The 48,129-nt window shown below is 49.5% G+C and carries 61 protein-coding genes; 33 read left to right on the top strand and 28 right to left on the bottom strand.

The window, feature by feature from the left end; genetic code table 11:
* Positions 1–1,107: 1,107 nt before the first annotated feature.
* The 3 genes from ACO0LC_RS27565 to ACO0LC_RS27555 all read right to left on the bottom strand — a co-directional run bounded on the left by ACO0LC_RS27565 (position 1,108) and on the right by ACO0LC_RS27555 (position 3,241).
* Positions 1,108–1,713: a DUF4240 domain-containing protein gene (locus tag ACO0LC_RS27565; protein ID WP_423009198.1), complete on the bottom strand. Its 606-nt coding sequence runs from the start codon at positions 1,711–1,713 to the stop codon at positions 1,108–1,110.
* A 438-nt stretch (positions 1,714–2,151) separates the two neighbouring features.
* Positions 2,152–2,616, bottom strand: a complete 465-nt coding sequence (locus ACO0LC_RS27560; protein WP_423009197.1) for a hypothetical protein — start codon at positions 2,614–2,616, stop codon at positions 2,152–2,154.
* Positions 2,617–2,776: 160 nt separating this feature from the next.
* Positions 2,777–3,241: a hypothetical protein gene (locus ACO0LC_RS27555; protein WP_423009195.1), complete on the bottom strand. Its 465-nt coding sequence runs from the start codon at positions 3,239–3,241 to the stop codon at positions 2,777–2,779.
* Positions 3,242–3,448: 207 nt separating this feature from the next.
* On the opposite strand from ACO0LC_RS27555, the gene ACO0LC_RS27550 reads away from it, so the two are divergent.
* Positions 3,449–3,967, top strand: coding sequence for a biopolymer transporter ExbD (locus tag ACO0LC_RS27550; RefSeq protein WP_423009193.1), 519 nt, complete (start codon positions 3,449–3,451; stop codon positions 3,965–3,967).
* Positions 3,968–4,138: 171 nt separating this feature from the next.
* On the opposite strand, the gene ACO0LC_RS27545 is transcribed toward ACO0LC_RS27550, so the two are convergent.
* Positions 4,139–4,696: an NUDIX hydrolase gene (locus ACO0LC_RS27545; protein WP_423009191.1), complete on the bottom strand. Its 558-nt coding sequence runs from the start codon at positions 4,694–4,696 to the stop codon at positions 4,139–4,141.
* 220 nt (positions 4,697–4,916) lie between these two features.
* On the opposite strand from ACO0LC_RS27545, the gene ACO0LC_RS27540 reads away from it, so the two are divergent.
* Positions 4,917–5,306 carry a hypothetical protein gene (locus ACO0LC_RS27540; RefSeq protein ID WP_423009189.1) on the top strand — a complete coding sequence of 130 codons (390 nt, stop codon included), beginning with the start codon at positions 4,917–4,919 and terminating at the stop codon, positions 5,304–5,306.
* A 466-nt stretch (positions 5,307–5,772) separates the two neighbouring features.
* Here ACO0LC_RS27540 and ACO0LC_RS27535 read toward each other — a convergent pair whose 3' ends face one another.
* The 16 genes from ACO0LC_RS27535 to ACO0LC_RS27460 form a co-directional block, all read right to left on the bottom strand.
* The gene (locus ACO0LC_RS27535) at positions 5,773–5,919 is read right to left on the bottom strand and encodes a hypothetical protein (RefSeq protein ID WP_423009187.1); all 147 of its coding nucleotides are present in this window, start codon (positions 5,917–5,919) and stop codon (positions 5,773–5,775) included.
* 490 nt (positions 5,920–6,409) lie between these two features.
* Complete coding sequence (locus ACO0LC_RS27530; protein ID WP_423009185.1) at positions 6,410–6,844, bottom strand: hypothetical protein; 435 nt, start codon at positions 6,842–6,844, stop codon at positions 6,410–6,412.
* 6 nt (positions 6,845–6,850) lie between these two features.
* On the bottom strand, positions 6,851–7,147 hold the full coding sequence (locus tag ACO0LC_RS27525; RefSeq protein ID WP_423009183.1) for a hypothetical protein: 297 nt from the start codon (positions 7,145–7,147) through the stop codon (positions 6,851–6,853).
* Entirely contained in the window at positions 7,147–9,012 is a 1,866-nt protein-coding gene (locus ACO0LC_RS27520) for a hypothetical protein (protein WP_423009181.1), read from the bottom strand. Before ACO0LC_RS27520 ends, ACO0LC_RS27525 begins: the two co-directional genes overlap by 1 nt.
* 58 nt (positions 9,013–9,070) lie before the next feature.
* Positions 9,071–9,457 carry a hypothetical protein gene (locus ACO0LC_RS27515; RefSeq protein WP_423009179.1) on the bottom strand — a complete coding sequence of 129 codons (387 nt, stop codon included), beginning with the start codon at positions 9,455–9,457 and terminating at the stop codon, positions 9,071–9,073.
* A complete protein-coding gene (locus tag ACO0LC_RS27510; protein ID WP_423009177.1) occupies positions 9,454–9,777 on the bottom strand; it encodes a hypothetical protein in 324 nt (107 codons plus the stop codon). Before ACO0LC_RS27510 ends, ACO0LC_RS27515 begins: the two co-directional genes overlap by 4 nt.
* 97 nt (positions 9,778–9,874) lie before the next feature.
* Positions 9,875–10,309 (bottom strand): single-stranded DNA-binding protein, encoded by a 435-nt coding sequence (gene ssb, locus ACO0LC_RS27505; RefSeq protein ID WP_423009175.1) that lies wholly within the window; start codon positions 10,307–10,309, stop codon positions 9,875–9,877.
* Between the two features lie 62 nt (positions 10,310–10,371).
* Positions 10,372–10,500, bottom strand: coding sequence for a hypothetical protein (locus ACO0LC_RS27500; RefSeq protein ID WP_423009173.1), 129 nt, complete (start codon positions 10,498–10,500; stop codon positions 10,372–10,374).
* Complete coding sequence (locus ACO0LC_RS27495; protein ID WP_423009171.1) at positions 10,497–10,811, bottom strand: hypothetical protein; 315 nt, start codon at positions 10,809–10,811, stop codon at positions 10,497–10,499. Before ACO0LC_RS27495 ends, ACO0LC_RS27500 begins: the two co-directional genes overlap by 4 nt.
* Complete coding sequence (locus ACO0LC_RS27490) at positions 10,808–11,083, bottom strand: hypothetical protein (protein ID WP_423009169.1); 276 nt, start codon at positions 11,081–11,083, stop codon at positions 10,808–10,810. The genes ACO0LC_RS27495 and ACO0LC_RS27490 overlap by 4 nt, the downstream gene beginning before the upstream one ends.
* 403 nt (positions 11,084–11,486) lie before the next feature.
* Positions 11,487–11,702, bottom strand: a complete 216-nt coding sequence (locus tag ACO0LC_RS27485; protein WP_423009167.1) for a hypothetical protein — start codon at positions 11,700–11,702, stop codon at positions 11,487–11,489.
* Between the two features lie 188 nt (positions 11,703–11,890).
* Positions 11,891–12,712 carry a DUF3037 domain-containing protein gene (locus ACO0LC_RS27480; RefSeq protein ID WP_423009165.1) on the bottom strand — a complete coding sequence of 274 codons (822 nt, stop codon included), beginning with the start codon at positions 12,710–12,712 and terminating at the stop codon, positions 11,891–11,893.
* A complete protein-coding gene (locus ACO0LC_RS27475) occupies positions 12,709–13,443 on the bottom strand; it encodes a HipA family kinase (RefSeq protein WP_423009163.1) in 735 nt (244 codons plus the stop codon). The genes ACO0LC_RS27480 and ACO0LC_RS27475 overlap by 4 nt, the downstream gene beginning before the upstream one ends.
* Positions 13,444–13,571: 128 nt before the next feature.
* On the bottom strand, positions 13,572–13,994 hold the full coding sequence (locus ACO0LC_RS27470; RefSeq protein ID WP_423009161.1) for an SRPBCC domain-containing protein: 423 nt from the start codon (positions 13,992–13,994) through the stop codon (positions 13,572–13,574).
* A gap of 74 nt (positions 13,995–14,068) precedes the next feature.
* On the bottom strand, positions 14,069–14,617 hold the full coding sequence (locus ACO0LC_RS27465; RefSeq protein ID WP_423009159.1) for a GNAT family N-acetyltransferase: 549 nt from the start codon (positions 14,615–14,617) through the stop codon (positions 14,069–14,071).
* Positions 14,618–14,767: 150 nt separating this feature from the next.
* Positions 14,768–15,460: a LexA family transcriptional regulator gene (locus ACO0LC_RS27460; RefSeq protein ID WP_423009157.1), complete on the bottom strand. Its 693-nt coding sequence runs from the start codon at positions 15,458–15,460 to the stop codon at positions 14,768–14,770.
* A gap of 711 nt (positions 15,461–16,171) precedes the next feature.
* Between ACO0LC_RS27460 and ACO0LC_RS27455 the strand changes: the two genes are divergently transcribed.
* From ACO0LC_RS27455 to ACO0LC_RS27435, 5 genes are all read left to right on the top strand, one after another.
* Complete coding sequence (locus ACO0LC_RS27455; protein ID WP_170133732.1) at positions 16,172–16,375, top strand: hypothetical protein; 204 nt, start codon at positions 16,172–16,174, stop codon at positions 16,373–16,375.
* Positions 16,376–16,595: 220 nt separating this feature from the next.
* On the top strand, positions 16,596–17,012 hold the full coding sequence (locus ACO0LC_RS27450) for a hypothetical protein (protein WP_423009154.1): 417 nt from the start codon (positions 16,596–16,598) through the stop codon (positions 17,010–17,012).
* 212 nt (positions 17,013–17,224) lie between these two features.
* Positions 17,225–17,440: a hypothetical protein gene (locus tag ACO0LC_RS27445; protein ID WP_423009152.1), complete on the top strand. Its 216-nt coding sequence runs from the start codon at positions 17,225–17,227 to the stop codon at positions 17,438–17,440.
* The gene (locus tag ACO0LC_RS27440; RefSeq protein WP_423009150.1) at positions 17,427–18,215 is read left to right on the top strand and encodes an ATP-binding protein; all 789 of its coding nucleotides are present in this window, start codon (positions 17,427–17,429) and stop codon (positions 18,213–18,215) included. Before ACO0LC_RS27445 ends, ACO0LC_RS27440 begins: the two co-directional genes overlap by 14 nt.
* A 422-nt stretch (positions 18,216–18,637) precedes the next feature.
* Positions 18,638–19,063: a hypothetical protein gene (locus ACO0LC_RS27435; RefSeq protein ID WP_423009148.1), complete on the top strand. Its 426-nt coding sequence runs from the start codon at positions 18,638–18,640 to the stop codon at positions 19,061–19,063.
* A 272-nt stretch (positions 19,064–19,335) separates the two neighbouring features.
* On the opposite strand, the gene ACO0LC_RS27430 is transcribed toward ACO0LC_RS27435, so the two are convergent.
* The gene (locus tag ACO0LC_RS27430; protein ID WP_423009146.1) at positions 19,336–19,560 is read right to left on the bottom strand and encodes a hypothetical protein; all 225 of its coding nucleotides are present in this window, start codon (positions 19,558–19,560) and stop codon (positions 19,336–19,338) included.
* 57 nt (positions 19,561–19,617) lie between these two features.
* Here ACO0LC_RS27430 and ACO0LC_RS27425 point away from each other — a divergent pair, with 57 nt between their 5' ends.
* The 3 genes from ACO0LC_RS27425 (at position 19,618) to ACO0LC_RS27415 (ending at position 22,315) form a co-directional block, all read left to right on the top strand.
* Complete coding sequence (locus ACO0LC_RS27425; protein ID WP_423009144.1) at positions 19,618–21,390, top strand: DUF2515 family protein; 1,773 nt, start codon at positions 19,618–19,620, stop codon at positions 21,388–21,390.
* A gap of 107 nt (positions 21,391–21,497) precedes the next feature.
* Complete coding sequence (locus ACO0LC_RS27420; protein WP_423009142.1) at positions 21,498–21,626, top strand: hypothetical protein; 129 nt, start codon at positions 21,498–21,500, stop codon at positions 21,624–21,626.
* 8 nt (positions 21,627–21,634) lie between these two features.
* Positions 21,635–22,315, top strand: coding sequence for a hypothetical protein (locus ACO0LC_RS27415; RefSeq protein ID WP_423009140.1), 681 nt, complete (start codon positions 21,635–21,637; stop codon positions 22,313–22,315).
* Between the two features lie 55 nt (positions 22,316–22,370).
* Here ACO0LC_RS27415 and ACO0LC_RS27410 read toward each other — a convergent pair whose 3' ends face one another.
* The gene (locus tag ACO0LC_RS27410; protein ID WP_423009138.1) at positions 22,371–22,595 is read right to left on the bottom strand and encodes a hypothetical protein; all 225 of its coding nucleotides are present in this window, start codon (positions 22,593–22,595) and stop codon (positions 22,371–22,373) included.
* 486 nt (positions 22,596–23,081) lie between these two features.
* Between ACO0LC_RS27410 and ACO0LC_RS27405 the strand changes: the two genes are divergently transcribed.
* The 8 genes from ACO0LC_RS27405 (at position 23,082) to ACO0LC_RS27370 (ending at position 29,403) form a co-directional block, all read left to right on the top strand.
* Positions 23,082–23,513 carry a hypothetical protein gene (locus tag ACO0LC_RS27405; protein ID WP_423009136.1) on the top strand — a complete coding sequence of 144 codons (432 nt, stop codon included), beginning with the start codon at positions 23,082–23,084 and terminating at the stop codon, positions 23,511–23,513.
* Positions 23,514–23,866: 353 nt separating this feature from the next.
* Positions 23,867–24,298, top strand: coding sequence for a hypothetical protein (locus ACO0LC_RS27400; RefSeq protein ID WP_423009134.1), 432 nt, complete (start codon positions 23,867–23,869; stop codon positions 24,296–24,298).
* 879 nt (positions 24,299–25,177) lie between these two features.
* Positions 25,178–25,555: a hypothetical protein gene (locus tag ACO0LC_RS27395; protein ID WP_423009132.1), complete on the top strand. Its 378-nt coding sequence runs from the start codon at positions 25,178–25,180 to the stop codon at positions 25,553–25,555.
* Positions 25,556–25,754: 199 nt separating this feature from the next.
* Positions 25,755–27,005 (top strand): polymorphic toxin type 30 domain-containing protein, encoded by a 1,251-nt coding sequence (locus ACO0LC_RS27390; protein ID WP_423009130.1) that lies wholly within the window; start codon positions 25,755–25,757, stop codon positions 27,003–27,005.
* On the top strand, positions 26,963–27,412 hold the full coding sequence (locus ACO0LC_RS27385) for a hypothetical protein (protein ID WP_423009128.1): 450 nt from the start codon (positions 26,963–26,965) through the stop codon (positions 27,410–27,412). Before ACO0LC_RS27390 ends, ACO0LC_RS27385 begins: the two co-directional genes overlap by 43 nt.
* Positions 27,413–27,526: 114 nt before the next feature.
* Positions 27,527–27,958: a hypothetical protein gene (locus ACO0LC_RS27380; RefSeq protein WP_423009126.1), complete on the top strand. Its 432-nt coding sequence runs from the start codon at positions 27,527–27,529 to the stop codon at positions 27,956–27,958.
* 852 nt (positions 27,959–28,810) lie between these two features.
* The gene (locus ACO0LC_RS27375; RefSeq protein WP_423009124.1) at positions 28,811–28,963 is read left to right on the top strand and encodes a hypothetical protein; all 153 of its coding nucleotides are present in this window, start codon (positions 28,811–28,813) and stop codon (positions 28,961–28,963) included.
* Between the two features lie 5 nt (positions 28,964–28,968).
* Positions 28,969–29,403 carry a hypothetical protein gene (locus ACO0LC_RS27370; protein ID WP_423009122.1) on the top strand — a complete coding sequence of 145 codons (435 nt, stop codon included), beginning with the start codon at positions 28,969–28,971 and terminating at the stop codon, positions 29,401–29,403.
* 182 nt (positions 29,404–29,585) lie between these two features.
* Here the strand turns inward: ACO0LC_RS27370 and ACO0LC_RS27365 are convergent, their stop codons facing one another.
* Positions 29,586–30,086, bottom strand: coding sequence for a hypothetical protein (locus ACO0LC_RS27365; protein ID WP_423009120.1), 501 nt, complete (start codon positions 30,084–30,086; stop codon positions 29,586–29,588).
* A gap of 130 nt (positions 30,087–30,216) precedes the next feature.
* Here ACO0LC_RS27365 and ACO0LC_RS27360 point away from each other — a divergent pair, with 130 nt between their 5' ends.
* The 5 genes from ACO0LC_RS27360 to ACO0LC_RS27340 all read left to right on the top strand — a co-directional run bounded on the left by ACO0LC_RS27360 (position 30,217) and on the right by ACO0LC_RS27340 (position 36,305).
* Positions 30,217–30,615, top strand: a complete 399-nt coding sequence (locus tag ACO0LC_RS27360; protein WP_423009118.1) for a hypothetical protein — start codon at positions 30,217–30,219, stop codon at positions 30,613–30,615.
* A 559-nt stretch (positions 30,616–31,174) separates the two neighbouring features.
* Positions 31,175–31,501: a hypothetical protein gene (locus ACO0LC_RS27355; RefSeq protein WP_423009116.1), complete on the top strand. Its 327-nt coding sequence runs from the start codon at positions 31,175–31,177 to the stop codon at positions 31,499–31,501.
* Between the two features lie 81 nt (positions 31,502–31,582).
* Entirely contained in the window at positions 31,583–31,927 is a 345-nt protein-coding gene (locus ACO0LC_RS27350) for a hypothetical protein (RefSeq protein WP_423009114.1), read from the top strand.
* 1,078 nt (positions 31,928–33,005) lie between these two features.
* Positions 33,006–35,294, top strand: a complete 2,289-nt coding sequence (locus ACO0LC_RS27345) for a pre-peptidase C-terminal domain-containing protein (RefSeq protein ID WP_423009112.1) — start codon at positions 33,006–33,008, stop codon at positions 35,292–35,294.
* A 285-nt stretch (positions 35,295–35,579) separates the two neighbouring features.
* Positions 35,580–36,305, top strand: coding sequence for a hypothetical protein (locus ACO0LC_RS27340; protein WP_423009110.1), 726 nt, complete (start codon positions 35,580–35,582; stop codon positions 36,303–36,305).
* Positions 36,306–36,385: 80 nt separating this feature from the next.
* Here the strand turns inward: ACO0LC_RS27340 and ACO0LC_RS27335 are convergent, their stop codons facing one another.
* The 4 genes from ACO0LC_RS27335 to ACO0LC_RS27320 form a co-directional block, all read right to left on the bottom strand.
* Positions 36,386–36,817, bottom strand: coding sequence for a hypothetical protein (locus tag ACO0LC_RS27335; protein WP_423009109.1), 432 nt, complete (start codon positions 36,815–36,817; stop codon positions 36,386–36,388).
* A gap of 483 nt (positions 36,818–37,300) precedes the next feature.
* Positions 37,301–37,753 carry a hypothetical protein gene (locus ACO0LC_RS27330; protein ID WP_423009107.1) on the bottom strand — a complete coding sequence of 151 codons (453 nt, stop codon included), beginning with the start codon at positions 37,751–37,753 and terminating at the stop codon, positions 37,301–37,303.
* A gap of 98 nt (positions 37,754–37,851) precedes the next feature.
* On the bottom strand, positions 37,852–38,187 hold the full coding sequence (locus ACO0LC_RS27325; protein ID WP_423009105.1) for a hypothetical protein: 336 nt from the start codon (positions 38,185–38,187) through the stop codon (positions 37,852–37,854).
* A 513-nt stretch (positions 38,188–38,700) separates the two neighbouring features.
* Positions 38,701–39,381, bottom strand: a complete 681-nt coding sequence (locus tag ACO0LC_RS27320) for a hypothetical protein (protein WP_423009103.1) — start codon at positions 39,379–39,381, stop codon at positions 38,701–38,703.
* Between the two features lie 166 nt (positions 39,382–39,547).
* On the opposite strand from ACO0LC_RS27320, the gene ACO0LC_RS27315 reads away from it, so the two are divergent.
* From ACO0LC_RS27315 to ACO0LC_RS27285, 7 genes are all read left to right on the top strand, one after another.
* Positions 39,548–40,273 carry a paraquat-inducible protein A gene (locus ACO0LC_RS27315; protein ID WP_423009101.1) on the top strand — a complete coding sequence of 242 codons (726 nt, stop codon included), beginning with the start codon at positions 39,548–39,550 and terminating at the stop codon, positions 40,271–40,273.
* Positions 40,266–40,922, top strand: coding sequence for a paraquat-inducible protein A (locus ACO0LC_RS27310; RefSeq protein ID WP_423009099.1), 657 nt, complete (start codon positions 40,266–40,268; stop codon positions 40,920–40,922). The genes ACO0LC_RS27315 and ACO0LC_RS27310 overlap by 8 nt, the downstream gene beginning before the upstream one ends.
* The gene (locus tag ACO0LC_RS27305; protein WP_423009098.1) at positions 40,915–42,669 is read left to right on the top strand and encodes an intermembrane transport protein PqiB; all 1,755 of its coding nucleotides are present in this window, start codon (positions 40,915–40,917) and stop codon (positions 42,667–42,669) included. Before ACO0LC_RS27310 ends, ACO0LC_RS27305 begins: the two co-directional genes overlap by 8 nt.
* Positions 42,666–43,274, top strand: a complete 609-nt coding sequence (locus ACO0LC_RS27300; protein ID WP_423009096.1) for a PqiC family protein — start codon at positions 42,666–42,668, stop codon at positions 43,272–43,274. The genes ACO0LC_RS27305 and ACO0LC_RS27300 overlap by 4 nt, the downstream gene beginning before the upstream one ends.
* Before the next feature lie 245 nt (positions 43,275–43,519).
* Positions 43,520–44,362: a hypothetical protein gene (locus ACO0LC_RS27295; RefSeq protein WP_423009094.1), complete on the top strand. Its 843-nt coding sequence runs from the start codon at positions 43,520–43,522 to the stop codon at positions 44,360–44,362.
* 77 nt (positions 44,363–44,439) lie between these two features.
* Positions 44,440–44,970, top strand: a complete 531-nt coding sequence (locus tag ACO0LC_RS27290) for an REP-associated tyrosine transposase (RefSeq protein ID WP_423009092.1) — start codon at positions 44,440–44,442, stop codon at positions 44,968–44,970.
* 117 nt (positions 44,971–45,087) lie between these two features.
* A complete protein-coding gene (locus tag ACO0LC_RS27285) occupies positions 45,088–45,510 on the top strand; it encodes a hypothetical protein (protein WP_423009090.1) in 423 nt (140 codons plus the stop codon).
* 42 nt (positions 45,511–45,552) lie between these two features.
* Here the strand turns inward: ACO0LC_RS27285 and ACO0LC_RS27280 are convergent, their stop codons facing one another.
* Positions 45,553–46,029, bottom strand: a complete 477-nt coding sequence (locus ACO0LC_RS27280; RefSeq protein WP_423009088.1) for a hypothetical protein — start codon at positions 46,027–46,029, stop codon at positions 45,553–45,555.
* A 361-nt stretch (positions 46,030–46,390) separates the two neighbouring features.
* Here ACO0LC_RS27280 and ACO0LC_RS27275 point away from each other — a divergent pair, with 361 nt between their 5' ends.
* The 3 genes from ACO0LC_RS27275 (at position 46,391) to ACO0LC_RS27265 (ending at position 47,743) form a co-directional block, all read left to right on the top strand.
* Positions 46,391–46,858: an NADAR family protein gene (locus tag ACO0LC_RS27275; RefSeq protein WP_423009086.1), complete on the top strand. Its 468-nt coding sequence runs from the start codon at positions 46,391–46,393 to the stop codon at positions 46,856–46,858.
* A 394-nt stretch (positions 46,859–47,252) separates the two neighbouring features.
* Positions 47,253–47,513 (top strand): hypothetical protein, encoded by a 261-nt coding sequence (locus ACO0LC_RS27270; protein WP_423009084.1) that lies wholly within the window; start codon positions 47,253–47,255, stop codon positions 47,511–47,513.
* Positions 47,513–47,743 carry a hypothetical protein gene (locus ACO0LC_RS27265; RefSeq protein WP_423009082.1) on the top strand — a complete coding sequence of 77 codons (231 nt, stop codon included), beginning with the start codon at positions 47,513–47,515 and terminating at the stop codon, positions 47,741–47,743. Before ACO0LC_RS27270 ends, ACO0LC_RS27265 begins: the two co-directional genes overlap by 1 nt.
* The last annotated feature ends 386 nt before the right edge of the window (positions 47,744–48,129 follow it).

The following is a 48,129-nucleotide window of genomic DNA, read 5'->3' as shown; positions in this document are numbered from 1 at the left end:
GTGGGAGAGTTCTAATCGAGTCTGTCAGCTAAAACTGCAGATGCGCAGCGTTGTCCCTCCACCCCGACGCTTTCTAGTTTCCCAGAAATCGTCACTTATAACCATACAAGCGCAGCGTAATCGTACGCATGTGATTCCTGAAATAGCGATAGACCTCAAGCAAATCCCATGATCGCCGTCTGCCTTTCTTTGCACGAGTGTGATGCATGCTTGCTTCAATATCATAAAGCTGTTGTGCTTTTTTGAAGTGGCATAGAAAATTGCTGCTGACCATGCGTACGATTACGCTGCGCTAATCGTACCTACGCGAGCTGGAATAACAGTATCTACGCGAGCTTTGGCGATCCAGGGAAGTGGTGCGTTATAACGCAACCTACAAACCATCAATTCACAAGCTCTTTCTTGAAGCGCAGACATCAAAGCCACTTGCCTTGGCGGCGATATTCCCAGGGACGTAGGTACGATTAGCGCAGCGTAATCGTACGCATGTGATTCCTGAAATAGCGATAGACCTCAAGCAAATCCCATGATCGCCGTCTGCCTTTCTTTGCACGAGTGTGATGCATGCTTGCTTCAATATCATAGAGCTGTTGTGCTTTTTTGAAGTGGCATAGAAAATTGCTGCTGACCATGCGTACGATTACGCTGCGCTAATCGTACCTACACGAGCTGGAATAACAGTATCTACGCGAGCTTTGGCGATCCAGGGAGATGGTGCGTTACAACGCACCCTACAAACCATCAATTCACAAGCTCTTTCTTGAAGCGCAGACATCAAAGCCACTTGCCTTGGCGGCGATATTCCCAGGGACGTAGGTACGATTAGCGCAGCGTAATCGTACGCATGTGATTCCTGAAATAGCGATAGACCTCAAGCAAATCCCATGATCGCCGTCTGCCTTTCTTTGCACGAGTGTGATGCATGCTTGCTTCAATATCATAAAGCTGTTGTGCTTTTTTGAAGCGGCATGGAAAATTGCTGCTGACCATGCGTACGATTACGCTGCGCTAATCGTACCTACGCGAACTACACGAGCTGATGCACTACATGGGTGTCACGCAGGTTTGAATGCCAGAACCGGTGCGTTATAACGCACCCTACACAAGCTACCATTCTCCACTGATCCCTTCGCTATTGATAGAAAATCGTTTATACGCCGCTTCGCGATCTGGCTCACTGGCCAGATAATTGGCCCAGAGTAGTGGGAATTTCTGTTCCAGTGTAAGGTAGGTGTAATCCTGCCAGTTGAAATCTTCAGGTTTTACTGAGTTCTTATCTACTTCCCACGCGCTGGGTTCATCGAAGATTTGTTTGCCAGTTACTTTTTCATAAGCATCGTAGATAGCGTAACAATAAGACTCATCATACACATCTGGAGATCCATCACGATCATGGACAATTTCCAGCATGGCCATGCTGTCCGGGTTAAGCAGCGCCTGCTCATAAGCAGTCTGTCCCATAGAGATCAACCAGTAACGGAAATATAAAAAACCATCGTCAGACATATAGTCCTGATTCAACAGACATCCTGCGCCATACACGTCACCGGTCTCCGCTTGATTGACGAGTTTGTCGAAGTAGATATTAAATTCGACGATGAGTTGTGGTGCTAGTTTGCTGAGATGGTATTCCAAGTCTTCGGCGCGATAGCGTTGGTAGCGCGCCGTGCGATTGGTGACGGCAACGATGTGCCAGAAATCTGTTTCATTCATGAAGATGCTGCTGCTTATTTATCCAGGCATCATTGTAAAGCAGCTTTGATAGCGTGACATGACGTAGACGGTAAAATCACGCGGCCAGTAGCCCGTAGGTACGATTAGCGCAGCGTAATCGTACGCATGCGATGCGTGCAATAGCTATAGACCTCAAGCAAATCCCATGATCGCCGCCTGTCCTTCTTTGCACGAGTGTAATGTATGCTGGATACAATATCATAAAGCTGTCGTGCTTTTGAAGCGGCATAGAAAATTGCTGCTGATCATGCGTACATGCGTACATGCGTACATGCGTACGATTGCGCTGCGCTAATCGTACCTACGCGAGCTACACGAGCTGATGCATTGCATCGGTGTCATGCGGGTTTGAGCGCCAGAACCGGTGCGTTATAACGCACCCTGCCGAGTTTAAAAATGGCGCAACCTGCGCAAGCATTAATCCACAAACTCCGTCTTGAAATCCCAGGCATCAAAGCCACCCACATTGGCAGCGATGCCGCCTGTGTGTTCCAGGAAAAAATGCACGGTGCGTAGAAATTCACGGTAGTCTTCGAGAGAGGCAGCGCGGATTTCCAGTGCGGCTACGCAAAGGTTCCTGGCTTCTTGCAGATTTTTCTTGTCCTTGTACATGCCTTCATTGCGGTACTGGATGTAGCGGGCCAGTTCATGCGTGGTGTCGCCACCTTTTTCGCGGTGTACATATAAATGGAAGTCACTATTGCGGCCATTGGCATAGTGCTTGCTGAGTTTGAGCGTGGTCCAGTCCCTGGCTTCGTCATCGCCATAAAAATCGCCTTCTGAATCAAATTCTTCTGCTTGCCAGAATGCCGGACAAAAATCATCTTCGCCGGGCATGGCGACATGCTCATACAGAACGATGATTTCAGAATAGATTTTCATATTCCCTGCCTTAAAAGATGATTACTACAAAATGCAGTCAGTTATTCACACGCATTTCATACGAATGCATTTCATTCGTATTGATGAAATGCATTCTAGTATAACCAAACATTGTCGACTTCACTTTTACTGCCTGCTTTTGGCATTGGCCAGGGTGATACTATGCATTACCCTTCAACTGCTGGGGTGTTTTCTCTTTTGGGGCACCTAATCTGAGAAGTTTCTTTACATCTCCACAGGCTTCCAATTTAACCAGCGCAGCAACATAGCGGTCTTCTTTATTTTGATAAACAAACTCTACCCAATAATCGATCTCGGTGTTTGAACTATCTGATGAGAGCAGGGTTTCATACCATTTCTTATGTTGCGCGCGATACACTTGACAGCATGCCGAGTGCTGGCTGACATAGTCATTGGCAGACATTTTCTCATTGTCCAATTTGACATAGCCATGACTGATCTCATTGGCAACCACGATCTCCAGCAGCTCCTGATCTGACAGGTAACGGTTCAGGTTCAGGCAGTAGGGTGGCGCGGCACTCAGGAAGACCAGGTAAAAGGCAAGCACCAGCACTGCCGCCAGGATCAGTATTTGATTTTTCCAGAGTCTGAAAAAGCTGTTCATAAGATGTTGGCCTCCCCTTAAGAAGTCCTTACCATACTAGCTCAAAATAATGGGCAGATAGCAAAAATACTGAAATAGTCGTTGCGCTTTGCACAAAGCAACACTGGCTGCTATAGTTGTCATGCCAGTACGACAAGGGAGGCTACGTGCCAAATCAGCATAAAACAGAGCCAGAACTGATGGCAAACCTGGACAACGCTCTCATTCATGTATAGACAATATCAAATAGCGCATGCTGATGATGCCTGTGACGAAAGCCTATCTCAGCTCAACGCAGCGCCATTGCTGACAGCCATGCTGGGGATGATGATCGCCTTCATGCTGGTGTTTTCATCTGATGATGTCTGGGATTTTTTCCAGGGAATAAAAATCCCGGGGTGTAGTGGCCCAGGTATTGAGCAGGTCGATGTCACCGTCAAGATCAGGCAAGATAGCCGCATGGAAATAGACGGACAGTCTTTTTCACGCACAGAATTGGGTATATACCTGCCGCATTCAAGTCACTATATGACACAGATACGCGTCACCCTGCAGCCTGCAAAAAAATTGCCATATCAAACAGTGCTGGATATCGTTGATGAAATCGAAGAAGCACGCTATGTGGAAGTTGCCATTGCCGGGGACCAGCGTTTCGACAAGGAATTTCACGAAACAATAGCACGCAGGGAGAACGATGAACTAAAGCGAGAGAGCCGGTTTAGCTGTTACGGGTGCGGTCAAATGTAAGACGGCTTGACCAGGTAAATCGTAGGTACGATTAGCGCAGCGTAATCGTACGCATGTGGGCCATGGCAATGACTGCTTGCCCCAAAACTGCGTTAACAACTTGGGAAATTTTCATATCTTTGCCCATGACTGGCGATATGGCATGTCTGCGATTTGTACGATTACGCTATGCTAATCGTACCTACGTTCACTACGTTCACTCAAACTCTTCCTCGCCATCCTGGCGACCGATGTATTGCTGCTCTCTGCCGCCAGCGTTGCCAGCCCCACCCAGGCCAGCGCATGCGATTCTTCGCTGACGCTAAAGTCTTCATGCTGCGCCTGGAATAAAAACCGCAAGTCGTAATGATAATGCGCAGGCTCCTTGCCTCTGGCAGGGATGGGGTGTACATCGACATCGAACAATGCTGCACTCACTAACTGCAAATCAGTCATGCCACTTTCTTCCCGCGCTTCGCGCGCAGCGGCAGCCTGTATGCTGGCATCGGCATCGTCGGTATGCCCACCCAGTTGCAGCCAGCGATTGAGCTTCTTGTGATGCGTCAGCAAGGCTGACTGGCGATCAGGCGAGAGTATCCATGCCGATGCCGTGATATGTCCCGCCAGCGTGGCACGGCTGCAGCAACCGGCAGTGCTGCTGACAAAGTCCAGGGCCTGGCGCAGATGGGTAGCTTCTGTAGCGTCAACAGGGACATGGGCATTTAATAAAGCGATGAGCTGGTTTTGCATGACAGTCTTGCCAGTGTAAAGCCCGGATTATAGCTGGCCTTGACAATGTACTTGCGCAGGGCAGGGGCGGCCAGTCATGTTATTGTCACACTATTGTCATTACAGTACCAGATAATCTGTCATACACTGGTATATCGCCACGAACTTGCCTGCCAAATCATCAGGGCATAGCGTGCGCAGAAACATCTTTGATTATCCTCTACTTGGGAGAGCAAGCGCAATGAGCACCGTCTTATGGATCACACTGGAAAACGACCCCGACGATTTTGCCCCGGATGACCTGGCTTTTCTCTACGACAGCATGGATGCCCTGGATGAAAAATGCGCTACTCTCGATGTCGTCGCCCTGACCGAGTTTGTCGATTTTTCTGACATGGAACTCAATGTCAGCGAAGACGACATGGACGAAGATGAAGCCGAACAATGGCTGGCCGAAAACGCCAAATGGGTCAACCCAGCCGAACTGCTGGCCACCCTGCGCGTACTGGAACAAGCCGCCGTCGAAGCAAGCGACGATGAAGACCTCATCGAAGACCTGCGCTATTGCATAGAACGCTGCGAAACGGCCGAGCAAGATGCCGCCAGGGTACGCCTGATTGCGGTGATGTAAATACGCAGGCTGGGCATAGACCGCCAAGCCGCAAGAGGTGCTCATGCATGTTTGTAGGGTGCGCCATGCGCACCAACAACGACGGTGCGCGCGGCGCACCCTATTTGGTGAGGCTCGTAGGGTGCGTTGTAACGCACCGATTTTGCATTGTTAATATCCTCGTTTTACCATCACAGCCGGTGCGTTATAACGCACCCTACTCGCGGTGATGCTCCTCGCAAAATATTCGTCCTGATATAGCGAGTGTAGGTACGATTAGCGCAGCGTAATCGTACGCATGCAGGGTCTGAACAACCAGAGGCATAAAACATATCTCATAATGAGCACCTCCTATCTCAGCAGACGCGTGGCTTATACTTGATTGCTGTGAAGTGGCCATGTTTTTCAATAAGAATAGAGAGCGACAGCTACCATGCGTACGATTACGCTGCGCTAATCGTACCTACGTGGACTGTATCTCGCGTATTCATTGGTATTCATTTTTAGGAATAAACGTCAAAGATCCTTGGGGTTGAATAAAAGAAATACCTTCTTCTTTCTCAATCAATTTACATTTTTTGATGTAGCTGATGATATCTTCGTCTTCATTAAAAAAAGTAATGTCCACGCTCATGGATCTGCCTCCCGAGTGGATGGTTAAGACATGGCGATCTTTGCTTTTTCCTATTAAACGGTAATGCTTTCCCTCAACCGATATGGTTACATAGGGTGCCCCTTTTATCGCCTGATTTTTATAGGAGTAAATTTCAAAATCATATTCATATATCTCAATAAAAAGGATTGAAGAAAAAATCAGCGGAAGGAAAAAAATATAATACGCATAATTGTTTTCATGATTGATTCTTTTCTCTCTTATTTTGAATTGGATAATTTTGGCATTTTACTTTGATCAATTTTTACAGTTGGATTCATTTCACTACCTGCTTTCCATGTAATGATAAGTGGTAGTTTTCAGTCCGTAGGGTGCGTTTTGACGCAGCGATCTTGCATTGCCGCCGCCCTCATTTTTTTTGCATCACAGCCGGTGCGTTATAACGCACCCTACTCCTTAACTTGATTAGAGACCGTCTGAACGAAGTACGTTCAATAAGCATTGCCTGGTTTCAGGGATGCTTTCCTGTCGGTTTTTTTTCGTCACTACATACTCGCTGATAAGCTTCTTCAGTGATGGTCATTCTGTAAAAGATGATGTCACGACCGTTATTTTGCTGTTCCGGATTCGTGATCGTCCTGCTTAGGCGCACATTTTTTCCACAGATATTGATGGTGACACGATATAACCAGCGGTAGAAATTGGGAACTTGCTTCCCGTTTGTGATTTGCCCATCTTCATAGGTATCTTCTGGAACTATGGCACGGCAATCCGTTGGGGTAGCGTGACAGATTTCGATCACATGTTTTGTAGCGTTGAGTACCCTCAATTCGAGATCGAATTTTTGCTCCAAAGCCTGCGCCTCTGGAGCGCTGATCAATAGATTACTTGCGGCGACCAGCAATATGAATAAGCGTTTTAACGTCGTTTTCACTTTGATCGCCATGGATGTTCAGTCAATATAGAATTTTGCAGGTATGAAAATAAGCATTAAGAAGGGAATGGCTGTCAATCCATAAAAGACGAGATCCAATGCTTTTCTTTTATAGAGATATCTTCCAGTGAGCCACAATGCGAGGCTCACAGTGACATATTCGGCCACAACGATTCCACTAACAGAACCTAAAAAGAATTTACCTTCCATCCAAAAATTCCAATGATAGTAGATGAGCCAGGCCGATCCAAAAGAGTTAATGCTCAAAGAAAAAAAATAAAAAATCATGCTTACTCGTTGCGACCAAGCTGCCATCATCGAACTCCTTGCTTGTATAAATATTCGGCCAGCGCATTTCTTCTTTCCTTACCTGCATCTGAGTCAGGGGCATAATAAAAGTGACCTTCTCCGGTGCCGGCCCGCATCTGCTTGATTAAGGTAGGTGCTCCTGCAATCAAAGATGTGAGTGGTATGCCAGCTTTGATGGGATCGCCCTGTTTTTCAAGATTTAATACGATAACATTGTTGATATTTTTTGTGTTCTTTACACTTTCTAAAAAATCATCGCTGATTGGTGATGCTATTAATACAAGGTTGTCTACTTTTGTGCCTGCTTTGGCGTAATTTACGGCTACTTGTGCGGCTACTTCTGAGCCGTAGGAGTAACCTATGAGGTTGAACTGATTTCCGCTTTGGTCGAATTTTTCAAGCGGCGTCGGAAACGGGTGTTGACCGTATCGATACGTTTGCACGCCAGGACCAGCATCTAATAAAGTTCCATATGACCAGGTGTCCCTGTTTGCAGGCGTTAATTTTATTCCTTGCTTGTCAAATGCGCGAACCATATCCTGGATATAGGGGCCGTCCATTCCTGCCCCACCAAAGAATACGTTGCCTTTGATAGATTCACCGGGTCGAAGATGATTTGTAGGAATTTCTTTTGGAACTCTTTGAACAGAACGCAAACGCTCATCTCCGCCGCGAACATCAATCGCACCATAATGTGGAGTACTTTCAAAAGGTGACGCTTGCAGGCCACCAGCACGCATCAATTGAGGCTCCTTTGGAATTATATTTTTGCTTCCCTGGACGTCTTGATTAAGCATCTTACTTAGATACTCAATTTCTGACGTTGATAAATCTTGCTGAGGTATGCTTGGTCGTTCGGCGGACAGGCGACGCATATTATCTATATCCAATACTTTTTGGCCGATCTTGCTTGCATCTCCATAGATGTAATTTTTTTGAGGCATCATGTAGGTTTCCCCTATCTGAATGCGACTACTGTCAAGGGCATTGGCATGCATGAAGTTGCCAATATCCCGTGGTTCACTCTTGCCAATTAAAGAGGAAATATTATCGCCTTTTGCGGCAATGACGAATCGCAGGGAATTTGTCGGTGAATTTGGATTTTCGCCAAAACCCATAGCCTGATTTGACCAAGTATCAAGTTCAGATGTGTCGGGATGCCTTATTTGAATGAATGGGGTAATCATTGCATGTCGCCATGTGCCATCTTTAAATAATCTGGATTCTCTATTGGTATTGAAGAGCGGATCATTTTCAGAGTGAATATCAATGAAATTATTTTGATAGACTGGGTCCCGACTCTCCAAAGTATCAACTTGCTGCTTATTCGAGTCAATCATATTTGAATTTTTACCCCATGAATCTGGATCAGAAAACCTATTAAGCAGCCCCATTCTCCCGCGCATTGCATCTTGCTCCGCAGATGCATCTTCCTCGCGCTCATCCATGGGATTGCGTGACCATTTATCCAGATCGTTCAACTGCACCTTAGGCTCACCCACGGCTGCTTCATCATTACCCGCCATGGCACGCAATAGCAAACCTTTGACTGGTGCAGGGCCGGACATATAGTCTCTGCTGCTGGCAGTATCGGGTGGCAGGGTGCCGGGTTCCCGCTCTGGCAATCTGGCATACAGGCGTGCAGGTAATTGCTGGTCTTCGGTATTGTGGATATCTGCGAAGGGCATCAGGTCTTGCGCATCGGGCTGGCCAGGATAGGTGTTGGGCAGCAAGCCCGGGATGTCCAGGCCTGGCATGGCGGGTGGCAGGCCGGGGGCTGGCCAGTCATGGTAGAACTCATCGTCCATCTCATCGGGTGAGGTGAGGCGGTAGGGCAGGCCGTCCGGGCCTATGACGCGGGTGATGGCCATGGTTTTCCTTTGGTGACGATGAGCAGTGAGTAGTGAGTATTGAGTAGTGAGTAGTGAATCAGGCCTGGTAGGCACCGAGCAGGCAAAATGCCATGTCGCGCATGTCTTTTAAATGGCGTTCGGTGGCTGCCAGTGCGGCGGCGCTGCTGGTAAGGCTTCTGCTGCCCTGGCTGCCAGTATTGTCATGGGGGCGCAAGCCGCAGTTCCAGAGTTCATCCATGAGTTGCTGGGCATCTTCATATTGCAGGCAGAGTGCAGGTGGGCCGGGCTGGCCTTCTGGCACTTCCTGGAAGTGCAGGGGCAGGGCGGTGTGCAGCTTGCCTGCGTGGCGGCGCGCCAGGCGCAGGTCTATGCTGCGGCTCCAGGGCAGGAGCTGGCATGAGGCGCGCAAGGGACCAGGGGCTTGCTCAGTCATGCCGGTGTTCTGCTGGTCTGCCTGCATCATGCTTCACCATACAGGGCTATCATGAGTGGATCAGTACGGCGGATTTTGTCTGTGCCTGGCTTGATCTGGCGGGTGTACATGGTGGGTGCGGGTTTGCCACTGTGCCAGCCAAACTGCAGTTTGCTGCGACCGCGGTTGGTCGGGGTGGCACGTTGTACGACGTGGCCAGAGAAGCACAGGTCAGCGATGAGTTTGCGGGCATAGTTTTCCGAGGTGCGCAGCTCGTGCATGATGTCTTCGATGAAGAGGAATTTGTCACTCAGGATTTTGGCTACCTGGGCATAGCGTGCGGCGATGTCGTTTCTCATGGCGTTTTTCATTTCGTTTCCTTTCGGCGGTTGTTGGTAAACTTCTTCTCTTGAAGAAGGGACTGCTATTACTTGTTAACTGTGTTTAAAGTGCGGTTTCTAGCGTTGATCAAAACGGCAAATCATCATCCATGTTGTCCCAGGTCTCAGGTGCGCGGGCTGGCTGCTGCGTCCTTGCCTGGGCAGCATCGCCCCCGCTTGCTGGCGCGCTGGCTTTGCTGAGCATTTGCATGGTGTCGCCGCGGACTTCGGTGATAAATTTTTCTGCGCCATCCTTGTCCATGTATTTGCGCGTGCGCAGGCTGCCTTCTATGTAGATGGAGGCCCCTTTCTTGAGGTGCATGCCTACCACTTCTGCCAGGCGGCCAAAGAAGCTGATGCGATGCCACTCTGTGCGTTCCTTGCGCTCGCCGGTGGATTTGTCTTTCCAGCTATCGGTGGTGGCGATGGTGATGTTGCTGATGGCTTCGCCATTGGGGGCGTAGCGGGTTTCAGGGTCGCGGCCCAGGTTGCCGACGAGGATCACTTTATTGACGTATGCCATTGAGGTTGTCGCCTTGCGGTAAATGAATCGTTCTGTCTTGTTCTGCGTCGTTTTGCCAGCGCTCAGTGCTGCAGCGCTGTCTTGCATGCAGCCAGGCGGCTGTAACCCAGGTTGCGTATCATGCGGTACACCGCGCACATGATGCGCACACGCATGTGCAGGTGGTTGATGAGGGCGTGTGTATCGTTCATGTGCTGGTTTTCTCTAAAGTTTGACAAAGTTGACGCAGGGCTTGCGCTTCGTGGGCGGCAAACCATTGACTATCCTGTGGCAGCCTGGCGGCCAGGGCCAGAGCCTTGTCGAGCAGCTCGGGTGCCAGTGCCCACAGGCGGGCATTGGCGATGGCTTCATCGGAGGCTTGCAGGGCGTCGGGGTTGCAGATCTTGCCGCTGGCATCGTAATGCGCTTCGGCTTGCCAGCCATAGGCAATTGCCATGCACTGGCTGCTGCGGGCATCGAAGAGGGCATTGCCGACGGCGCGTAATTGGCGGCTATGTTTCATTGTTCGCTCGCTGCAAAGCCAGTCATGCGTTCTGCCTCTTGCGCCAGTTTGTTCAGGGCGGCGCGCTCAGTTGACGGAGCCATTTTCTGGCTGAGCTGCGCGCTTACTGAGGCATGCAGTGTTGCCGCAGCCTGGCTGGCAGGCGCTGCCTGTCGTTCAGGCTGGTCTGCGCCGGGCAGATTGTCTTCTTCATGATTGATGATGCTGAGCACTGCGCAAATGACGATATACGCCAGGGCAGTGATCAGCCAGTCTGTCAGGGATGTTTTCATGCTAGTCCTCACAAAATTTAGACGAGCGCATACACAGCGAAAAAACGCACTCGTTCTCGTGTTAATCAATGTAGTTTTTGGGGTGATACTTAATGAGTGATGCAGGGTGATGTCTTGCTGTAAAACGTGTATTGCTATCGCTGGCCATTGCGGCTGGCTGTTGTTGCTGGAAAAAACCTGATGCCTATGTGATGCGCTGGCCTTGCCCGCCGCGGGTGAACGCGGCAGCAGAAGGTGCAAGGCCAGCGCAGACAAGGTGCCGGACGCTACTCCGGCAAGCGTGAAATTGGTGGCGACCCGATTTCACCAGCGTATACTTTTGCGTCAGTGCTGCGATCAGTCGCAGCGCGTTTCATTGTTGAATAAGTGCTGACAATTCAGTGCTCAAATTTCAGTTCAAGATTTATTGCTGCCAGTCCAGTAACACCTTGGCCATCATCCTGCCAAAATTTTCATACCGCCCCTGGTCCAGAAGGTTGGCCAGTTTGTCGCATTGTTCCATGCTGCATTCTGCAAAGGCGTCGATCAGGTTTTGCCCATTCATGAGTGCCGCAGTCGATGCAGTGGCAGGTTGGGCATAGTAAGTTTTAGGCAATCCGAAATAAGTTTGCGTGCTCATTTGTCGCTTTCTTTGTTTGTCTGACCATGTATAGAACTATACGCTTCCGTATAATCCGTGTCAATACGAAATTGTATTAAAAAGTATGATTTCGTATGGAATACTTGGTTATATGTAAACGTGGAAAGTGCGGAATTGGGTATAAAGGCGTAAAAAAACCCGCGAGTGCGGGTTTTTAAAGATGCTGTTTATTGAATGTGCGCGAATTGCTTAATCTGTAACTGCTGTTCAATTGGTATGACTGGAACTCTAATTTTTTGAAAATCTTCTTCCAGCTGTTTAAAAATTGCATAGTTTTCACCGCTTTCCGGCAACGGCGCTTCTGCAACGACGAGTATGTCTTTGGGTAAGGCATCAGATTTTTGCAATTGGCTGAATTTGCCTAACCAAGTCCATCCATGAGCATGGGCTTGGGCGGGGTCATCATGCGCCAAATACAGGGGCTTTATCGCTTTATCTATTTCTCCACTGTCATCGAAATGTGCAAACGGGAAACTGGCACTGAATGCGCCATGCTTGGCAACACCGACACGATAATTGGATTTCAAGTTGTCATGGATTAGCAAGCTGCGAACCTGTTTTTCCAGCTTTTGCTCTACGTAATCATGGGTGACAAAGTCCCTTTCCACATAAAACCGGAACAATTCCTCCAGTTTTGTAGCGGGATCATTTGTCAGCACGACTCTGGGTTCATCAAACCTCAGCATGACTTCGCGCGTGCGTATCAATTCCTGGAACAGGAAGCGTGCAGTCTTGTCGTTTGCCTGCATGCTCGCTTGCAGATTTTCTTTTACACGCTGTAATTCATTCTTGAGGTCACTTTTGGCATCCCTGTAAATCTTGGGGGCAAGCTGATCAAAGAAGGCGGTAATGCGTCTTACGCGATTGAGCAGGATAAAATCAAAGTAAGCTGCCTCCTGGCACATCATGACGATGCCGACATTGGCAAACTCTCCCGTCTCGACAAAGGGCATGAAGCGAACGATAGCATATTGGCATGCGTATTTCATGGCGCTATCCTCCAAAAATCGGGTTGATTGAAACGACTCAAAACTTGCCTGGTTTCCTCTCTGTCAAACAGAGCGGGGACACCATCATCTACCCACCACCATTCATGCGGGATGTCACTGCAGGCACGATCAAATTCAGCGTAGGCATCTTGTAATCGAGTCTGATATTCAGTGCAATCGACCCAATCATATTGTATTGCTGGCAAATGCTTGGCAAAGATATGGTTTTCAGAAAATGCCTGCCTGTCAAAGTTTTTGTCAAAAGCAACATTGTGGTCGATGACTACTAGTTTAGCATTTCTTTGATCCCACAACAGATTGGGGTTACCGCCTTTGCTTGACAGTGTCCTATCCTGATTGTGTATCCACCAGTCAAACACGAGCACATCTTTTGCCAGCGCTGGTTTGATCTTGGTTAAATGCGTGAAGTGTATTTCTTGTATGTGGGGCAATGCTCTTGACCCAAATGCAAGCCCACTCCCCAGCTCATTGATTTCTGGTAACAAGCCTGCTTTTATCAATTGTTCCGGCACATCCACAATCTCAAAATCTGCAATTGGCAAGCCTAGTCGGCGTGCCAATCGTCCGCATATATATTCTGCAATTAAACTTTTCCTACCAGCGCCACACCCTTTTACAAAATAGGTATGACCATCATCGCCACGACAAATAAATGGTTTGGTCACTCCTTGCTCTGACCGTCTTAACACCTCAACTATTTGCACAGGCATAGTGGCTGGTAAATTGAATAGCTTGAATATGCCAGTGTAATATTATTTGAATGTCATGTGCCTGCTTATACGGTTTGCTGTCGCTTTTTAGTGGTTGCCTGTCTATCTGAAGTGACAAACAGTCCAGCCTAAACCCCCACCACCTCCACCGTCAACCTGTCCAGATTCTGCTCATTCGCCGGCAAGACGATATGCTCTATCTGCCTGGCGACATCGGCATTCTCGAAAGCCTGGGCCCAGGATACCAGGGTGCCGGTGGCAGATGCCGCCAGGCTGATGCTCAGGTGAAAGTGCGGCTCCGACACATGTTGCACCACCACTTTGTTGGGTGCGTCTATCTCGGCAAACAGGTTTTCATTTGGATAGTTTTTGCCATCCGGCCCGTGCATGATGAAAGACCATTTACCACCAGGCCTGAATTCGCAGACATGAACGGTATTGCTAAAACCGGCAGGGCCCCACCAGCGCGCCAGGCGTTGCGGGTCGCTGATGGCAGCGAAGACTTGTGCCGGGCTGGCGGGGATATCACGGGAGGTGGTAAAGGTGGTCATGGCGTCTTCCTTGGTGGGTTTGCTTTAGTAGTGGGGTGGTCCTTGGGCGCTGTTTGGTGGGGGCTATGCCTGCTTCAGGCTGGCGTGTTCGCCGCCTGCCACTCATCGCGCAGCAGGCCAAACATCCAGGTATCCTTGATTTCGCCCTTCATCTTCCAGCGCTGGCGCAGCAAGCCTTCTTGCATAAAGCCCAGTTTGCGCAAGAGCTGGGCTGATGCGGGGTTGCGTGGGTCGACTTCTGCTTCTATGCGGTTGATGCCCATTTCAGCAAAAGCATGGTTCAGCAAGGCGCGCACGGCTTCTGCCATGTAGCCGCCACCCCAGTGTGATTGCGCCAGGGCATAGCCCAGCTCACAGCGCTCACATTCGGGATCAAAGCGAAACAGCAGGCAAGCGCCGATGACCTTGTTGCTGGCCTTGTCGACGATCACGCATTGCATGCCCGCGGCCTGCGCCGCCATGTCCTTGACGCGCGCATACCAGCTATGGGCAGCGAGCGTATCTTCCCAGGTGATATAGGGTAAAAAGCGGGTGACGGCAGCGTCAGAAAATACCTGATAGAGATCAGGCAGATCGTCTTCTTGTATGGTGCGCACGATCAGGCGCGGGGTGTGGAGGGGCATTGACAGTTTGGTTTGCATGAGGCTTGATCATCCAGTCATGATGTAGCTCAGGGCAATCGCCCTGGCTTTAAAGCATCTATCATAGCAAATTAACATGGCGAAAAAAGGGCGCTCACTCTATATATCTGCGCACTTCAAGCGCTACACTGATCAACCACCCTGCCTGTAAACAAAGCGCCCTATGATCTTCAGCAAGCCCACATTCTCGGGCGTGATGCGCTCATCGGGATAAGTGCGCTTGTCAGGGTTGCGGCTTTCCAGCACCCAGGTGCCGTCGATTTCGCGACGCAGTTGCTTGATGCGCAAGCCGTCAGGATGCTGGATGGCAAAGATCTTGCCGCTTTGTGGCTCGGTCTTGGTCTGGTCGATGATGACCATGTCGCCATCGACGATAAAGTCTGCCATCGAGCTGCCGTCGGCATAGATGGCGGCCAGATTTTCTGCCTTGACGCCATATTTCTTGAAAAAGCCGACTTCTTTAATTAGTTGGCCCTTGGGTTCGGCATCTTCATTATGCGCGCCACCACCACATGAGCCTTTGGCTGCATAGTAATTAATAGCAGCTATGCCGATATGCTCATCATTGGCAGCAATGGGCTGGCTGGTTTCATAGCCACGCAAATCCTTGCTGCGCAAGTCAGACAGGCTGACATTAAAGAACTTGGCAATCGGCGCCAGCGACGAGGTGCGCGGGTCCTTGGTGATGCCCTCGACAATACGAAAGATCGTCGCCTGTGGCACCCTGACTTCATCAGGGAACATTTTTTCCAGGGCAGTTGCCAACGAAGTCGGGTTCATGCCCGACTTATCCATGAGGTATTTGATATTAGTTTTCGCGTCCATGGCTGCATTATGCGTTATCGCATAAAAAATGCCAAGAACAATACGAAAATAACTTGGTTTGCAATACGAATATGTATATAATTGAACTTGTGGGGAGGAGCGCGCGCAGTTTACATAGCGCCATCCACTCTATAAATTCAATAATCCCGATCAACTTAAACATACTAGCCCTTCGCCTGCCTTGATTCATTACCGCGCGAATGCTGTTTAACATCTACTTACCCCGCCAGGATTCCCTGGCCACCGTCAGCCGCCTGTGTTTTTGTTACCCGGCTGATGATTTTGTCGTCTTTCTGGCGACCGTAGCTCCTTATACATGGGGCATATAAATTTGCGATGAAGACCTCTTAACACAGAGGTACAGTGGAACACAGAGAAAAACCATGACGGAGGTGGACCGTATCCGTTGGGGCGTATTTGTAGGTTGGGCTACGCTTTACCAGCCCAACACTCGGCGTTAAAGCGACGTATACGTTTATCAAAGGCTGAGTGTTGGGCTGATACCCCGTAGCCCAACCTACAACACTACCTCTGCCCCTCTGTGTCGATAGGTCTTCCCGGTTTAAAAACACAAACCCAGCTGCCCAGGCAGCCACACGACAACAACATGACTATACAAAAAGACATCCTGCGTCAGGTGTCCGCTTGCGCACGCCTGTCAGGGCTGGCAGGCGGATCACATCAAGCATTGATACAAACAAGGAACTGCCTATGCTGAGCCAGTCACCCGCAACCACCGACTGGCAGCATCTGGACAACCGGGTGATATCTCCCACCCATACCATCACACCACGTCGCCTGTGCAAAGGCCCGCGTTGCCGTCACGGGCGAGGGCAGATGCGTTCGATACGGCAGTTTTGCAATGCGCAGAATCAGCCTGTGTATACCTATTGCAAATTGTGCCGGGGTGGATAAGTTTTAAAAGACCTCTCAACACAGAGGCACAGAGGAAGGAAAGACTGCTGGCAAGCAGTCTTCGTTACGCAGGCATGCGGTGTACTGCACGAATTCCCTGCTACACCACAGAGAAAACAAAGAGAAAAATCTGCAAATTTTATGCAGCTTTTAAACGCTTGATGTCTCGGTGACGTCGCAATGAACGCTTCAAAAAATAGTCAGACAAGGAAATGTTTATATGGCCCGCGCAAGAAATATAAAACACGGTTTTTTCAGAAACGATGAATTGAGCGAGATACCGCCATTTGGCCGTCTGTTATTCATCGGCCTGTGGATGCTCGCCGATCGTTCCGGGCGACTTGAAAACCGCCCTAAAAGTATCAAGGGAGATATCTTCCCTCATGACGACGTTGATGTCGCCAGCCTGCTGCTTGCATTGCACAAGCATCGCTTTATCCAGTTGTATACAGTGGACCGCGTCAAATACATCCAGATATGCAAATTTGAAAAGCACCAGAACCCCCACATCAATGAAAGTGACAGCGAAATTCCGGTACCTCCTCCTCGTCGTAACACCAGAAAAAAACCAAGCACCGGAGTTGCACCAGAGTGCTCTGATACGACTCCTGCTGAATCCTTAATCCTGAATCCTTAAAACATATATCCCCTGCAAAAGCTGCGCCTTGCAGCGAGAGCGATTTAAAAAAAACAAAAACCTGCAAATCAAGAAAATTAAGCAGTGCCGAAGAAAAAAAAGAGGAATTCGAAACTGCCTGGAAAGCCTATCCACGCCGACCCGGTGCCAGCAAAAAAGAAGCCTGGCAAGCCTGGCTGGCGCGACGGCGGGATGGTGTCGATGCTGCCCTCATGGTCGATGGCGTCCGGCGTTATGCCGCCTACATCATCGCCAGCGGGCAGGCACCCAAATTCGTCAAGCATGCCGCCACCTTCTTTGGCCCTTACGAGCACTACCAGGCCGACTGGAGCGTGCCTGAGCATCATGCGCCACCCGCCAGCAGCACGCACACAGGGTTTGTCAACACCAACTACACACAGGGAATAGCCCAGGATGGTTCATTCTGACAGCAGCAGTTTTGTCCGCGTCGGCGGTATGCAGCTTAGCAGCGAAACCAAGCATTGCCAGCAGCATGGCGGCTACACCGCCTACTCGCACAAGCCCGGCATCTGGTCTGCCTGCGAAAAATGTTTGCAAGCCAGCGACGCCCAGCAACGCCAGGCCAGCATCCAGCAACAGCGGCAGGCGCAACAAGCCGCGCTGTGGCAAAAACGCCTGGGCCGTGCCGCCATACCGGCACGCTTTGCCGAACGCAGCCTGCAAAATTATCGCCCGACCTGCGCCGCTGCAGGGCAGGCATTGCGCACCTGCCAGGCCTATGCGCAAGAGTTCGATGCAGTCTTGAAAACGGGCCGCAGCCTGATCTTTTGCGGCAGCGTAGGCACAGGCAAAACCCATCTGGCCGTGGGCATCGCCAGACACATCATGGAGACAGGCAAACAAGCCGTGATGAGTTCCGTTTTAAAAGCAGTACGTCGCATCAAAGAAAGCTACCGCCGCGACAGCCCTCATACCGAGGCGGAATTGATACAGGAATTTGTAGAACCAGATTTATTGATACTCGATGAAGTCGGTGTCCAGTTCGGCAGCGAGACAGAAAAAATGCTGCTCTTCGACATCATCAATGGCCGCTACGAAGTCATGAAACCCAGCATCCTCATCAGCAATCTGGGGCTGGCAGAACTCGAACGCTACATAGGCATCCGCGCCATGGACAGGCTACGCGAAGGCGGCGGCAAAGCCGTGGTGTTTGATTGGGAGTCTTATCGGCGGGTGGTTTAGTTATTGAAAAAAACCTCTCAACACAGAGGAAGGAAGCAGCACTTGCAAGTGCTGCCCGTTCCGCAGGCATGTGGCATGCCACATGAAACCCCTGCTGCACCACAGAGACACAGAGGGGCACAGAGAAAAGCGAGAAAGACAGATAAACGGAAGTGTTGGCAAGGATGTAGGTTGGGCTACGGTGTATCAGCCCAACACTCAGCCTTTGATAGACGATTACGTTGTTTTTAAGCCGAGTGTTGGGCTAGTAAAGCGTAGCCCAACCTACAAGCCCGGCCCAACCTACGCGCCCAACTAGAATGTGGTTTAGGTTTTTCTCCGTGCCCCTCTGTGACCCATCTTTGTCTCTGCGTTGAGAGGTCTTAAAGTTTAAAAAATACACAAGCAACACCTCTACAGCCCATGCACAACAAGGAGCAAGCATGAACGCACGTCAGAATTTTGCACACACAGTCACCAAAAACAATGATCCGCAAAAGGAACAAAAAGACCTGCTGACCTATTGGCTGGACCAATGGGCCATGTGGATGAACAACAACCACGCAGAAATCGCTCGCGACACTGGCATCGGTGGCGGCATCATAGGCAAGAATGCCCTCAGCAATTATTCCGTTGCCGCCGACGATTGCCATGCCATCTGGGATATGGAAAGAGATAAAAAAGTCAGGGAAATCGATGCCCTCATCAACGACCTGCGCCTGGAGCAACCCTGGACTTACTGGGCCATCTGCAAACACCTGGGCCTCATGAACTTCTGGAAATATCCCAAGCTCGATCCGCAAGAAGCCTTTGTCAACGCGCTCGATGAATTGCAATACCTGGTTGAAGAACGCAAGCTGGTTTTATAAGTTTTTAAACACCTGATACTGAAGAATTCCCTGTAGGAGCGGCTTTGGCCGCGAATGCCTGCAAGATTTTTTTGCGGCTAAAGCCCCTCCTGCAAAAAGCAATTGCCAGTCAGGTAGGGCGCATTGCAATGCGCCGTAGGTGAATCTTGCATGTCGTGGCCTGTGCCCATTGCCTTGCGTTGCGCATACATGCGGTGCGTTGAAACGCACCCTACCTTACTGAAGAATTTCCTGTAGGAGCGGCTTTAGCCGCGAATGCCTGCAAGAGCCGATCATTCGCGGCTGAAGCCGCTCCTACAGGAAGCAATTGCCGTGAGCGGCATGATCTTTCCCCTGCACAGCAACACCAGGGCAACAAAGCAGTATCTCCATACAACACCACTTAAGGAACAACCATGCCAAAAAGCAGCAGCATCCTTGGCCGCGACGGCCTGTACTACCGCATCCCCGATTTTGATGAGTTTGACGGGTATGACGATGTCGACCCGCAAGCTCATCACCAGAACCTGATAGACGATTTGCAGCTATCTGATCTTGGCCCTGATATCCCTCGCTTGAAGCCCGGCATCCTCAGCATGGGTAGCAGTGCGGAAGAGCGCTATGGTCTGCCGTTTTCAGATGACATGGCTAGCCGATTTTCGCCAGTCAGCTCTGCTGCCTGGTTGATGGCAAGAGATGGCGGTATGCCCATGAGGAGCAGTCCGTCAAATTCCATGCTCGATAGCGATAAGGCAAACGATGTATCACCTGCTGCGCAAAACTCATCCAGGCAAAACACAGGCTTGCTCAGTCGATTTGATCTGTCGATTCCACAGCGAAGCCGCTCTGATAGCATGAATCCTGACGACTTACAAGAAAGTGATGCAGCATCTATTCCGGCTGGCATGGCGCAAACGGTTTATGACGACAAAACCAATTTACTACCTGAGCCATCCTTGCGATTTAAGCTGCCAGAGGCATATCGTGCTGATGATGCAGACAAGCTGCCCTTGCAAAGAGTCGTCAACAGATCGTATGGCATACCTGCTATGAGGCCTGAAGAACTAGAAAACGGTGTCAGTTTCCCGACAAGAATAGACGACTTGCTGGGAAATTTTTCAGATATCAGAGTAGCACCCCGCACCCACACTGTCTTGCGCGGTGAAAATCCCTCAATGCTAGGTGAGCGATATTTTCATGATCCGCGGGCAGGGCTATCTATTCTTGCTGAAAATGGCTTGCCAACTTCCGTTGAGGGAGCACGCAGCCTGAAAGTCGGGCGTGTCCTGACTGTCCCGGATAACATCACCAATGCGCGCCTGCGTGCTGGCGGTCAATTCATTGCTGATGATACGTCTGCAAGACAGCAGGCTATTGAACTGGCACAAAGGCAGCGGGCTGAACAATCAAACGCACAGGCCAGCTTTGGAAATGGTGTAGCACAACCCAGTAAAAGCGAGCTTGTCTCCTCATTTAATGGCATTAAAGAAGGCATCAAGGACATCGGTCGGAGATTGAAAGAAAAACACGGTGACGATATCTTTAGTAAGGGATTTGACCAAAATTCCATTTACATTACCACCTATGCAGATATCAATAAAAAAAATCCAGAATTGGGTTGGACTGGTCTCGCGCCATTTGCATCGAACGAAGTTCGTGCCGCGCTTGCCTGGCTTGCCAAGTGGTCTTTGAGAAATAGAGGTGAGCCAGTAGAAGGTAAATATTTTTTATCGGCCACACCTGATAGAGGATTGGATAGCTCTTCCATGCCTGGCATGGCTTTTAATAGTCTTGCCAACGGAAATCAGGCTGTATTTGAAGACCTTACGCCATATTTGCGCTTTTATCAGCAGCATGGTGCTGCGAAATTACTCTCCATTGCAGAAAATATTGGCATGCACAAAGATTTGCAGACGGCATTTAAAACTCTTCAAGCCAGTCAGGAAAGCAAAGATCCTGAGCGGGCAGAAATACTGCGCGCTATTTCAGCCAAACAAATGCTTCGTCACGAACAAAGAAATGTTCTTCAAAAAATGTATGACGAACCAATAACGAGTGGAGGCGCATGGCTCAACGGTGCTAGCGGTTCACGAATACTGCCATTGGATGTGCATGTTGGCAAGAGGGATCAGCCAGGCTATTTTGAAATTTCACCAACCGACAAAAGCATAGACCTTTCTAATTTTGATGATCGCTGGGCCTATGCCAGCAAGGGATTGGATCAGTTTACTGCCAGGTACAATAATCCGGCCACACGTGACATCACGCGCCAACAGATTCATCAAATGGCGGATCCCAGGAATCTGTATCAAATCCCGCCTGAGCTAGTGCCGTATATGAAAAGATGAAAAGATCAAAATAATGCAAGCAAAGAACCTGTCCGGGACCTAGGTAGACAGTGTAGCGTGATCGTGCGCATGGCTATCATCGCTGCTATGCTAAAAAAGCATGATGCATGAATTTACGCTACACTGACTACAACAATAAAAACAATTTCAGTCTGAAAGGAGTATTGATGAAAACTCAAAAAAAGGCAGCTCCTCAACTTGACAGCATCACTGATGCGGAAAGGGCGGATATATGATGGGGGGTATGGGTCTTGAACTCGTTTATGTGGGATTCTTTTTTCTATTTCTCTGGGCGGTGGCTTACCTTGCATCAGGGTTGGGTTTTTTCTATGCCTACAAAAGGCGCAGAACCAATCTTCGTAAGGCGTTCATTGTTGGGTTTTTATCGTTCTGCGTCTTTGTGCCTACAAGTATTTTCCTGATCAAACGAATTTGGCCCGCACACATCAATGTGACGCTGGACGAGAGCACGACGATAGATACCATCATGTCGCAAGAAAAAACACATTGCGTTAAACTGCACGGGCTGGATAACGACTATCATTGCCATGGTATTGTTTACTACTTGACGGTCCATCTTCCTGACAAAACCGTTTTTCGGGTAAAAGCGAAAAATATCTCACTCACTACTTATCCGGATAGCAGAAAATTGAAATCGATGAATGTCGATATCAAACAAAGCTATTCCAAAGAAGAGCTGACAGCCTATCTCAAACGCAAGGAAGAACAGAAGAGCGGCGACTTCACTGAAAGCGTGATACCGCAGAACATTTCTGATGAAATACTAGCCTGGCTGTTGCCTAGCACACATTCAGATAACCGTCATACGAAATGCGACAGTAACCCGGATTATTGGCTGTGCCTGGAAGCAGTTGAGGGAAGCTCGGGAGATTACACTTTACAATTTTGGACATCCAAAGACTGATCCGCGACGACGATTCACAAAAAAGAACAATAAACCCCGTTACCTATGGTCTCGGTCAATGGGCCATGTGGATGAATAGCAACCACGCAGAAATCGCCGCGACACCGGCATCGGTGGCAGCATCATAGGCAAGAACGCCCTCAGCAATTATTCCGTCGCAGCGGACGATTGCCACGCCGTCTGGGATATAGAAAGGAATAAAAAAGTCAGGGAAGTCGACGCCCTCATCAACGACCTGCGCCTCGAACAACCCTGGACCTACTGGGCCATCTGCAAACACCTGGGCCTCATGAACTTCTGGAAATACCCCAAGCTGGACCCGCAAGAAGCCTTCATCAATGCCCTTGATGAATTGCTCTACCTGGTTGAAGAACGCAAGCTGGTTTTATAGATTTGCGAAAATGCACGCGCCCTACACATCGCCTGCATGGGGTAGCACAGATACGTGACCCGAACGGCAATATCAGAGCAGCCTGCCGAAATTGTGGTTCGGTCAATCGCTATTTCGGGGTTGGATATCGGGACGATCAATTGGGAGTTGTGCCCCCGAAAAGATAAAATATCGCTTGCGTCAATTGTCATGATGAAGATTTTAATTTCAATTTTGAGCTATATTAAAAATGTAGCCGTAAGTTCTTGTATCTTGAAAGCAGGAAATTGCATTTATGCCTGTATTAAATCGAGAAAATTAGACGGATTGATGCCAATTTGACGCAACAAGTCAATATAAAAAACTATTCACTTGTTAATTTCCAGGAAAAATCACATGTCAAGTCAAACAAATTTCATCCACCCATCCTGGGTATCTGAATGGATTCCCCATCCCCTGGTCGGACACTTCAGGCGAAGGTCTTTGGGTGATTGGAAAGCTCACACCACCGTGCATGGTATTGACTATCCAATCTGGATCACTGCTCACGGGAACGAACCCACCAAAGCGCAAATGGACAGGTTTGCAGAGTTGGTAGAAAGGCTTCCTGAAATCATTACTTCATCCAATTTGCCAGATGCGCCAACTCAAGAGTGGCACAACAAGCACCCTGATTACCGGTTACTTAACGCGCAAATACTTTCCTTGATTTTGTACGAAGATGGCAGTTTTTTTGCGAGGCTCATTGCCTACCCAGAAGATGACTGGGGTCCTGGATTTGATGTCTCTCCTGATTTCAAAGTCACATTGGCGGAATGGGGCGTGTGATACAGGAAATGTCAGTATCCTAATACAGGCTTTCATCAAACCGAGCAGCCCACAACGCATCGTGTAGAAAAATCATATATCAGGGCAGCTTGCCGACATTGCGGTTCGGTAAATCGCTATTTCGGGGCTGGTTACAGGGATGTAGATGTGGGAGTGCTTCCTCCGCAAAAATAGGAATACCTTGCATCGTCAAATCGCAACTATTCTTTAATTTTTTCATCAGTGTTGACGTACACAGGACGTTGTGTGCGTCTACGCTTTGAAACAATATATCAAGTAGAATATTTGTATCAGAGAACCTTGCCTGAAGAAGTAAATAGATTGTGCAATGATAGATTATTCTGGAGAAATAAATGAACGAACAAAATCAAGTGCCACAAGCCAAAGAAATGGAATGGATCAATCATCCTCTTGTTGGTCAATACAGATATCGCGTTGAGCAGAACAGTTGGATTGCAGAAGCACCTGTACATGGGATTGACTACTCCGTCTCGTTAAATGCAAAGGGACCCGAACCCATCCAGGCGCAAATGGACATATTTGCAGAGCTGATTGCACGGTTGCCTGGAATCATTAGCTCATCCAATTTGCCTGATGCACCCACGGATGAATGGCGGAAAAAGCATCCCGAATATCGCTTGCTTAATGCAAAAGTTGAGTATTTGTCGATCCGTAAAGACGGCAATTTCCTTATTTATCTTGACGCTTATCCTGAAGATGACTGGTCCCCAAGCTTCGAGACATCGCCAGACTTCATCGTGATTGAAGCTGAGTGGATAGTCTGACCAGGGAAAATATTGTGGAGAAAAAAATGAACGAAAAAAATCAAGTCCCACACGCCAGTGAACTGGAATGTATCAATCACCCGCTTGTTGGTCAGTACATGTACCGTGCTAAGCATAATGACTGGGTTGCAGAGGCATGCGCCTTGCACATCGCCTGTCGCGGAGGGTGCGTTGTAACGCACCAGACCTTAACTCCCACACTTTACTCATGCACATTTCGTAGGGTGCACCGCGCGCACCGTTTTCTACACACTATTTTCAAGACCACGGCATCAACATCCGGTGCGCACGGCGCACCCTACAGTTCAACAAGCATCGCTGCAATTGCCGCATCAAGATCGTGATACAAAAAAAGATTTTTTGTAGGAGCGGCTTTAGCCGTGAATGGTCGCAAAGGCAGATTTTTCACGGCTAAAGCCACTCTTACAAGAAACAATTGCCGTGAAGCAGAGCACATGTGGTGCTTTACCAGCTCGTCAGCAACCACTCGTGTAGGGTGCGTTGTAACGCACCATGCCTTAGCTCCCGCACCTTACTCATGCACATCTCGCAGGGCACGCCGCGCGCACCGTTTTCTGCACACTATTTTCAAGACCCCGGCATCAACACCCGGTGCGCACGGCGCACCCCACAGATCAACAAACATCGCTGCAATTGCCGCATCCAGCTGCTGTATCAAGCTGGTGATGCAGAAAATAATTTTTTGTAGGAGCGGCTTTCGCCGCGATTGCTGGCAAGGGCCGATTTGTCGCGGCTAAAGCCGCTCCTGCAATGCCGTAGAGCAGAGCACATAGGGTGCTTTACCAGCCGTGTAGGGGGCGTTGTAACGCACCATTTCTTAACTCCCACACCCTACACAAAAACACATAAGGAACAACTATGCCAAACAGTAGCAGCATACGAGGCCGCGACGGCCTGTACTACCGCATCCCCGACTTTGATGAGTTCGACGGCTACAATAGTGTTAATACCCCAGCTTACGGTAAAGACCTGATAGACAATTTGCAATTGTCAGATCTAGACCCCAGCATCCGTCTTTTGCCATCCGGCACCGCCATGAGCAGAGCCGACAATGATGAAGGCAGCTACAGGCTGCCGCCCTTTGCTGACATGGGCAGCCGATTCTCCCCGGCAAACGCTGGTGTCAGGTTGATGGCAAGAGACAGCAGCATGCCCACTACTGACGCAGGTGGCTTCGGTCGTGAATACCTGCAAGCCAGCACACCGGTAAGGGGTTTGTTGTTGCGTTCCGTGTAAGGGTAACGATGAAGTAAGCAATGAATCTTCTGCTGCACAAGATTTTACAAAACAAAATAAAGGTCTACTCAGCAAATTTGATTTTTCGACTCCAAAGGGAGATCGTTACGACATCATTAACCCAGATGAGCAGCAAGAAGGTGATTCAACATATACCTTAGAGATCGCGAATAAAGGACCAAGCTACTATGAAGGAGATTTGGCATGCGCGATACGTTTAGCAAACACCGAGCGATATGCTGACGAACAGTTCCCCTTCTTCCTTAGTAATGCTGCCTATCCAGCAAGCATTCAGGTGCCTGACGCTGAGAAAAAATATTTGAATAGAGACGTGACCACGATAAGAAGTAAGCCGACACACTTTCCATCTGATAATGCGTACAAAAACCCTGTTTCGTTCAGTGATGCGCTATTTGACTGGAGACGTAAGAATTCTCAGGCAACTGATGTCATGTCACCAAAACCTGAAGAACGTCCAACTGCAAATGAGATGTATAGTAAAACTCATTTTCCCCCTGATTTGGCGGCATCGCTGCCAACAGGACGTGACCGGACTCAGGAAATTCTTATGCAGAAATTTCCAAAGTCTTGGGAGTGGGCGACGAGCCAGATAGGACCGGACTTATCGCGTGCCGAAGTCGTTGATGCAATGGCGAAATTGTACGGCATCAGAGGTGCACGAGGTGTATCCTATACGAATGAAGAAGCCCGAATCGCTCGGCAGAGAGGTGAAGCGGTCATTGTTGGCGGAAACGGCGGGGTTTATTACCAGTCAAATCCTAAACCTGAAATTTACGATAAAGTAGTGCAGCGCTGGAATGCGAGCAGATTGGATAATCAAGCACTGATCGCTGAATACGCTGGTTTAAATCGTATCACGAACGAAGATATACAAAGCAGCGTGATGATCGGCATGCCGGGTGGTTGGGGGATGGGTAATACTGCACCTGTTTTCAGCTCTGTTCCTGTGCCAGTTCGGAAAAATTTCTCATTCAATGGGCTAAATAAACTTGATGAATTGAACACGACGAAAAGTACAGGAACAAGCATCGGGGATCTGAGCGGAATGACTGGAGAATCTATCGAGAGCCTCATCAAAAATCTCCCTCGAAATGCAAGCATGAGAAAACTAACACCAGCTCCAGGAGGGAGTCAGGTTGGTCTTGAATACAAGTGGGTTGATGAGAACGGAAAAATTAACAGGTTTCGAATGCATGATCCCGATCCCAATGCCGGAACAGGCGCAAATGCATCAGAAGGATGGACTGGGCGTTGGCAATCTCAAGGCAAGTATTATGATCCTATTACTAATGAATTCAGGCACTCAAATGTTCATAAAGAAGCTAGTCCATTTTATGATCCGACAGCGGCAAATAACACACATATCCCCGTTCAGCCTCCTTCTGAATGGCTGATAAACTTAATGAAATCAAAGAAAGGTGGAAAATGAATGACTTGATGAACAGAATCAGTAACCCTGAGTGTAAAGAGCGCGATTTGCTCATTGATGAGTTAAACGACCATATTGTCTACGGGGAGGTGAATTCGACAGATCTGGAATTTATCGTGAAGCAATTAATTAATCAACTCAAACATGAAGCTGATCCAGCTGTCAATGAGAGCATATTCAATCTGCTTGCGACAGTATTCGACAATGGGGATTTAACCCACTTGATTGCAGATGAAACTGCTGAAGTTTTAAACCAGCTTCCAGCAATATGTCTGGTACATGCAATACCAATCATTGCATACTCACATCGACCAGACAAGTCAAGCTTATTGCAGCCGTTTATCCATGACAAAGATGACGAAGTGAGGAAGATGATATCAGAGATATTGAAAGACTTGAAAGAGTAGAAAAACATCCTGAACATCGTTTAACCGATGTCAATTTCGAAAGTGATAAGAAGTTGGCGCATATATACAATAGCAATGCAGAAAGCCCCACATTTCACTGGCAAGGAGAAATAAATGAGCGAAGATAGTGCAGAATCACAAGACACTAGAGCAGGCTTGATAGATCACCCGCTTGTTGGTCAATACGTACAAAATATCAAATCCAATTCTTGGTATGCCGAGACGCCTGTTGGCAATCACAACTATCCGATTGATATAGGCGCCCCTGGTAAAGCGCCGACAGCTGTGCAAATCGACAGCATGATCAAATTGCTTGCGCACCTCCCTGACATCATTGCTTCTTCCAACTTGCCTGAGGCACCAACCAATGAATGGATGATAAAGCACCCTGATTATCGGCTAGTCAACGCACGAATTTCTGTTTTGTATTTGTACGAAGATGGCAGCTTTTATGTCTGTCTTAATGCCTATCCTGAAGATGACTGGTCCCCTGCATTTGAAATCTTTCCTGATTTCAAAGTTAAAGAAGCCGCGTGGGACGTATAAGCAAAAGAGATTGGCGTTATACCGGATCTGGTTCAAGGGAGCAGGAATTGAGAGTAGCCTGCGTAGATACAATTAGTCGCGTAGGATGCGTTGTAACGCACCATTTCTTACCTCCCGCACCTTACTCATCCACATCTTGTAGGGTGCGCCACGCGCACTGTTTTATGTACACTATTTTCAAGACCCCGGCATCAACACCCGGTGCGCACGGCGGACTACAGGTCAACAAACATCGCTGCAATTGCCGCATCGAGCTCGCAATACAAAAGATGATTTTTTGTAGGAGCGGCTTTAGCCGCGAATGCTTGCCAGGGCCGATTTTTCGCGGTTAAAGCAGCTCCTGCAAGAAGCAATTGCCGTAGGGCAGAGCACATATAGTGCTTTACCAGTCGTGTAGGGTGCGTTGTAACGCACCATTTCTTACCTCCCGCACCTTACTCATGCACACCTTGCAGGGTGCGCGGTGCGCACCGTTTTATGCACACTATTTTCAAGACCCCGGCATCAACACCCGGTGCGCACGGCGCACCCTACAGGTCAACAAACGTCGCTGCAATTGCCGCATCCATCTGCTGCATCAAGCTGGTGATGCAGAAAATAATTTTTTGTAGGAGCGGCTTTAGCCGCGAATGGTCGCAAAGGTCACAAGCTTCGCGGCTAAAGCCGCTCCTACAATGCCGTAGCACAGAGTGCATCGCCATGCGCTACAAGACAAGCAGCCGATATCCCATCGTCTTTCGATGACATGGGCAGCCGGTATTCCCCGGTAAGCGACGGTGTCAAGCTGATGGCAAGAGGTAGCATGCCCATGACTGACGCATGTGACTTCGCTCGTGAGCACCTGCAAGATTCATGCAAGGGCTGGCAAATAAAATTGAACAGGACGGTGGTAATATAGGAGAAAAAGAAGCAACTATTTATCACTACCCCAATAGCCAGACAGACAGTAGTGTTGCCGTGCAGCCAGGAGTAAAGCCCAAGTTTATTCGCAGAGAAAGGTTTTAAAATCTATGCTTGTAGTTCTTTATGTTGAAAGCTTGCTGGTCGGCCTGTTAAGCCTGGGTTTTATCAAATTGATTTCTATTATGCTCACCACCGTCCACGGCGATGAGGGATATGTATATACCTTCACTTTTTTAGGTACTGTTGGGCTGGTTTCCTTGTGGTGGGTCTTGATTACCGCATTGCTGACAGTGCACAAGCAACGCTTGTATAAACTGCCGAAGATCATATGGGCAGGTGTTGGGACGGGTTTCTTTTTTGCTGTATTTATGGTCTTTTATCCCTGGCTCTTCATGGGCCAGGTACATTCCGTCAATGACTTCCCTGGACCCATGGTGGTTTTTGTTTCCCTACCTTGCGGGATCGCCATACACGCACTCCGCGTCGTTACCAAAACTCGCTTTATTCCCCTTTTCAAGGCAGAAATGTTCGGCGTCAAATGAACGCGTAGGTACGATTAGCGCAGCGTAATCGTACGCATGTGATGCACGCATTGAGGTGGCGCGCATTAAAATATGCAGCGTGCCATGCGCACCATTTATGCTCTTGATTGGCATGGATTGCGCTTACCGTCAAGGGAGAACAAGGCCCGGGCTCAGGCGTGCGAGTTTCGGTCTTCCGTGGCTTAATCCAGCTTCTTCAATGCCTGCGCATCATAACCCAGGGTATCCAGAATAGAGCAGCGCAATTTCCCATCGCGGTACAGGGTTTGCATATCGCTTTGTATGTTTAACTTTTGCGCCTTTTTTTGATCCAGGCAAAAATCATTGCTGGCATAAGACCACCACACGGTCTGCAATTTCCCTTCCTGATCCTGGCGCGCCAGCACAAAAAAATCATACTTGGGCCAGTAACTCTCCATTGGCATATGCCAGGCTGTCAGCAAGGCTGGGCCACGGGTATTTTTGACATGCCCAATCAGGTGCTCTTGCAGCATGAAGTCAACCCAGAAAAAGCTGGTCATGTCTATGACGTTGGGCTTGGTTGACCTTGGATAAGGTGACCCGTCGCGGATGTCATAGATAGCAGCCCTGAAAAGTACGACCGGCGTGGGAGGCAGGCTGCTGCATGCGGCCAGGCAGGCCAGTGTCAGGCTGAGGAACAGATATCTCAATGGGGTTTTCATATGTCCATGGTACGTAAAAAATGCGATACCTGGCAAAGCGGGGCTTGTGTGAGGCTGGTTATGGCAATTTTTAGCCTATACTATCCAGACACATCAAGCATATTTGACGCAGCTTTTGAAAGAAAAAACCATGTCAACAAGCAGGCAACATAAGACCGGCTATGGAATAGCATCCATGATGGTGGTGCTCGCTTTGACCTTTGCTGCAAGTACAGCGACAGCCGCGCCGCCATTGCCTATCCGCTCTGGGCTATATACCTTCAGGCACAAATTTGCAGAGCAAGCCAATATGCCCAGCCTGGTGCTGACTGCCAAGATTCGCGGCCAGCATATCGTGCTGATCAACCGCAGCGTTTCGGACGTCTTCCCCAAAGGTGTTATCGCCGAGGGCACGCTGATGTGGCATGCCGCGTCCAGACAATGGATCATAGGGACTGACAAGGCGGATCGTTATGCCAAAGATGTCGGTGGCTGTAGTGCAGGGCCGGATGTGATCGATTTGCGTAACAAGATTTATTGGACTTGTTAGTGCGTGTAGTGCGCATATCAATATGCTGCGAGCCATGCGCAGCATTCCAGGAATCTCACTGCAGAGGCATAGAGACGCATGTGCGATATAAGCATCCATCTTGGGCCGATAGTAGGGTGCGTTATAACGCACCATTGTGTGATTACGCAATGTAGAGAGAATATGGGGCGGTGGAATGGTGCGTTGTAACGCACCCTACAAATGAGCCATAGCGCGTAGGTACGATTAGCGCAGCGTAATCGTACGCATGGCATAGAGGTGCTGCGCATGACAATGTGCTGCGAGCCATGCGCACCGCAGGCATCTACAAAAAATAAACGACGTCCTGTATGCAAAGGCGTCGTTTTTTTATGTTCCTACGCGCGTAACGCATGAACACCGCAAACGGTTGACAAGCCACACACCGTTTAGAACAACAACACTAAGCCCCATGTTCTGTGGTTTTTTGCGTCAACGCAATCATGCCGGGCGGCGTTTTTGGCTTACGTAGCAACACTACGAAACAGAAAACGAAACGCAAGACCGAGCAAATCAACCCAAACATAAAGAGGGAAATATCATGAACAAACTGATCATCGCCATCATCGCTTCCACAGTTGTTATGGGTAGCGCATTTGCACAGACACCCGCCAGTGCTTCTGCAACGACCGCAGCCAAACCTGCTTCAGCAGCAGTAGCAGCCAGTGTTGCCAAGCCTGCTCCAGCAGCCAAGGCAGTAGCCGCTCCTGCATCAGCCAGCGCAGTTGCAGCGACACCCGCAGCAGACAGCAAACCGGCAGCCATGCCAGAAGCCAAGCCAGCCAAACATGAAAAACATGTCAAGCATGGCAAAAAAGAAGCGAAAGTAGCAGGTGCCTCTGCCGCAGCCAGCGCCGCATCGAAATAAACGCAGTCTACAAAACAATGACCAGCGGCAGCAGGTGCTGCCGCTTAAAAAATAAAACGCTCACAGCCCAGGATAAATATCATGAACAAACTGATCACCGCTCTCATCGCTTCCACTCTCGTTATGGGTAGCGCATTTGCACAAACACCCGCCAGCGCGTCTGCAAATACTGCGGCCAAGCCAGCAAGTGCTGCAGCAGCCGCCAGTGTAGCCAAATCAGCACCGGCAGCCAAAGCAGTGGCAGCTTCTGCTTCGGCCACAGCATCGACGCCGGTCGCCGCAGCACCGGCAACAGAAGTTAAGCCTGTAGCACCAGTGGCAGAGAAATCAGCCAAGCATGAGAAACATGAAAAGCATGAGAAGCATGCCAAGAAAGAAGAAAGCAAACCAGCATCTGCTGCTTCTGCCAGTGCTGCATCGAAATAAGTAGCCAAGCGCACCGCCTCCATGCGGGGGTAGGAGAACGAGGTCTTGTCCTTTAGGATGGGGCCTCTTTTTTTTGCAAGACCAAAAGCGCACCACAGAGGCACAGAGTATGGCATGAGGATGGCTACTCTGTGGCTTAAACAGCAGGGTGGGTTGCGACGTACCGTTTTACAAATGAGGATCTGTGCTGAGAATGTTTGATGCGGTGGCATGCTGCCTTATAACGTATATCCTGCAGGACGGATCTGCATGCACAAATGTCAGCCACGGCGCAATCGCACCAGGTTTATATCCATCACCGGCAATACTATACCTGTTCATCTGCAACAGCATTCCCCAACCAGGCGGTCACCTAATCCCTCCAGACTCATCCCCCAAATCCCAAACTATATATTTCATTTACCAACATGATTCAGGTGCAGCAAATTCTACAAAAAAGCTGTATCACGATGATTGAAAATGCTTATTTTTTAAGCAGAAAAACTGAAAATAAATGCGCAAATTGGCATAGAGAATTTGCTCTATTTCGTCTTTTTTGCCCTCAAATGTTGCAAATTCACAACCGGTTTTGGGGGTGTGATTCATATATTTTCAGTAATGTGAGTATATATTTTCCTCTATGAAAATAAGTTTTCAAAAATATCAAGATGCTTAAGCAAAAATATTTGTATATACATAAACTCTTATTGCTTTTGACATACTGTTAAAGAATGTTAATAATCGGCTTTCGTTACAAAACGACAAACTGGTATTAGTCATTTAGCTTGCCGTTTTAAATTTTAGCAGTGCCAATAACCTTGCATGGCGTGTGCCTATGCAAGTGGTCTTACTATTGTCTAAAAGAATTGTAATGTGAGGAATCTGATCAATTACTTGCATGGCAATACGGCACAGAAAGACTGGTCTCGCGCAGCCAGTCTGGATGTTCCAGGTGAGTAGGCTTAACACGGTGCGGATACACCGTTTTTGTCTGATCACAGTCCCTGTTTTGGGAAGAGCAGGGATGTTAAAAGCTGGACCGGCGCCGCCAACAAGCACCGGTCACATACTTCGTATCAAAACAACAAGGAGAGAAGTAATGCGTATCAGTTGTAATCTCAAACTACTAACCGGTGTCTCCATGGCCATGGCCATGCTGTTCGATACAGCCCAGGCAGCAGAACAATGGGCGCCGACAGCAACCAAGGCAACCGCCATACCGGCCACCGTGTCTGCCAAGGCAGCCCCGACCCTGATGCAGGCGGGTGCCCCTACGCAGGTGGTGGTCGCGCTCAAGCTGCGCAATAAGGCTGAGCTCGATACCCTGACCACGGGTATCCTGAATGGCAAAAATGTCCGTACTATTTCCAGCACCGAGTTCATGTCACGCTATGCGCCGACTACGGGACAGGTGCAGGCGGTGGTCGATCATTTGCGCAGCAGCGGCTTCGTGAATATCTCCGTATCTGATAACCGCATGCTGGTAACGGCAGACGGTGCAGCAGCAACGGTGAAAACAGCGTTCAATACCGATTTGCACACCTACTCGGTCAACGGACGCACAGTGCAGGTGAATCTCAGCGATGCACAAGTGCCACAATCCCTGTCTGACACGGTGCTGGCTGTGCATGGCCTGCAAAATTTGCATACTTATCGCACCCATCTGGTGAGGCCTAAAGCCAATACCCTGGCCAACTCGGGTCATAACCCTACCGAGTTTTCCAGTATCTATAACGCCAGCAGCCTGCCTAGCGCCGTCAATGCCACCATCGGCATTATCACGCAAGGCAGCATGACGCAAACCATCAAGGACTTGAACACTTTCACTGCCAAGGCTGGTTACCCTACGGTGAATGTGCAAACAGTGACGATAGGTTCGGCCAGTTCTGACACTGCCGGTGTCGGTGAATGGAATATGGATACGCAAGATGCATTGGCAACTGCCGGTGGCACGATCAAGAAAATGGTCCTGTACACAGCAAACACGCTCAATGATGCCGACATCACGGCAGCCTATAACCGCGCTGTCAGTGACAACGTGGCCAAGGTCATCAACGTGTCTTTGGGTGAGTGCGAAAACGATGCGCAAAGTTCTGGTGTCATGGCCAGTAATGACCAGATTTTCCAGACTGCGGTAGCACAGGGCCAGACTTTCTCAGTCTCGTCCGGTGACTCTGGCGCGTATGAGTGCGGTGGCCCTGGTACTTCGCAAAGCTATCCATCGGTATCACCCTATGTGATCTCGGTGGGTGGTACTTTGCTCAATACCTCGGGCAGCACCTGGGTGTCTGAATCAGTGTGGGCTTGTACCACGGCGGCAAGTTGCCAGCAAAGCGCAAACGGTGGCGCTGGCGGCGGGCCATCTTTGACGACGGCAGCACCTAGCTGGCAAATCAGTTCCGGTGTCCTGGGTTCTTCTACCAAGCGCGGCACGCCAGATATCTCGTTTGATGCAGACCCGGCCAGTGGTGCACTGGTGATTGTCAATGGTGCCAACGAGCAAATCGGTGGTACCAGTCTGGCAGCACCTATCTTCACTGGCTTTTGGGCTCGTGTACAGTCGATGAACAATAACAGCCTGCCTTTCCCTGCTGCAGCAATTTATCAGAAAGCAGCAGCGACACCAGGCATGTTCCACGACATCACATCCGGCAGCAATGGTGGTTATACCGCCAAGGCAGGCTGGGACTATGCCAGTGGTTATGGTAGCCTGAACATGGTTAACTTTGCTGCTGCCATGGGTTCTACGCCACCACCACCTAACACCCTGGTCAAGGACGTACCGGTCAACGGTATCAACCTGGCTACTGGTGCCAACCTGGTGTACACCTTTGCCGTACCAGCCGGTGCGACCAACCTGACGTTCAAAACATCGGGCGGTACAGGTGACGCTGATCTGTATGTACAAGTGGGCGCAGCACCAACGACCACGAGCTACCTGCAAAAATCAGATGGTTCTACCACCACTGAAAGCATCACTGTCGCAGCACCAAGCGCAGGCACCTATTATGTCCTGTTGAATGGCTATTCCGCTGCCAGCGGCGTCAGCCTGGTGGCCAGCTATCAAACTGGCACACCACCTAATGTGTTGAACAATGGCGTACCAGTCACAGGCATCAGCCTGGCGTCTGGCGGCTCTGCGGTCTACACGTTTGTGGTACCTGCCGGTCGTCCATCGGTCACATTCAAAACCAGCGGTGGCTCAGGCGATGCTGATTTGTACGTGAAACTGGGCTCTGCTCCAACGACCACGTCTTACCTGCAAAAATCTGACGGTGCCAGCAACAATGAAAGCATCACTGTCAATTCACCTGCAGCCGGTACTTACTATGTGCTTGTCAAAGCGTATAGTACAGTCAGTGGCTTGAGTCTGGTGGCTGCGGATTAAGGCATGTACTGATCTGATTTTGATGTAAAAGTAGCGGCAATAAGGCCCCGGGGTAAAATCCAGGGCCTTATTTTTTTGGGGAAGTGGTGCGTTATAACGCACTCTACTCCGTGATCAATATAGATCAGCAATTGCCGCGAATTTTGTGCTACGACCTGTTCGCGGCCAAAGCCGCTCCTACAGATGAAATCTAGCCTGTAGGGTGCGTTGTAACGCACCACCTCTCTGCTGTAAAAACAAAATGCTAAGATCATGCTTACTTGCATCTGGCAATAAAGGAAATCAATGAGCAACACGAATTCTGCCGTCGTCGACAATTTTGAGCGTGGTGGCGGCTATGGCATACCAGAATCCGAGTTGCTGTATGCTCTCAGAAAAACGAGCAATCTTGTGATGCTTAAAATTGTCAGCCATGCTGCATCACTCTGGTCTGTGCTGGTCTCGCTATTTTTTTGGGGACCATTGCTATGGAGCCTGATCCTCTATCCGGCCTTTGTCATCCTGTTGCTAATCATCCGAAATTTCGTGGATGTACCAAACCCTGTCATCAATCAATATGCCGTCTTGCTGGCCTATGTCACGGGTGTCTGGCTAACGCTGCGCAAGCAAACTCCGGTGCAGGATTACCGGACCAGAAAGCAGCATGTGGGGACAAAAACCCTGCATCTGGATTTTGCGCAGTACCTACTGATAGCTGAGGAAGTCTATCGCTTTTTCCCGAAAAAAAATCGGCTCTTGACGATAGATTTCAAAGACTTGCATGCCTGGGTAGTATGGCATGAAGGCGATAGAGCGCATCGTGATGACGAGACCTGTATAGATTCTGTCAGCGTTTATATCAGACTTAAACGCGCAAACGCCATGACCATGGCCTGGGCCAGCAAAAAACTCGGTGACCCGATTTTCTATCATCAATATGATAAGGCTGATGCAGCCCAGAGCGCCGCAGCCAGAGAAAAATTTGATGAAGTCATGGCTTTGCTAGGCAGGCATCAGATTTTTCAAAAATAGCTTTGCAAGAGGATTGGGGCGCATCAGGATTTTACAGAAGCACGAAATTCATGTGTGCGATGGCGCTGCACAAATTGAATTTACGCGGGCTGTGTTCCCGGAAACGTAATCAACTCAAACATCAAAGACTTGATCCACTTATCTGGGAACGTTTTTAAATGCTTATTTTCTATCAGTTCCACACAACGATACGCAATAAATTGTGCATATACCCTGCATGCTGATTCAACGTCAACAGAAGACAGTACATTCATATTTTCCCTGACAAACCGAGGAAGCAAGGCCATGGAAAATGAAGCCGCTTTTGAGTACTTCTCACAATGCAAAATTGTATTGCCACTCGGATTTTCTTCCAGGAGCCTGCGAAAATATTCATATAGTGGCACATCATTTGGATCATAATCTCCGGGCCAATCATCCTCACAACTGTCACCGATAAGTTTCAAACGTTCAATTTCTTCAGTTAAAGCCGAAATCATTAATTTCGAAATATTCAACGGGATTGATAACATTTGAAAATCTCCAGGGCCGTAGGTACGATTAGCGTAGCGTAATCGTACGCATGATACCTGTTCCAGCCTACTTCTGCACCATGGCAACTTTACGGATTTGAGTCAGCAATTAAACATGTTCATATTGAAATAGACTGGCGAGTATCACACGATATGCTTGGGGTCTTTTCATTTTTGAGGGGCAAGGTTACGTACGATGTAGCTGCGCCAAATGCACCTACAGAATTTTTTTCGTGTGCAGACAATGTAGGGTGCGTTACAACGCACCGGCTGTGATGCTAAAACAAGAGCAGCAGTAATACAAAGCGGTGCGTTATAACGCACCCTACTGAGCTAAAACAAGCGCAGCAGTAATACAAAGCGGTGCGTTATAACGCACCCTACTGAGCGCTGCCGTGAACACAAAAAAAGACGCGCCATCCCGAATGATGGCGCGTCTTTTTGTTTGATGCTAGTCCTGCTGATTACAACGACTTACACAAATTATTTTACTGCCGCTGTCTTGGATGCACCTGTCGTGGCAGCTGTTGCGACTTTGGCCGTATCCGTTTTCACTTCTGCCTTCACTTCTGGTTTGGCATCTGTTTTTACATCGGTCTTGGCCTTGGCATGTTTTTCATGAGCGACATGCTTGGCATGCTTTTCATGTTTCTCTACTGTTTTTTCTGCATCCGATGTCACAGGCTTGGCTTCTGCTGGTGCGACTGCTATCGATTTAGTTGTGACAGGCGTCGCAGGCGTTGCAGTCGATGCCATTGCAGTGGTAGTCACTACTTTCGCAGCCGGAGTAGCAGTAGCTGCTGAAGCAGGTGCCGTTGCCACTACTGCTGGCGTTGCTGTGGTCGCGGTTTTAGCTGCTGTGGTGGCAGGTGTTTGTGCAAATGCGCCAGCCATAACAAAGGTGGAAGCGATGAGGGCAGTGATCAGTTTGTTCATTTTAGTATTCCTTGATATAGATAGTAGAGAGCAGTTCTTGCTTTTTCCGGCAGCCCCTGCTGCCGGTGTTCTTACTTATAGCTTGATAGCGTGACGACTTATTTCGATGCTGCTGTTGCTGAAGCGGATGCTGGTTTTACTTCTTCTTTCTTGGCTTCTTTTTTAGCGTGCTTCTCGTGCTTCTCGTGTTTCTCATGCTTGACTGCTTTTTCAGCAACTGGTGCTGCTGGTGTCGATGCTGCTGGCGTGGACGCTGTAGCTGAGGCAGGAGCGGCGACTACTTTAGCTGTCGGAGCAGATTTCGCTACACTCGCTGCTGCCGCTGCAGAAGCAGGTTTAGCTGCTGTTGTTGCAGAAGCACTGGCTGGTGTCTGTGCAAATGCGCTACCCATAACAACTGTGGAAGCGATGATGGCGATGATCAGTTTGTTCATGATATTTCCCTCTTTATGTTTGGGTTGATTTGCTCGGTCTTGCGTTTCGTTTTCTGTTTCGTAGTGTTGCTACGTAAGCCAAAAACGCCGCCCGAATACATTGCGTTGACGCAAAAAACCACACAGCATGGGCCTTAGTGTTGTTGTTCTAAACGGCGTGTGGCTTGTCAACCGTTTGCGCTGCTGGCGCGTTACGCGCGTATGGATAGAGAAAATCAAGACCTCTTACCACAGATAGAGAAAATCAAGACCTCTTACCACAGATAGAGAAAATCAAGACCTCTTACCACAGATAGAGAAAATCAAGACCTCTTACCACAGTCTTGGAGGGTGCGTTACAACGCAGCATGCCAATGCCCCATATTCTCTCTACATTGCGTGATCACAAAACGGTGCGTTATAACGCACCCTACTGTCTGCCCAGAATGAATGCGCATATTGCACATGGGTCTCTGTGCCTCTGTGGTGAAATTCTTGAGATGGTGCACCATGTGCACCAGTTTGCCATTACATTTACTTAGCATTTCCACTGGGATTCCCGCCCAGCTTGCCCCATTCCACCGCGTGGGCAAAGTAGCGCACTTCCTGCTGTTTCCAGGCCATGGGGTGGCCTGCGAAGCCGGTTTTCAGGCTGGTGCTGCTATAGTTGCTGCCACCGGCCTGGATGATTTGCGGGCCTTCTGATTTTATTTCATCGTCTGATTTTTCACTGGGGCGCACGATGGCGATGTGGCCGGGTTTGTTGTCACTGTGATTGCGGTAACCGACGACCACCACCTCCCCATGATTGGCCCTGTCCTGCGCCTGAGCGGCGCTACTCAGCTCACGCCAGCCTAGCGTGGCACCCTGGTTGGAGAGCCAGTCATATTGGGCATTGGCTAAAAAATCCTGGCCATGCTCAGGTGGGCGCAACAGATAGATACCCGCACGTTTGGCCGTGGCGGCGACAAAGGCGCTGCAATGGGTATGTTTGCCATTGCCCTTGACGAGCCTGCCATCGGGCTCGCCGCTTTCCCAGTTCACGTGGACACCGGCGGGCCATAATTCAGTGACACGGGTCTGGTCCAGCAGTTTTTCAAGAGCATGGCCATCGGCATTGATTTCGCTGGCATAGACAGGGCCACACCAGCTCGCGCATGACAGCGCCAGGACCAGCATACCGGTACAAGAATCAGGAAATTGTATTTTTCTCATGATGGCGTTTCCTTACGAATAGTGAGACAGCCTTGCAGGGAGCACAAAACAGGCATAACAGGCATTATAAGACTGTCTGTCATGAGGGCAGGAATCCCGTTCAGGCAAGCTCTTTATTGACATCTTGCCACTATAAAGCGGCTCCACGAGTGATAATCTATGATTAATGAAAAAAATTGATTACACTAGCAAAATTGCTATTCTCCAGCACTTTTCCCTGATATTTCCCCAGAAAGTGATTGCCCCCATTACGTCTGCCAATAAATTTATCGTCTGCCATGAGTGCGATCTGGTCTGCCTGGACCTGCCACTGGCGACCGGCGAAACTGCCAGTTGCCCGCGTTGTCGGGCCACGCTGTACCGTAACGGCAGTGCCAATGTGGACCTGGCGCTGGCCTTGTCCGTCACTTCATTGATCTTGCTGGTGATACTCAATAGCTTTCCGCTGCTGGCACTGAAAGTGCAGCAAGTGACGCGTGACACTACCCTGTTCCATGCTGCCCTGGCGATGTGGGATGATGGCATGCACATCCTCTCGCTGCTGGTGATCACCACCACCATGCTGGCACCAGCCCTGCAGATTTCGCTCGCCATTTATATTTTGTACCTGCTCAAGTTTGGCGATGCCAGTCGTGCCCTGGGTGCACCTTTGCGCGCCTTGCAAACCCTGCGCCCCTGGAGCATGGTGGAAATTTTCATGCTGGGTTTGCTGGTCTCCCTGGTCAAGCTGCAACATATGGCCGACATCGTCATCGGGCCAGCTTTGTGGTCATGTGCCTCCCTGATTTTTTTTACAGCGGCCATGACGTCAGTGCTGACCCCGCGCAATGTCTGGCTGTGGGCGCATGCCACTGACAATCCGCTGCCAGTGGCGGGAGTACCCCATGTCTGAACACGAATACCGTCATATCCCCGCTGCCAATCTGGCTGGCCAGACGGGTGCCGCGGTCGGGCTCATCAGTTGCGATATTTGCGAAACCCTGTGCTGCACCAGGGACGAAGCCGCTACCCATTGCCCCGGTTGCGGTGCCTCCCTGCATTTGCGCGATAAAAACAGCCTGACCAGGTCGCTGGCTTATCTGGTGGCGGCGGCGATCCTGTATATACCCGCCAACCTCTTGCCCGTGATGCATACCAATACCATCTTTGGTGCCCAGGATGACACCATCATGAGTGGCGTGCTGGTCTTGTTGAATACCGGCTCCTGGCCTTTGGCGTTGCTGGTATTCTTTGCCAGCATCGTGGTGCCTTTGCTGAAGCTGTTTTCCCTCAGCCTCTTGCTGTACACCTGCTGGAAAAAATCAGACTGGAACCCTTTACAGCGCACCCAGTTGTTTCGCATGATAGAAGCCGTGGGGCGCTGGTCCATGCTGGATGTGTATGTGGTGACAGTGCTGGTGGCGCTGGTGCAGTTTCAATCCCTGGCGGCGATACACCCTGGCGGTGGCGCGCTGGCCTTTGGCGCGGTAGTCGTGCTGACGATGTTGTCGGCACAAAGCTTTGATTCACGTTTAATCTGGGTAGCAAAGACGCATGAGTGATCCAACTTCAGAAAATCCCGGCACACCGCCCGCAGACAACAAGGCTGCGGCAGTAGATGCTGCCAGCACCGCTAATATCGCCAACACTGCCGACACCGCTGAGACCGCCGACACTGTCGCCGCCATGGATGCCATCATCCCTGTGGTCAAGGTCAGGCCAGAACGCCGCCTGCCATCGTTTGTCTGGGCCGTGCCTGTGATTGCCGCCCTGATCGGTATCTGGCTGGTGGTGCAGAGTGTCACCAGCCAGGGGCCGGTCATCACCATCACCTTTAAATCGGCAGAAGGCCTGGAGGCCGGCAAGACCAAGCTGCGCTACAAGGATGTCGATGTCGGTCACGTCAAGGCCATTGCCCTCTCGCCTGACCGCAAGCGCGTGCTGGTGACGGCGCAACTCATCAAGAGTGCTTCTGACATCCTGGCGACGGATACCCGTTTCTTCATCGTCAAGCCACGCATTTCTGGCGGCTCGGTATCTGGCCTGTCCACTCTGTTGTCTGGCAATTACATCAGCGTCGACGTCGGTTCAGCGGCTGACACCACCGATGAATTTACTGGCCTTGAAGAACCACCGCTGGTCAATCGCGATTCGCCTGGTCGTGAATTTGTCTTGCATGGCGCGCAGACAGGCTCGGTCAATTATGGCTCGCCCATCTTTTTCCGCCACATCAATGCTGGCCATGTCACCAAGTTCCAGCTCGACCGTGATGGCAAGGGCGTCACCATCCGCGTCTTCATCGATGCGCCCTATGACCAGTATGTAACCCCCGATACCCGCTTCTGGCATGCCAGCGGCATCGACATGCAGCTTGATGCCAATGGCTTGCGCGTGACGACTGAATCACTGACATCATTGATCGAAGGCGGCCTCGCCTTCCAGGAACATGATGATGCCCTGCCAGGTGGCAAACCTGCATTCGAGGGATCCATCTTCCCGTTGTTTGAAGACCGCGAACATGCCATGCGCGCGCCGGATACCAAGGTGCGCAACTTCCTCATGTATTTCCCGGAAACCCTGCGTGGCTTATCCAAGGGGGCGCCTGTAGACCTGCGCGGCATCGTCATCGGCGAAGTCAAATCCCTGGGTGTGGATTTTGCCGATAATGGCCGCGTGCCACGCTTCCCGGTTGAAATCAGCCTCTATCCTGACCGTCTCAAGGCGCGCGCCCGATCTGGCACTCGCCTGCCCGATGACAATACCGAAGCCAAGGAAAGATCGCTGATCGACCACCTGATCTCACGCGGCTTGCGCGGCCAGCTGCGCAGTGGCAATATCCTCACTGGCCAGCTGTACATCGCCCTCGATTTCTTCCCGGATGCTTCGCAAGCCAAGATGGATTGGAGCACAGACTACCCCGTCCTGCCCACCGTCGGTGGTGGCCTGGGTGAAATCCAGGATACCGTGGGCCGCATCGCCAAGAAGATAGACAAGCTGCCTTTCGATAAAATTTCTGACGAACTGGTACAAGCCCTGGGCAAACTCAATACCACCCTGGCCAGCACAGAAAAACTGGTGCGCCGCCTCGATGTTGAAGTCACGCCAGAATTGACATCCACCCTCAAAGAAGCACGCGGCACCTTGAACAGCGCCAGCGCCCTGCTGGCAGAAGACGCGCCGCTGCAACAAGACATGCGCGAATCTTTGAAGCAAGTCGCCAAATCCGCCCGCGCCGTCGCCAACCTGGCCGACATGCTGGAACGCCATCCCGATGCCCTGGTGTTTGGCAAACAAAAGGTAAAACCATGATGCGTACCGCCAAGCTGCTCGCCCTGCCTCTGAGTGCCTTCTTATTGTCCGCCTGCGCTACGCCGCCGGTAGAACACCTGTACCGCCTCGACTATCCGCAAACCAACAGCAGCCTGGCCGAGCCGCAGTATGAACTCATCATCGCCACCGTCAAATTGCCAGAGGCCGTGAACCGCCAGCAACTGGTCATACAAAAGTCTGCTACAGAGGCCATCGTCTCTGACGAACAACGCTGGCTCGCCCCGCTGGACGAACAACTGACCCTGTCCCTCATCGCCCACCTGCGCAAAAACCTGCCCGATGCCTGGCTCTCATCCGACACCGGCATCAACGCAGGCATCGCCAACAACCCATCCGGCAATTTGCCGCGCTATCAGATCAAAGTACAAGTCGACCAGCTACTCATTCAAAGCGGCGAGCAACTCACGCTCGAAGCCAGCTGGGTCGTACTCGACAGCAGCCGCAAACTGCTCAAGCGCGAACACAAAGTGTTTACCGTCAGTTTGCACGGCACCGCCTATGAAACCGTGGCACCAGCGATGTCAGAAGCCGCCAAGCAATTGGCGGAGCAGGTGGGGGCGAGTGTGGCTGGCGTGCGCAAGTAAATGTAGCTGCTACAAAATGTAGGTACGATTAGCGCAGCGTAATCGTACGCATGAGATGCCCGAATATGCATAGTCTTAAAGAATATCTCGTGAAGACCATGTACTACCTCAGCGGCTACGTGATTTATACTTGATACATTACTGTGAAGCGGCTATGCTTTTCGAGCGCAAGAGAGAGCAACAGCTGCCATGCGTACGATTACGCTGCGCTAATCGTACCTACACACTTATTAAGTAATGAAAATATGAATATACGCCACTCAACATTGCGCCTCCTTGCAAGCGGTTTCTTATTTGCTGCCGTATGCAAACCCATTTTTGCAAGTGACTTACCGTGTACGCCACATGCGCAGATTTCCGTGTCAAAAATCAATGCCGATGTCATCGCTATCGGCGACTTTCATGGCTCAAATGAAATTCCAGCCTTTGTTGAAGGGCTTGTTTGTCAGCTTGCTTTATCAGGGAAACCCGTCGTGCTTGGTCTGGAATTGCCGATGGACTTGCAAGCAGGTATTACTCAATACACGCTTTCCAAAGGAACACCAGAGGATAAAAAGGCCTTACTTTCAGCCTATTTCTGGCACGAAAAACAGGATGGCCGCCGCAGTGAGGCAATGTTCAAGCTCATTGATTTCGTTAGAAGATTGCGCAATGAAGGTAAAGATGTACTTATTTCTGCCTTTGATTCAGGCAAGTCAGATGGGCTTCAAGCTTTGACCAAGAATGAAACCAGGTCGCAGGCCAGACGTGACTCTATCATGGCGACCAATATTTACGACAGGCTTAAACAATATCCTGCACATACACATATCCTATTTGCGGGAAGTGGACATACGGGTAAGTTTAAACAACAGGATTGGAATCCTGCTGTCAGTTCAATGGCCTATTTGCTTGCGCAACGTGTCTCTGTATATTCAATTTATTTTTCTTTTTTGAAAGGCGGTGAAATTTGGGGATGTCGTGGGCCGGACATTCCTTGCGGGCGAGGGCCTGTCTCAGCCTCGACTGCAACTACCAAAGAAGGCTTTGACTTGATTCTTCCGATTGAAAAATTAACGGCATCTATTCCTGCCAAGGATGCACCGTAAAAAAGCGAGTAGGTACGATTAGCGCAGCGTAATCGTACGCATGACTCCTCAAAATAAACTAAGCAAGCAGCAAACCCATGCCCAATTATCGCCGCGCATTCGTCCCGGGAGCGACATGGTTCTTCACCGTCAATCTGTTGCAAAGACAGGGCAATGACTTGCTGGTGCGTGAGATTGATCTCTTGCGACAAGTCATCAAACATGTTCGCCTTAAATATCCCTTTCATATCGATGCCTGGGTAGTCTTGCCGGAGCACATGCACTGCATCTTCACCCTGCCAGATGGCGACAGCAATTTTAGCTTGCGCTGGCGGCTCATCAAAAGCGGTTTCTCACGCGCCCTTCCTAAAACAGAGACCCTCTCTGCTGCGCGCCAGGCTGCTGGTGAACGTGGTATCTGGCAGCGTCATTATTGGGAACATCTGATACGTGATGAGCTGGATTTCCAGAGGCATGTCGATTACGTCCATGTCAATCCACTCAAACATGGCCTGGTCCGCCGCGTCTGCGACTGGCCATATTCCACTTTTCATCACTATGTGGAAACAGGCGTGTATCCTCTTGACTGGTGTGGTGATGTGGCGGTAGAGATAAGTGGTGGTGATTGACCGGCGCTACAATTAGTGGCCTTTGCGGCTGACATGCGTACGATTACGCTGCGCTAATCGTACCTACGCGCTATTTAAAAAAAACGAATTCAATTCACCTCAAAATATCTGGGATCCATGGGTAGTTCAAATGAAACAACGCTAGGACAAATCAAGACATTGCGTTTTCTAAACGCCTTGATTGTTGCAGGAAAATACGCCGCCATTTTTCTTCCGCTATTTTTCTTCTATCTTCTTACAAGCATATTCATGGCAGGTGGGAATGGTGCCATGGCCGCGCTGGCGAACATATCATTAAAAATGATAGAAGTTTGTGAAAAATTACTGAACATGCATAGTGGCGGCACTGTATTCCAAGCCTGCTTTTTTTGGATGATAGTATTTTACGCAATTCTGTTTTTGCAAAACTTGTTCTTCAGTCGCTTAGAGTCGCTTGATGAAAAGGCAGCTGCAAAAAAATACCATCAAATGAAATTTCCTGCATTTCTATCCCTACTATTTCTGTTTATTTCTTTGACTATCTTGATTCGATGGATATAGACATGCGTACGATTACGCTGCGCTAATCGTACCTACGGGGGGTCATTTCCACACACTGATTCCCCGCGCTGACTCATCCTTGTGATCGTAAACATCGACTATCTTTGTCAGGGCACCAGACCATAGGCCGAAATGGCCTTGATCCTTCTTGTTAAATCTCGCGATGATGGTCGCCGTTTTTCCGTAGAATTTTTCAAGAACTGCCATCTTCTTCGAGATTCGCTCCCTATCGGCATGACTTGCATAGGGGCCAGAATCGATATTAATCCAGAGGCAGTCCTTACTGGAAACTTCGACCTGATAAGGGCAAATGGACATATGTTCCATACCGACGAAAATATAACCTGTCACGTTCACCAGTTTGCCGTGATAGCGCTCAGGTGTCGCAACAAGATTGATCAGGGATAGGTCGATTGCACGTTCTAGCGGTTTTGCCGCGGCAGCAGTCGCAAACAAGGTAACTATTGCCATCAGGCCTGTCCGCAAAACATGGCGCGACGGGAGATAAGGAATTTTCATGCAATGTACTCCGTTTTACTAAAATGAGAGATAAAATCAGCACATGATAACAAGGCTTTACTCAAGCCAGGTACGTAGGTACGTAGGTACGTAGGTACGTAGGTACGATTAGCGCAGCGTAATCGTACGCATGCGATGCCTGAAATAAGCGCAGACCTCAAGAATAGCTAGTGAAGACCATGTATCATCATAACAGGCGCGTGGTTTATGCTTGAATGACTACCATGAAGCAGCTGTACTTTTCAAGCAGTATAGAGAATGGTGACGCCATGCGTACGATTACGCTGCGCTAATCGTACCTACGCGGGTGGGCGATATTTTTTATAAATGCATTCACCATGAATAAATTTCCAGAAGAAATATGAAACCTGATACAAGCACCTTATCAAGCATCAAGTTTTATTCTACCGAAGGCGAGTACGGTGAATTTTCTAATTTTTCGCGATACTCGATTTCCTTGAAGGGGAAGATGTGGCCAACAAGTGAGCATTACTTCCAGGCACAGAAATTCCTTGATGCACAATATCGTGAAAAAATACGAACCGCCAAAACTCCCTCGATAGCGGCAAGGCTGGGGCGCTCGCGCACGCACAAAATTAGAGTGGACTGGGAGTCAGTCAAGGTGCAGATCATGCGGGAAGCAGTAAGCGCGAAATTCCAGCAGCATCAGGATTTGCAAGACTTGTTGCTAAGCACTGGTACAGCGAAGCTAGTCGAAGACACAACCGAGGACGATTATTGGGGCATAGGCAGTGATGGGAAAGGGAAAAATATGCTCGGCAAAATATTAATGGACATCAGGGCCGCAATACTGAGTGACATGAATTAAACAGCATAGCCAGATGCGCAGCCACAAGAATACTCCATGAAAATAACAATTTTTGTCTTCAGTTTAATGTTAAGCGCAGTCTCCATACTGTCGACATTTGTTAGCGCACCAACATATTACGTTCTATTTGCAGGGGGTTCAATTCTCGCAAGTTTAAGTTTGGCAGGATTTATTTACCTTGGCCGGACATCTGTTCAATATCGCCGATATTTTTATGGTTTCTGTATCTTGCCCATATATGTTCTATTAGATATTTTGCTTAGGTACGGCTGGGGAATTCGCGTTTTGGATTTTCTGCCATAAAATTGAGGATAAACCTCAGATGCACCCCGCGTGAATGGGTTTAGTTCGTCCGTCCCCAAATTGATCTCATTTTCTTTACTAGACAGCTTCTATGTTTACGCCAGAATTTACTATTCACAAAAAAAACGAGTATGTGCTCGTCGCCAGTCATAGCCTGGAGAATCCGGAAGCGATCCGCTTGAGCCTGCAGTACAACAAGGCCCGCATCGCTTTTGCCCATCAGCATTTACCTGCGCATATGAACGCATGCCGTATTATTTATGATGTCCGTGGTCAGTCCCTCACTACTAAAACACTTGATGCAGTCTCTGAAAGTCTTGCTGCAATCTGCACCGTGGAGTTCAAGCGCTGATGGGTATCCAGGTCATCGTAAAAACTGGCTCTGCCAGCGAGATAGAATCTGTGCTCGGTACTATAGCCATGGAATGCGAAATTTTTCCCATTGATGAAGCGAACTGGGGCGTATCTATTCCAACCAAGCTTATTGATGCGGTAGGAGAGAAAAGCATCCGCGCCGCGTTGGATAAACTGGTGCATTTTGACCTCTGGGCCGGATCATGGAAAATGCCGCTCCAAGTGTAGGTACGTAGGTACGATTAGCGCAGCGTAATCGTACGCATGTGATTCCTGAAATAGCGATAGACCTCAAGCAAATCCCATGATCGCCGTCTGCCTTTCTTTGCACGAGTGTGATGCATGCTTGCTTCAATATCATAAAGCTGTTGTGCTTTTTTGAAGCGGCATAGAAAATTGCTGCTGACCATGCGTACGATTACGCTGCGCTTGTATGGTTATAAGTGACGATTTCTGGGAAACTAGAAAGCGTCGGGGTGGAGGGACGACGCTGCGCATCTGCAGTTTTAGCTGACAGACTCGATTAGAACTCTCCCACCCCACCTCTTCAACGTCGATGAGGAATCCAGCGGTCAATAGGCCTGCCAACCAATACCGCAGATATGTGCAAGCTA

The sequence above is a fragment of the Undibacterium sp. JH2W genome, from assembly GCF_049340425.1.
In the GTDB taxonomy this organism is placed as follows: domain Bacteria; phylum Pseudomonadota; class Gammaproteobacteria; order Burkholderiales; family Burkholderiaceae_D; genus Undibacterium.
The sequence above is the reverse complement of the archived record's forward strand: the minus strand, read 5'-3'. Positions and strand labels throughout refer to the sequence as shown.

What these genes read in the sequence shown, in the direction of transcription:
- ACO0LC_RS27565 (WP_423009198.1), bottom strand. Translation starts at nt 1,713, where the DNA reads ATGAATGAAACAGATTTCTGGCACATCGTTGCCGTCACCAATCGCACG.
- ACO0LC_RS27560 (WP_423009197.1), bottom strand. Translation starts at nt 2,616, where the DNA reads ATGAAAATCTATTCTGAAATCATCGTTCTGTATGAGCATGTCGCCATG.
- ACO0LC_RS27555 (WP_423009195.1), bottom strand. Translation starts at nt 3,241, where the DNA reads ATGAACAGCTTTTTCAGACTCTGGAAAAATCAAATACTGATCCTGGCG.
- ACO0LC_RS27550 (WP_423009193.1), top strand. Translation starts at nt 3,449, where the DNA reads ATGTATAGACAATATCAAATAGCGCATGCTGATGATGCCTGTGACGAA.
- ACO0LC_RS27545 (WP_423009191.1), bottom strand. Translation starts at nt 4,696, where the DNA reads ATGCAAAACCAGCTCATCGCTTTATTAAATGCCCATGTCCCTGTTGAC.
- ACO0LC_RS27540 (WP_423009189.1), top strand. Translation starts at nt 4,917, where the DNA reads ATGAGCACCGTCTTATGGATCACACTGGAAAACGACCCCGACGATTTT.
- ACO0LC_RS27535 (WP_423009187.1), bottom strand. Translation starts at nt 5,919, where the DNA reads ATGAGCGTGGACATTACTTTTTTTAATGAAGACGAAGATATCATCAGC.
- ACO0LC_RS27530 (WP_423009185.1), bottom strand. Translation starts at nt 6,844, where the DNA reads ATGGCGATCAAAGTGAAAACGACGTTAAAACGCTTATTCATATTGCTG.
- ACO0LC_RS27525 (WP_423009183.1), bottom strand. Translation starts at nt 7,147, where the DNA reads ATGGCAGCTTGGTCGCAACGAGTAAGCATGATTTTTTATTTTTTTTCT.
- ACO0LC_RS27520 (WP_423009181.1), bottom strand. Translation starts at nt 9,012, where the DNA reads ATGGCCATCACCCGCGTCATAGGCCCGGACGGCCTGCCCTACCGCCTC.
- ACO0LC_RS27515 (WP_423009179.1), bottom strand. Translation starts at nt 9,457, where the DNA reads ATGATGCAGGCAGACCAGCAGAACACCGGCATGACTGAGCAAGCCCCT.
- ACO0LC_RS27510 (WP_423009177.1), bottom strand. Translation starts at nt 9,777, where the DNA reads ATGAAAAACGCCATGAGAAACGACATCGCCGCACGCTATGCCCAGGTA.
- ssb (WP_423009175.1), bottom strand. Translation starts at nt 10,309, where the DNA reads ATGGCATACGTCAATAAAGTGATCCTCGTCGGCAACCTGGGCCGCGAC.
- ACO0LC_RS27500 (WP_423009173.1), bottom strand. Translation starts at nt 10,500, where the DNA reads ATGAACGATACACACGCCCTCATCAACCACCTGCACATGCGTGTGCGC.
- ACO0LC_RS27495 (WP_423009171.1), bottom strand. Translation starts at nt 10,811, where the DNA reads ATGAAACATAGCCGCCAATTACGCGCCGTCGGCAATGCCCTCTTCGAT.
- ACO0LC_RS27490 (WP_423009169.1), bottom strand. Translation starts at nt 11,083, where the DNA reads ATGAAAACATCCCTGACAGACTGGCTGATCACTGCCCTGGCGTATATC.
- ACO0LC_RS27485 (WP_423009167.1), bottom strand. Translation starts at nt 11,702, where the DNA reads ATGAGCACGCAAACTTATTTCGGATTGCCTAAAACTTACTATGCCCAA.
- ACO0LC_RS27480 (WP_423009165.1), bottom strand. Translation starts at nt 12,712, where the DNA reads ATGAAATACGCATGCCAATATGCTATCGTTCGCTTCATGCCCTTTGTC.
- ACO0LC_RS27475 (WP_423009163.1), bottom strand. Translation starts at nt 13,443, where the DNA reads ATGCCTGTGCAAATAGTTGAGGTGTTAAGACGGTCAGAGCAAGGAGTG.
- ACO0LC_RS27470 (WP_423009161.1), bottom strand. Translation starts at nt 13,994, where the DNA reads ATGACCACCTTTACCACCTCCCGTGATATCCCCGCCAGCCCGGCACAA.
- ACO0LC_RS27465 (WP_423009159.1), bottom strand. Translation starts at nt 14,617, where the DNA reads ATGCCCCTCCACACCCCGCGCCTGATCGTGCGCACCATACAAGAAGAC.
- ACO0LC_RS27460 (WP_423009157.1), bottom strand. Translation starts at nt 15,460, where the DNA reads ATGGACGCGAAAACTAATATCAAATACCTCATGGATAAGTCGGGCATG.
- ACO0LC_RS27455 (WP_170133732.1), top strand. Translation starts at nt 16,172, where the DNA reads ATGCTGAGCCAGTCACCCGCAACCACCGACTGGCAGCATCTGGACAAC.
- ACO0LC_RS27450 (WP_423009154.1), top strand. Translation starts at nt 16,596, where the DNA reads ATGGCCCGCGCAAGAAATATAAAACACGGTTTTTTCAGAAACGATGAA.
- ACO0LC_RS27445 (WP_423009152.1), top strand. Translation starts at nt 17,225, where the DNA reads ATGGTCGATGGCGTCCGGCGTTATGCCGCCTACATCATCGCCAGCGGG.
- ACO0LC_RS27440 (WP_423009150.1), top strand. Translation starts at nt 17,427, where the DNA reads ATGGTTCATTCTGACAGCAGCAGTTTTGTCCGCGTCGGCGGTATGCAG.
- ACO0LC_RS27435 (WP_423009148.1), top strand. Translation starts at nt 18,638, where the DNA reads ATGAACGCACGTCAGAATTTTGCACACACAGTCACCAAAAACAATGAT.
- ACO0LC_RS27430 (WP_423009146.1), bottom strand. Translation starts at nt 19,560, where the DNA reads ATGAGCTTGCGGGTCGACATCGTCATACCCGTCAAACTCATCAAAATC.
- ACO0LC_RS27420 (WP_423009142.1), top strand. Translation starts at nt 21,498, where the DNA reads ATGAATTTACGCTACACTGACTACAACAATAAAAACAATTTCAGTCTG.
- ACO0LC_RS27415 (WP_423009140.1), top strand. Translation starts at nt 21,635, where the DNA reads ATGGGTCTTGAACTCGTTTATGTGGGATTCTTTTTTCTATTTCTCTGG.
- ACO0LC_RS27405 (WP_423009136.1), top strand. Translation starts at nt 23,082, where the DNA reads ATGTCAAGTCAAACAAATTTCATCCACCCATCCTGGGTATCTGAATGG.
- ACO0LC_RS27400 (WP_423009134.1), top strand. Translation starts at nt 23,867, where the DNA reads ATGAACGAACAAAATCAAGTGCCACAAGCCAAAGAAATGGAATGGATC.
- ACO0LC_RS27395 (WP_423009132.1), top strand. Translation starts at nt 25,178, where the DNA reads ATGCCAAACAGTAGCAGCATACGAGGCCGCGACGGCCTGTACTACCGC.
- ACO0LC_RS27385 (WP_423009128.1), top strand. Translation starts at nt 26,963, where the DNA reads ATGGCTGATAAACTTAATGAAATCAAAGAAAGGTGGAAAATGAATGAC.
- ACO0LC_RS27380 (WP_423009126.1), top strand. Translation starts at nt 27,527, where the DNA reads ATGAGCGAAGATAGTGCAGAATCACAAGACACTAGAGCAGGCTTGATA.
- ACO0LC_RS27375 (WP_423009124.1), top strand. Translation starts at nt 28,811, where the DNA reads ATGCAAGGGCTGGCAAATAAAATTGAACAGGACGGTGGTAATATAGGA.
- ACO0LC_RS27370 (WP_423009122.1), top strand. Translation starts at nt 28,969, where the DNA reads ATGCTTGTAGTTCTTTATGTTGAAAGCTTGCTGGTCGGCCTGTTAAGC.
- ACO0LC_RS27365 (WP_423009120.1), bottom strand. Translation starts at nt 30,086, where the DNA reads ATGAAAACCCCATTGAGATATCTGTTCCTCAGCCTGACACTGGCCTGC.
- ACO0LC_RS27360 (WP_423009118.1), top strand. Translation starts at nt 30,217, where the DNA reads ATGTCAACAAGCAGGCAACATAAGACCGGCTATGGAATAGCATCCATG.
- ACO0LC_RS27355 (WP_423009116.1), top strand. Translation starts at nt 31,175, where the DNA reads ATGAACAAACTGATCATCGCCATCATCGCTTCCACAGTTGTTATGGGT.
- ACO0LC_RS27350 (WP_423009114.1), top strand. Translation starts at nt 31,583, where the DNA reads ATGAACAAACTGATCACCGCTCTCATCGCTTCCACTCTCGTTATGGGT.
- ACO0LC_RS27345 (WP_423009112.1), top strand. Translation starts at nt 33,006, where the DNA reads ATGCGTATCAGTTGTAATCTCAAACTACTAACCGGTGTCTCCATGGCC.
- ACO0LC_RS27340 (WP_423009110.1), top strand. Translation starts at nt 35,580, where the DNA reads ATGAGCAACACGAATTCTGCCGTCGTCGACAATTTTGAGCGTGGTGGC.
- ACO0LC_RS27335 (WP_423009109.1), bottom strand. Translation starts at nt 36,817, where the DNA reads ATGTTATCAATCCCGTTGAATATTTCGAAATTAATGATTTCGGCTTTA.
- ACO0LC_RS27330 (WP_423009107.1), bottom strand. Translation starts at nt 37,753, where the DNA reads ATGAACAAACTGATCACTGCCCTCATCGCTTCCACCTTTGTTATGGCT.
- ACO0LC_RS27325 (WP_423009105.1), bottom strand. Translation starts at nt 38,187, where the DNA reads ATGAACAAACTGATCATCGCCATCATCGCTTCCACAGTTGTTATGGGT.
- ACO0LC_RS27320 (WP_423009103.1), bottom strand. Translation starts at nt 39,381, where the DNA reads ATGAGAAAAATACAATTTCCTGATTCTTGTACCGGTATGCTGGTCCTG.
- ACO0LC_RS27315 (WP_423009101.1), top strand. Translation starts at nt 39,548, where the DNA reads ATGAAAAAAATTGATTACACTAGCAAAATTGCTATTCTCCAGCACTTT.
- ACO0LC_RS27310 (WP_423009099.1), top strand. Translation starts at nt 40,266, where the DNA reads ATGTCTGAACACGAATACCGTCATATCCCCGCTGCCAATCTGGCTGGC.
- ACO0LC_RS27305 (WP_423009098.1), top strand. Translation starts at nt 40,915, where the DNA reads ATGAGTGATCCAACTTCAGAAAATCCCGGCACACCGCCCGCAGACAAC.
- ACO0LC_RS27300 (WP_423009096.1), top strand. Translation starts at nt 42,666, where the DNA reads ATGATGCGTACCGCCAAGCTGCTCGCCCTGCCTCTGAGTGCCTTCTTA.
- ACO0LC_RS27295 (WP_423009094.1), top strand. Translation starts at nt 43,520, where the DNA reads ATGAATATACGCCACTCAACATTGCGCCTCCTTGCAAGCGGTTTCTTA.
- ACO0LC_RS27290 (WP_423009092.1), top strand. Translation starts at nt 44,440, where the DNA reads ATGCCCAATTATCGCCGCGCATTCGTCCCGGGAGCGACATGGTTCTTC.
- ACO0LC_RS27285 (WP_423009090.1), top strand. Translation starts at nt 45,088, where the DNA reads ATGGGTAGTTCAAATGAAACAACGCTAGGACAAATCAAGACATTGCGT.
- ACO0LC_RS27280 (WP_423009088.1), bottom strand. Translation starts at nt 46,029, where the DNA reads ATGAAAATTCCTTATCTCCCGTCGCGCCATGTTTTGCGGACAGGCCTG.
- ACO0LC_RS27275 (WP_423009086.1), top strand. Translation starts at nt 46,391, where the DNA reads ATGAAACCTGATACAAGCACCTTATCAAGCATCAAGTTTTATTCTACC.
- ACO0LC_RS27270 (WP_423009084.1), top strand. Translation starts at nt 47,253, where the DNA reads ATGTTTACGCCAGAATTTACTATTCACAAAAAAAACGAGTATGTGCTC.
- ACO0LC_RS27265 (WP_423009082.1), top strand. Translation starts at nt 47,513, where the DNA reads ATGGGTATCCAGGTCATCGTAAAAACTGGCTCTGCCAGCGAGATAGAA.